The following is a 57,671-nucleotide window of genomic DNA, read 5'->3' as shown; positions in this document are numbered from 1 at the left end:
TTCCTATAACCTTATTATTGCTGGCACCTTATTCCTTGGTGCGGTTTTAATCATTTTTACTTACATCATCATAAAAGGATTTTATGCTTTGTAAATATGTAATTTGTCACTAAATACAAATCATCAGGACATAATTCACTGGTTTAATCGATGCATGATAGGGACAGGTTTTCGCTCAATTCCAAAGATATTGAAAGGATTACTTTAATTCAGCTATTTTCTCTGATTAAATCTCGCTTTATATCAGACTCCCAGGATTTCCCCATGTTTGTCAAAACCATTAGACGTCACTATGACAGAATCAACGCAGATGACTCGATTGCCGATGAGGACAAGATTGATGCGTTATTGATGAAACTTGGGGCAGAGTTTTTGATTAGCCAGGAAGACCGGGTATATATCTTTCAAAAAGGCGAACTCACGGCAAAGTTTGATGCCAAGCATGCGCGAGCCTATCATTTCAAAGACTATGTCGTGAAAGACATGAACAAACTGTTCCACGGTTTCTAAAATTCCAAAATAAAAAAGCCAAGAATTTCATCTTGGCTTTTTTTTTCATGGGCGGAACCTGAATTATTGCGGACGCGCGACATCACCACTCAATGCTTCCGGAAGTTCCAGCACTTCTAGGCCCAATTCGGTTAATGCCTCAGGCTTTGCGACCACCAGCGCTTTGTAACCGGCATCCGTCGTGATGCTATTGACGACTTCTACATCATTATTCAGTTTTGTCGCCACAGCAGGGGTGACACCTGTACCTTGAACCAGATGTAACCAGTGTTTTGGCTTGGCTTTAAACCATAAGCGCGCAATCACTTCCTGCCCCAGATAGCAGCCTTTATCATAGTGAATGCCGTCGCGTTGATGTAAACGCAATTCCTGAGGTTGAAACAGATTGGCGGTAGCTGCCTGAATCCAGGCCTGACCTGATTCAATGGCTTGCTGCTCCCACAGGGCGACATTGGTTTCAGTCGCAACAAAGTCAGTATAAATACCATTGATGACCGGATATACCGGACCGACCAGTTCCAGTTTCATTTTTGAAAAAGCACCAAATTTCTTAATATGATTCGCCAGTTCTGTTGCCTGATCTTCAGTGCTTACGATTTCAAAGCTTTCCGGACTGATCTTTTTAAGCCATAAGCCAAATTGAATCCGTCCTTTCAGGCTACAGATCGCCGTATAGCGGGTCTGGTTTTCTGCCAAAGTTTCAGTATTCAAAGTCACCTGACCTTGAAGGAATTTTTGTGCATCGACACCATTTAGGCTAAACAATGTGAAAGCAGGAGACGTTGCCATAATAAGCCCCAGTTTGAATACTATAAATCAATGCAGTTATTGTGCAGCATGCATCAGACAGAGGCAAACAAAAAAGCCACCAATCTGAATCAAGAGATTTTTGGGGTAATTGGGAGGCAGAGATGACATGTTTCTGATGCAGATCAATGACAAGGAGCTTACCTTCAAAAAAGCTTACTGTTTTTCTCAAGCGCCGATTTTTGGGGGCGGGGATAGAACAAAGATTCTGTCTGAATTTGATGATTTTTTATACTTTCATTAATTTCTCATACTAAAGAATGAGAAAAATTCAGGTCAATTTTTAAGAAAAATCACAATTTAGAGTCAAAATTCTAAAGTGTGGAGCGTAAATTACAGTAAAAAGGCTATATTTCATATTTAAATATTTGAAAATTATAAGATTTGGGAAATGGACTTTCGACAGCGTACAATGCCTTGATTAAAAAACAAGTCATCAAGAAAATTTGATGAATAAAAAGAGTAATGAATGAGGGCAGGTAAGCTATGAATAACAACTACCGTAAACCACTACAAGGCACCCAGTTAGAATACTATGACGTGCGTCAGGCCGTTGAAGATATCCAGCCAGGCGCATATGCCAAACTCCCATATACCTCCAAAGTGCTGGCCGAACAGCTGGTTCGTCGTTGTGATCCTGCCATTTTAGAACAGTCTTTACGCCAGCTCATCGAACGTAGACAGGACCATGATTTTCCCTGGTATCCGGCACGTGTGGTCTGTCATGACATCCTGGGTCAAACTGCACTGGTTGACCTTGCAGGCCTGCGTGATGCGATTGCCGACCAGGGTGGTGATCCATCCAAAGTCAATCCGGTGGTGCCGACCCAGCTCATTGTCGATCACTCTTTGGCTGTAGAATATGGCGGCTTTGATCCTGATGCTTTTGAGAAAAACCGTGCCATTGAAGACCGCCGTAATAAAGACCGTTTCCATTTTATTGAATGGACCAAAACGGCATTTGAAAATGTCGATGTGATTCCGGCAGGTAACGGCATCATGCACCAGATCAATCTGGAAAAAATGTCACCGGTGATTCAGAATCGTGATGGTGTGGCATTTCCTGATACCTGTATTGGTACAGACTCGCATACACCACATACCGATGCCTTGGGCGTAATCTCGATTGGTGTAGGCGGTCTTGAAGCTGAAAACGTGATGCTGGGCCGTGCCTCGTGGATGCGTCTGCCAGATATCATTGGGGTAGAGCTGGTCGGGCAACGTCAGCCGGGCATTACTGCAACGGATATCGTCTTGGCATTAACCGAATTCCTGCGTAAGGAACGTGTGGTTGGCGCATATTTAGAATTCTTCGGTGAAGGCGCAGACAGCATGTCAGTCGGTGATCGTGCCACGATTTCTAATATGACCCCGGAATATGGTGCAACGGCAGCCATGTTCTATATCGATCAGAACACCATTGATTATCTGACTTTGACCGGCCGTGAGCCTGAGCAGGTGAAACTGGTTGAAACTTATGCCAAAGAGATCGGGCTTTGGGCATCGGAGATGACTCAGGCTGAATATCCGCGTGTGCTGCGTTTCGATTTATCCACCGTAACACGCAACATTGCCGGCCCATCGAATCCGCATGCACGAGTATCGACAGCAGATCTGAAAGAAAAAGGCATTGCCGGTAATCTGGAAGCTGCACGTGCACAAGAAGCAGAAGGTTTAATGCCGGATGGTGCGGTGATTATCGCGGCGATTACCTCATGTACCAATACCTCCAACCCGCGTAATACCGTAGCAGCCGGTTTGCTGGCACGTAAAGCCAATGAACTTGGTCTGACCCGTAAGCCTTGGGTGAAATCATCTTTCGCGCCGGGTTCTAAAGCGGCAGCCCTGTATCTGAAAGAAGCAGGGGTTTTAAAAGATTTAGAAAAGCTGGGCTTTGGTATTGTGGCCTATGCATGTACCACCTGTAACGGTATGTCGGGCGCATTAGATCCAAACATCCAGCAAGAAATTATTGACCGTGATCTATACACGACTGCAGTATTGTCAGGTAACCGGAACTTCGATGGCCGTATCCATCCCTATGCGAAACAGGCTTTTCTGGCATCTCCACCGCTAGTAGTTGCTTATGCGATTGCCGGAACCATCCGTTTTGACATCGAAAAAGATGCTCTGGGCACAGACAAAGACGGTAATCCGATTTACTTAAAAGATATCTGGCCTTCGGATGAAGAAATTGATGCCTTGGTCAAAGAGTCTGTCAAGCCGGAACAGTTCAAGAAAGTGTATATTCCGATGTTTGATCTGGGTGAACGTAAAAAGGCAATAAGTCCGCTGTATGACTGGCGTCTGCAAAGTACCTATATCCGCCGTCCGCCGTATTGGGAAGGTGCACTGGCTGCACCGCGTACCCTCACCAACATGCGTCCATTGGCTATTCTTGGCGATAACATCACTACTGATCATTTGTCCCCATCGAATGCGATTGTGCGTGACTCGGCAGCAGGTGAATATCTGGCGAAAATGGGGGTACCTGAGGAAGACTTTAACTCTTATGCGACGCATCGTGGTGATCACCTGACTGCACAGCGTGCAACCCTGGCGAATCCGAAGCTGTATAACGAAATGGTGGTGCGTTCTGACGGTACCATCAAGCAGGGTTCAAAAGCGCGTGTAGAGCCTGAAGGCGAAGTGATGCGCATGTGGGAGGCGATTGAAACCTACATGAACCGCAAGCAGCCGTTGATCATTATTGCCGGTAAGGATTATGGTCAGGGTTCAAGCCGTGACTGGGCGGCGAAAGGTGTGCGTCTGGCAGGTGTAGAAGCCATTGTGGCAGAAGGTTTTGAGCGTATTCATCGTACCAATCTGGTGGGTATGGGCGTGTTGCCACTTGAGTTTAAGCCGGGTACAGATCGTAAAACATTAAAGCTGGATGGTACTGAACTGTATAGCGTGATTGGTAATATTGCACCACGTTCTACTTTGACTCTGGTGATTGAGCGCGCCACTGAAGATGGTAAGGAACAGACCATCGAAGTGCCTGTGACCTGTCGTCTGGATACCGAAGAAGAAGTTTCTGTATATGAAGCGGGTGGTGTATTGCAACGCTTTGCACAGGATTTCTTGGAAGGGAATGTGTAATTTTCCTCTTTAACCCAAAGTCCATTATGTGGCTTTGGGTTAGTAAGTATAAATGAATACTCTTGGTTAATAATCCATAAATTAGTTTGTAAGTATTGCTAATTCATTTGGATAAAAGGTTTTTAAAATTTCCTTCAATAGAATTGGATATGGTATTCCATAAGCTTTAGCAATTATTGAAACTGAGTCTAAAGGTAAATTAAAAATACCTGATTCTAATTGTTCTATCACATTCGGAATTTCAGGGTATTTCTCCAATAAGTCCGATGGATTAAAAGGTGTAGTTAGTTCTTTTTTAGCATCTTTTAATGTATTTGAGAATGATAAAGGAGAGTTGAAAAAAAACTGCTGTTCTTCTTTTTTATAGAAAGTAGGTTTAAAGCCTTTTCTTCTGAGTAACCAATGTTTTAAAGATGTTGCGCATAGGACATATTTAGAGACTGTTTCGATTTCGCCAGCACTGATAGCATTTTTTAATGTCCTAAGATCAATTCCTGCTAATTGGGCAATTGCTTTGGGATAGTTACAGTTATCGGCGTCAAAATAATTTACGGTAGGATCATGCTCAAGTGCATGACGGACTAAAGCCATTGTCACTATTTCATTTGATTGTGCAGTAATTTGAAAATGATCTGAATGTATAATGTGTATAAAGTCCACACAGTCAGTTAATTCGTCAATACAACACTTATAACCATTGCCATTGACAGCATACTCATATACCCACTCAAATGGATACCAAATTGAACTATTTCTAAAGTAAGTTCTAGCTTTTTCTTCATCTTGTTTAATTTTAAAAGTAGGTAACTCGTAAGCAGATCCTAAATCTTCATATTCACGTACACCAAAAACTTGTTCCATGATGCCATAAATGCCCATATAAGCTTGCATTGTTGAAAAATTACCCAGAGCACACTCATAAATATTTTGGAAAAATTCTTCTTTAGAAATAACTTTTTCTTTAGCCATTAGGATTAATCAATTTAGGGAATTATTATTACTTTAACATTTTTATGAATAATTCAAAGAAAAAATCATAAAAGTATTGTTTTTTTGCTTTTTATTTAATATGATTATTTCATTGAAAATATCATATAGAATTAAGTTATGAATGAAGTAATTGTTAATGAAGCGAATCTTAAAAATAATCACATTTACTTGAACGAAATTTACTCAATTTTTCCAGCAGAGGCTATAGGAGGGAATAATGCGTCATCGAAAGGAAAAGAGCTGGAGATTAGATATATATGCGATGGAAAGACAAAAAAATTTATGACTGATATTGCAGGTGATAAAAAAATATTTAGAAAACGTGGAAAGCTCTCAGGGACTGGCATGCTTTTATCGGATTTAGATGTTAAAGCGGGTGATATTCTTAAGTTTAAAAAGATTGATAAATATGTTTTTGAAATTTGTGTAGTAGTTTAAAGTTGTGGCTACCTTGTATATGTAGAACCAATGAAGTGGACTTACCTTTGTCCTGTTTCGAGTAGTAATTGGTCAGTGTGTAATATACAAAAAACGCGAGTAGTTGTGGGTAGTGTTTGGAACCGTCTTTTAGCTTTTAAAAGGCGGTTTTTTTATTAGTAGTCTTCGCCCAAATGCCACCATCATTTACAAAAATGGACAATAGACATTCATCACTGGAGGGTTATACTAGACAGACCATTTCTAAAACCATGGAGAACAAAGATGGTTACTGCTGGCGAAAAACCCGGAACAGGCTTCTATTTTTGTATTCAATGCGGTCACCGCACCTACTTAGAAATTGGTACTGATCGTTTACCACCGTGTACCAAATGCCAAGGCAATCAATTTAACAATAAGAATGCCTAAGCAAAAAAACTCAAACAGTTACCCTCTGTTTTGAATGAAAGCCCTATTACTCGATAGGGCTTTTTGCTATCTAAACATCCCTGTTTATAGTTTGAGATTGATTGAAATTTGATCAATAAAACCCCATATAAAAGTCTGGATTCACAGTTTTTAGGATAGCTCAATTGCAACATTATCTTGATCTGAATCACGACTCAGGTGTTGCCAACTATGAGATTGGTAATGAGTTTATTCGTGTGCAATTCAAGAAAACCTCGAAAGTTTATACCTACAGCTATAGCAGTGCCGGTTATCAGCATGTCGAAAATATGAAACAGCTTGCCCAATATGGCGATGGGCTAAATGCCTATATTAATCACCATACTCGTCACCTGTTTGTACGCTAAAACTGGTCTGCTTCTTGCTTGGTTAATAGTGTGATCAAGGTAAATATTTTTAAAGAATAAATAGCTGCCTTGAAATAATACCCGTGCATATAAAAGAGAGGACAGCCACCTATGGACATTAACGGGCATGCACCAGAATCAGGAAAATTAGATCAAAAAGCCCATTTTTATTCCGCATGGCCGCTCATCTTGATTCTTTTCGGAGGGGTGATTGGCTCACTATATGGTGTGATCGCCTATCTGCTTAATCTAAAAATCTATGGTTCTGAACTGACCAGACTCAACAAGGTTTTGGCTAATCTCCTCTGTGGGATGTCAGCCATCAGTGCCTGGTGGTTTAGTGCACAATGGATTCAGAGCAATTTCTTTCAATAAAATAGAAATTCTCTACTGAATATAAATTGCAATAAAGATCATTTTTATCGAATAAAAAAGCGTAAAAAAATTGAAATAGAATTTATTTCTCTTTATTTGGGTCAATATTGAAATAAATTTTCAGATTTAATCGAAATTAAAAAAACATAGGAAATTAATTTCGTCCATCTTTGCCTAATATAACTCTCAAGGGTGTGATGGGATCGGAAAGAGTAGCATGCTGTGAGCGGCGCAAAACGCGAGTGCAGTACGAACCCAAAAGGTCTCGATTCGGCTTAGGACGCTATAGACCAAAAGTTTATAGGCTATAAGATCAGGTCTTACAAAGAATGATAGTTGAAGTAAACCATTGCAAGTTTTCCCAACACCCTAAAAAATTCTCTGCTCAATTTAAATCATAAAAATTAAAATATATAAATCATTGTCTTATAGTTCATCTTCATTCCAATAAGATACAAATCAATTCTTCATTTTTCAAGATGATCTGCTATTTTAAAATCATGAGTTGTCCCGCAGGGGAATCAGCATGAATCTCGATATCTGGTTTCAGTTTTTACTGTTTTGCACACTGATCAATTATGTCATTCTGATGATCTGGTGCATGCTGTTTGTATTTGCCCGAAACTGGATAAGACAAGTGCACGGCAAATGGTTTCGGCTGTCAGATGCCAGTTTCGATGTGATTCATTATTCAGGTATGGCACTCTATAAAATTGGAATTCTGCTATTTAATTTGACGCCCTTAGTCGCAATTTATCTGATGAATCAAGGCTAGGTACTCAACTGCGACTGACTCTTCGAGCGATAAGAATAAGACTGGCTCAGCATAAGTTTATCGCCAATGTATCGCGTGGCAGGATCAATAAAAACTAAAAAATATTTCAAAGGAGTTGAAGCATGAATCAATTCAAATCAGCACTGATTTTAGGTGCCTTGATCGGCTTGGGGATGATTATAGCAGGATGGATTCTGGGTCATAGTGCACTGAAAATTAAAGAGTATGAGCGCATAGTTTCAGTCAAAGGCTTGGCAGAACGCGAAGTCAAAGCCAATGTGGCGGTATGGCCAATCCGTTTTAATGCCGGTAGTCAGGATCTGGCCGAACTGTACGATATCATGCAAACCAATACCCAGGAAATTCAGACCTTTTTAAAAAATGAAGGGTTTAGCACGGAAGAAATTACCAGTGCGTCACCGAGTATCACCGACAAATACGCGCAGCAATATGGTGGTGATGCCAATGTGGCGCTACGTTATACTGCCAGCCAGACCATCACCGTCTATACCCACAAAATAGATAAAGTGCGTGTAGCACAAACTCGACTGGTGGCTTTGGGCAGAAAAGGTATTGCCTTTGCGGGAGATGATTCTGGACAAAGAACAGAATATTTATTTACCAAGCTGAATGACATTAAACCGGCGATGATTGAACAAGCCACACAAAATGCCCGCAGTGTGGCAGAAAAATTCGCTGCAGATTCAAAAAGTCGTCTGGGTAAAATCAAGTCCGCCAACCAGGGGCTGTTTAGTATTGAAGATCGCGACAGCAATACCCCATATTTGAAGAAAGTACGCGTAGTCTCAACGGTCGATTATTATCTGGCAGATTAAGCTGAGCTGGTCAGTGACTGTAATTGACAGCCTGAAAGCAGCTTGTTATTTTGCGCGCATTATTCCCGACGCTATACCTAAAATGCCCATTAACCATGACTTTGTCTATTGTCCACCGCAAGAACCGCTGCGTATTATTTATGAAGATGATGATCTGGTGGTGATTGAAAAGCCGGCCGGATTATTGTCGGTTCCCGGGCGTTTACCTGAACATCATGACAGTGCCTATTTACGTGTGCTGGATAAATATCCGCAAGCCAAAATCACCCATCGTCTGGATATGGCCACTTCCGGTATTTTGATGTTCGCCAAACACCGTGATGCAGAAGTGGCGGTGAGTAAAATGTTTCAGGCACGTAGCGTACTGAAAAACTATGTTGCACTGGTACAAGGCAAACTTGAAGGTGAGGGCAGCGTCGACGTGCCTTTAATTACCGACTGGGAAAACCGGCCGCGTCAGATGGTGCATTATGAACTGGGCAAGGCCGCCAAAACCTTGTATCAAGTCTTGGAATATCTACCCCAGCAAGACATTAGCCGGGTACTACTGACCCCAATTACTGGCCGTTCCCATCAGTTGCGAGTGCATATGCTGCATATCGGACATCCCATTACTGGTGATAAAATTTATCATCCCGAACCTCAGCGCAGTCCTTTAAATCGTATGGCCCTGCATGCCAGTTATTTGGCCTTTACTCAGCCTTTGAGTGGTATTCCGGTTGAAATCAAGGCAGACATTCCATTCTGATTTATTTTATTGATTTATTAAATAGTTATCTCGTCATATATCCGGGTTTTAAACTCATAAAAATGATGATGATCATGCCATTAACATGAGTTGGCCGAACAGAAAAATGTGAGAATTTGTTTCCGCAACAGCTACAAAAAAGTATCTAGGCAAGCCTGTTTCAGTGAAATTCGTGTATTGATCAGTTGCCTTTCTGGCTGATGATGAATCATATAAATTTTTAATGTTCGGTTTATCTCTTGATGATGAGCCTAGAGAATTTTTATTCTTTTATCTCCTGCTATAGGCCTGATGCCTTTATTTCACTGGTTGTTAATTTTTCCATCATTATTTTTAAACTTTAAGAATATATCCTTTGATATAAAAAAAATTTCAGTTGTTTTAGAAAGGAGGTAGTTTGGACTAATTATTAGTCCATGACATATCCCTAATAATAATTAAAGAAAAATAAAATGAGTGAATGACTTAGTGATGACCAACGGCTTTGATTGCCTGCCAAAAATGATGCAAAATTAATCAATACTTTATAATAATTTTTTTAAATTAATAATTTAGGGCAATGCCCGGGGTTAAAGGAAAGAACGATGCTCAATATAGCTCTCTTCGTTCTCGCGAGTGTTCTGTTATTTGCTTTGCTATGGAGTTTGAAGGGACAGACTTCACTACGTAACAATATCCTGTTTTTACAGGAGAATCTGGATCATTCACGTAGCAAACTGACAGATTATGAAACTCAAGTCGATGAATTGAATTATGAAATCACCCAATTGCGAGTACAGAATGGCAGTTTAAACATTGCGCTGAATAAATACAGAAAATATCAGGATATCTGGAATATCGAGCAATATATTGTTAACCGGACCTTGCAGGCCGAAAACTTTGTTGAGCTGACCAAGCTGGATGCCTCGATCATGATCGATGATCTGAAGGCCTATATTGCAAGAGTCAAAGATTATCTTGTCCAGTTTCAAGCGCAGGCCATAGCCGAGATTGAGCAGCAAGCCCGAGAAAGTTTACAAGGCTATTATGAACAGGCCAGGCAGCAGCATCGCCTGCAAGAAGTATTGAGTGCTTTAGAGCATAAAATACAGGAGAAGCGCTTTGGTTTACAGTTTCCAGCTTCCCACCTTTTAAAGCAGCTGCTTGAGGGTTATGGCGAAACAGATGCGGCTCGGCATCTGCGTCATGTCCGTGAAAGTATTCAGCAAGCCATAGAAACACAGCAGGTGGCGAACTGTAATTATGTAGACGATAACCGCCGTCGAAGTACCATAGAGATCCTCAGTCTGGCTTTCAACAGTAAAGCAGATTTATACCTCTCCCAATTAAGCCCAGACAATCTCGCCGAAATGCTGCAGGCCTTAAAGAATGATTATGTATTACTGAATTATACTGGGCAGGCACTGAGTCAGGCCATGATTCAGGAGTCCTATCTTGACCTGCGTTTAGAGGAGCTCAAGTTTGCTGCAATGCTGTTGCAACTGCGACAAAATCACCCGCATCCACAGATTGCCTAGATGATGAAGGCTACAGGTCTAAACGATTTTTCTGGAACATTCTGATGGCCACATATTGCTTTAAACCCTGATATTTTGAGGATTTTTAGTTTGAAGGAGTGGATCAGTTATTCATTCTATATGTATAAAAATCATGTGTTTATTTATGGTTAAAAGATAATATTTTTTGTCTTGTTCTCGATAATTGTACAAAAATCAGCTAATCTTAAATGCAGAATAAAACAGCATCATAATAAGGATACTTCTATGTCACGTGATTACAATCAATTCCCTGATGATGAAAATGGCAATGTTCTGTGGCAAATGCATCAGGATGGCGACGACCTGCAGGAAGCACACGAGATTGAATTTTCGATTGCCTTTGCGGATGAAGCACAGGCGGATCGTTGTGCTCTGCATCTATTAAAAGAAGAACAGAAAATCAGCCTGTTTCAGGATGAAGAAAGCGATACCCTGGAATGGATCATCACGATTTATGTGTATATGGAGCCAGCTTACGAAGATATTGTGGATCTGGAGCAATGGTTCAGTAAAATCGCTGCACAATTTCAGGGCGAATATGATGGCTGGGGTTGTATGGCCTACGTCTATGACGATGAGCTGGATGAAGAAGAAAGTAGCCTGCGCAGCAGCTGATCCAACCTATACTTAAATGATTTAAATAAAAAAAACCGGGATTACCGGTTTTTTTTGTCTGTTCAATACAATTTTTATGCAAAAAACTTGAATTCGCACATAGATACATACTCATTATATATGGCCAGATAAAAACTGGATAAAATGACCGAGATGAGTTTTCAACTCAAGCTGATCATTTACTATAAATGCAGGGACTATCCCTCAATATAAAAATAATAAGAATAAATAAAGGACAGGACCAAATGAGTTACACCTTAAAAATGCATCGTGTGTTCAGTGCACCACCGGAGCGGGTGTATCGTGCCTTTGTGCATCCGGATGCATTGGCGAAATGGTTGGCACCGCATGGCTTCATTGCCAAGGTTGAACATGCGGAAATCAAACCCGGTGGCCGCTATAAAACCACTTTTACCAATTTCTCTACCGGTACCCAGCATCATTTTCACGGCATTTATCATGAAGTTGTTCCTAACCAGTTATTGCGTTACACCGATCAGTTTTCTACCCCGGACCTAGAGGGTGGAATAGAAGTCACCGTCATCTTTGAAAAAGTATCAATCGGCACCAGTTTACATATTATTCAGGTGGGTTATCCGGATGTGGTACCACCGGCAGTGTGTCATTTGAGCTGGCAGGAATCACTGCAACTCTTATCTTTACTGGTTAATCCACAGATATCAGATCATTGATTTCTTTAAGCTCAGGTGCTGATTGCATTCCAGCTTTTCTGGTAATTAGCGCTGCCTGCAAAGATGCTATACTGTGCGCTTATTTGTTTGTTTATTTAATTTTTCTCTTTTTCGAGGTTTTTATGGGTCTGCCAAACTGTCCAAAATGTCAATCTGAATATACCTATGCAGATGGCGATCTACTCATCTGTCCTGAGTGTGCACACGAGTGGAAAGAAGGCGAAATCACTGAAGAGCAAGTGATCATTAAAGATGCCAATGGCAATGTGTTGGCAGACGGCGATAGCGTAACGGTCATTAAAGACCTGAAAATCAAAGGTTCATCTTCAGTGGTAAAAGTGGGTACCAAAGTGAAAAGTATCCGCTTGTTGCCGGATGCGGCCGATGGGCACGATATCGATTGTAAAATTGAAGGCATTGGGCCGATGAAACTGAAATCTGAATATGTAAAAAAAGCTTAACTTGATCTTGGCTAAAGAAATCTGTTGAGAAATAACATGGCTGATTTAGCCTATTATTTCTCAATATTGCCATAAATGCTGGGCTGACCATTTTTGTAGCGCCCTGATCCTTACCTTTCTGATTCGAGATCCCTTCAATGCCACACCTGCATCTGGAATATTCTGACAATCTGCAACACATTGAGATTAAGCCTTTATTGGTCGCGATCCATCAGGCACTTGTGGGCGCCGGCTATGTCAGCGATCCCAATGATTTAAAAAGTCGTGCAATTATGCAGCAGGATTATGTGATTGGACTGGATGTTGTAACAGACCAGGCTTATGTGCATGCCAAAATTTCCCTGTTAAGTGGACGCAGTGTCGAAGTACGTCAGGCAATTTCTGAATTGGTACTCGATCTGATGCAGCAATATATTGCGCCCCAGCCGGGCTTAAACATACAGCTCTGTGTGGAAATCATTGAAATGCCAAAGCAGACTTATAGTAAAGCTGTTATTTGAATGCTGGCGTTGACAGGAGGATGGGATAAGAATCAAATGTATTAAAATTTTATCAATTGCAGTTTGAAAATTATAAATAATAAAGCTAACTGGTCTGCAAGGAATTCCTGTTTTCCTTCGCTGCTGCTTCCTGAATCATCCAATCAAGAAACAGCATGCTCATTCTGAGAGAAATAAAAATAATTGTATAAATGATGTCAGGTGAGTTTGGGTGGATCAGGTAGTAAAAAGAGTGAAGCGAGAACAGCGCTTTAACATAAGCAGAATAATAAAAAACAAAAGATCAAAAATCCGGTGAGATGAGTGAGCCGCGATTTCAGGTCTGAATTGTCCGGTTAAGGGGAATTTTATGCAAGTTTTTGGCAATCAACAATTGGCTCGGGAAGTCATGGCATTTCTTCGAGAATGGGACAATGCCATAGCCAGACTCGAAATTCAGGATATTATTGAATTGTGCCGGCCCGATATCCGTCTGGTTGATGTCAGTATGGAGGTGAAAGGCGTCGAAGCCTATCAGGCCCTCTGGCAACAATATCGGCGCTTTATGCCCGAAGGAATACGTGTAGAGCGGCAGAATATAAACATTCATGTCACGCATGATCTGGCCATGGTAGATGGCTATGTGCGAGTCAACTATGCGGTGATTGAACCGATTTTTCAATTAGGCTGGTGTCGGGTGAGCATGTGCCTGAGCAAGCAGCAGGGCAAATGGCAATTATTACATCAACATACCTCAGTTCCGGTACAGCTCGAAACCCGGAAAATGCGTCGGATCAAAAGCGTGAGTCAAGCCACCAGGCTGAAAAGATTTAAATGAAATATCTTTGCAAATGATTACAGGAATACCTTTGTAACAAAAATAGAGAAAGTCCTAAATTGTGTTGAAGGAATAATAGTTTAGGACTTTTCAGGTGGCTAACAACAAGAACAGTCAAATACAACCCCGATCAAGCAACCTGCAACAGCAGAATGAAGTATTCATGCCGGATCAGTCCGAACAGCAGCGCACCCAACATGCACTCAGAATGATGGCTGGCTTTGTGATTGCTGCCGTCGTGATAATGGCACTATATTTTGGCCGTGATATTTTTCTCTCTCTGGCCTTGGCTATTCTGCTGGCATTTTTGCTCTCGCCACTGGTTTCCCGTCTAAAACGCTGGAGCTGTCCTCAATGGGCCGCAATTGGCCTGGTTATGTGCCTGACCTTGTCATTTTTGGGGGGTACTGCAACCTATCTGGGGGTACAGCTTGGCAAGCTGAGTCAGGAGCTGCCGCAATATCAGGACACCATCCAGAAAAAACTGAATATGCTCAAGGACTATCGTCAGGGGCCGAGTATGTGGGATGGCGCAATCCAGACCTTTGACACGGTAGAGAACTCGATAGAAGTTCCAGATCAGGAAAAAGACGACCCGAATGTCCAGAATGTCAAAGTAGTAGGCCTGGAACCCTCGAGTGAAGAAGCTGCACTGGACTGGTTAAATAAAATCCTGAATCCGCTGGCAATTATCGGGATTGTGTTCCTGTTCATGGTATTAATTTTACTCAATCGCAAAGACCTGCATGACCGCTTTCTGAAGCTCTTGGGCGGTAATTTGAATATCGGAACCGATGCGCTTGATGATGCCGCCAAAAGTATCGGAACCTATTTGCGCATGCAGCTGCTGGTCAATGTGACCTATGGTATTCCCATGGCGATTGGACTGCTGGTGATTGGTGTGCCGGCAGCGATCATGTGGGGACTGATCGCGGTAGTTATGCGTTTTGTGCCCTATGTTGGCCCGATCGTTTCAGCTATTTTTCCGATTACGCTGGCCTTCGCCGTTGATCCGGGCTGGGACATGGTGCTGTGGACTATAGCCTTGATACTGGTGCTGGAACTTATCAGCAATAACGTGATTGAACCGTGGCTCTATGGGGAAAGTACCGGTCTGTCTACTTTGGCAATTATTCTGGCTGCCACGTTCTGGACCACTCTCTGGGGACCGGTGGGGCTAATCTTGTCGACGCCTTTAACTGCCTGTCTGCTGGTTTTGTCCAATTATGTGCCGGCACTGGGTTTTGTCAAAACCCTGCTCGGCAGTACGCCAGTATTGTCCCCCTCCGAGCGTTTTTACCAGAGACTGGTGGCTGATGAAGTCAATGATGCAATGCAGGTAGCCAATGATTACATCTGTGCGCAATTGCCAAAAAAGCCCAGTGCAGAAGAGGTGGCTCGTCGTGTACAAATGTTCTATGGCGAAGTGGCTATTCCAGCCATTCGGATTTATTCGCAAGGACATGATAGCGATGTTACTGCCGAACACCGGTTGCGCCTTTATCAGGGCTTGCAGTTCTTTAATCATGCGTTTCAAAAAGCTTATCCGAGCAAATTAAATGCCGAGCAGCCCGAAGTCTATTGCGTTGGTGCGCGTTGGGAAATTGATACCCAAATTTCTGCCATGTTGGCGCACACCCTGAATCTTAAACAGATTGCTGCCCGGAATGATCCGAATGTGCTGATTCAATCGGGCGAATCTGAAAAGGGCATTGTATTGCCAGCTTCAACCAAAATTTTATGCGTGTCGATTTTTCATCATGCGCCTGCGGCACAGATTCGTTTGCTAAAATATAATTTGGAACAGCAATATCCTGATTTGAAAATCATTTTTGCGACTTGGGGTGTGACACAGCTAGAGCTTCTGGATGAACTGCAACAACGTTTTGAGCTGGAGGCACTGGTCAATAATGTCGATGATCTGATTCTGACTGTCGAGACTTATACCTTGGATGAAGGGGAAAGCTGGTTTGAGAATCTGGAGATCAAGAATGAAAAAGAACGACAACAGGCTTTAAATGAATTGGGTTTATTGGATCATCGTCATCAGATCCTTTATAAACAATATATTGAAGAAGCCCGTCAGGCCTTTGACGTTGATTACGCACAAATTTCCTGGCTGAATCAGCATGAAATGTATATTCCGGTCAGTCCTTTTAGCCAAGAACCTGTAGCAATCCGACAAATGTGCAAGGATTCAGTCTGCACTCATCTGCTCTATCAAAATGAGCCTTTAGTGATAGAAGACTTGCAGCGTGACCCACGCTTTCCACATCTGTCAGAATTAAGACAGCAGCATATCCGTTTCTATGCCGGGGTGCCCTTAAAAGATAAAAATGGAATTGCGCTGGGGGGGCTGTGTCTGCTGGACAAGCGACCGAGACAGATGCAGGCGGAAGATATGATTTTGCTTAAGGCTTTGGCACAGGATTTAATGGCAACCCTGAGCAATGAGCGCAAGAAAAAAGATAAACAGAAGCAGATTGAAAAGATGCAGCCAGCCAGCTCGGCAAGCGTTTTAAAAAAGGACTAAATACTAAATGATGAAACAAAAATGGATCTACAGCATCAAAACCATGAGTATCACATTCGCCTTGGCCAGTATCAGTTCATTGAGTATGGCAGCTATTCAGGGCCTGCATTTTTCACATAAGGATTGGGAAATTGCCTGTGATAATACCGGGACCTGCCGTGCTGCCGGATATCAATCTGACTCAGACATGGACCGGCCAGTTTCGGTGCTATTAGAGCGTGCTGCGGGTGTGAACAGTAACATCAAAGCTCGGGTCCAGATTTTACCCTTAACGATGGCCACGCCCACTCGACAGCTTCAGTTGCAAATTGCCAATACAGCTTATGGCATGATTGGTCTGAATCGGGAGGGAATAGGGCAACTCAGTAATGATCAAACGCGAGCCTTGCTAAAAGTTGTACAGGGAACAGCTCCAGTTGTATTTAAGAATACGCAATCACGCTGGAACTTATCGACCGCTGGAGCCAGTGCCGTTTTACTCAAGATGGATGAATTTCAGCGTCGACTTTCTACATCCTCAGCCTTGATCAGGCCGGGAAAAAAGTCCGATCAGACGGTCCTCAAAGCCGCAGCGATACCGAAAATTCAGATACCAAAATATCAGTCAGGCAAAGTCACTCAAGCGAAACTGAAGACGACAGCCAGTCAGCAAATGATTCGAAAACTGCAAGCGACTACCAACGAGGATCAGTGTGACTTGCTGTTTAGCCAGAATTTTATGTCGGATGATGTCATGACAATTTATCCCATCAATGCTCAAAATCAGCTGGTTCAGATTCCATGCTGGCGCGGGGCTTATAATGTGGGCAGTGGTTTCTGGCTGATGGACCAGAACAGGCAGTTGAAGCAGCTGGTGACCACTTCGGGAGAAACCTTTAATAAAGGCCAGATATTTTCCGGGCAAAAAGTACGCGGTTTGGGCGATTGTGTTCGTCAGGAACAATGGGCCTGGAATGGCAAGAAATTTGCCAAAAGCTTTAGTAGTCTGACCGTACAATGCAAAGGCTTTGCTGGTGGTGCCTGGAATTTACCAACCTATGTAAGCAAAGTTATTTATCCGGCCAAATAGTATTATTCAAAAAATAGCAGCGATAAAAAAAGCCTGACGCATTCAGGCTTTTTAATTTTAAAACATGTGATCTTAAAAACGCTTTGGAATTCTCTGGCCATTTGGAACAGGAATTTCAGCATTTTTTAATACCCCAAATAGCCAGGTTTCAGCATGCTGTACCGCGGTTTTCAACTGATCTCCCATGGCCAGACGCCCGGCTATGAAACTGGCCAGTGAACAGCCTGAACCATGATATTCACCTGGCAAACGGGGACAACGGGTTTCGTTGATCAGCTCACCTGCAATATACAGGCTGTTCTGAATATAATCTGGCGTATCTTCATGGCCACCTTTGACCAAAACGGCCTGTGCACCCATTTCAAATAATTTTTGAGTGGCCAGTTTGAGGTCTTGCTCACCCGTCAGGGCACGCAGTTCAACCGTATTTGGCGTTAGGATGGTGGCCAATGGAATAAGCTGGGTAAATGCTTTGACTAACGTTGCCTGATTGCCCAGTGAACCACCACTATTGGCGACCAAAACCGGATCCAGCACATACAGATAATCTGGATGTGCAGTCAGAAACTCGGCCAGAGCCGCGATATTATCTGTGGTGCCTAACATGCCGGATTTTACGCAACGAATGGGCAGGTCATTTACCACCGCATTGGCCTGTGCCAATAGCAATTCTCTGGAAGTGGCTTCGAAACCAAAAACCTGCTGTGAATTTTGAATAGTGAGGGCTGTGCAGGCAATTGCCGCATGTGCACCACTTTGACCAATGGCTTCAATATCTGCTTGAAGGCCGGCTCCACCTGAAGGGTCTAAACCGGAAAAGCAAAGTACGGTAGGGCGCAAAAATGATGTCCTTCATTCACTAAAATTGTATTAGTATAGGCAAATTTGAATGAACTCTCGATATTAATTTATATCGGTGCCGATGAGAGGGGATAGGCGGTGATTAAGAATATTTTAATTGATCTGGATGGAACATTAACTGACCCGAAAGTGGGGATTACGACGTCTGCGCGCTATGGTCTGGAAAAGATTGGTCATCCGATTAGCGATGAGATCAATATTGACTGGATTATTGGCCCTCCCTTAAAAGCCTCGCTAGCCAAAATCTTAAATGTTGAAGCCGATCATGTTCTGGCCGAGCAGGCTCTGATGGCTTATCGGGAGCGCTTTGCAGTCAAGGGTCTTTATGAAAATCATGTTTTTGAGGGTGTAGCAGAAACCCTGGCAGAACTGAAACGCCGGGGCTATCGCTTGTTTGTCGCTACGGCAAAACCGACAGTGTATGCCAAACAGATTCTGGAGCATTTTGATCTGGCCCAGTATTTTACAGAAATTTATGGCAGTGAGCTGAATGGCGAGCGAACCAATAAAGCTGAGCTGATTCAGTATATTTTAGCGCAGCAACAGTTACAGGCCGATCAATGCATGATGGTCGGTGACCGTGAGCATGACATTTTTGGTGCCCGTCAAAATGGTATGGAGACTATTGCGGTAAATTATGGCTATGGCAGTCAGCAAGAATTAGCACTGGCACAACCTAAATATCAAATAGACTGCTTTAATCAGTTGCTAGATTATTTTAAATAAAACCTAATCTTTGCTTATTTTATGTGAGCTGATTTTTAGAGAGGTGATGTCTATAAGCTGCTTTATTTATAGCAAATATACTATTTGGCAACCAGTTCTCTTATGATGAAATTATAAGCCGTATTAGCATCCTGCAGGCCATAGAGTTTTTTTATGGGTCGAATATTTAAAGCGTCAAGAACCAGCTCGATGCCAGCACAACCATAATGACGATCATCAGAAAAATTTTGATGATCGTCAGGCGATGTTGGGAGGGAAGACTGGCTTGGGTCAGCGCATTTCCTGCGTGATCAAACAGGATGACATTTTGCACCTTACTTTCATAACCGAGTTCGAGCAAAGCGCGCTTTTCAACTTCAGTTAAACCATCTTCCGGCAAATCCATGATTTGCAGCAATGCTATAGGGCTGAATAGCCTTTTCATGACCGGTGAGGGTAACAGCTGTTTTAGGGTCACTGCGGCTGCATCAAAGTCGGCAATAATACTCCGGGGATGGTCATAAGGTACATCCGGTAGGCGTGTATGTGTGATCGTGCCATCTATATCCATTAGCTGCATTTTGTCTTTATAAATTTGCACCCATACAGCATCTGGAAATTTTACTAATTGTTCTTGCAGCATTGGTAAGGTCTGATTTTGTTGATATTTACCCACTAAATAAGCGATAAACAAATCCTGCATCAAGACGGGATTTGTAAGGTTCGGTTATTTGGCAGGAGGACCATATTTATTGTTTTGTGGTTTGGTTTCAGTTGCCCACCACCAGATCAATACAAGAACACCAATCACGGTAAGCATCAGTAATTGCCACCAACCAGAGCGTCCAATATCATGTAAACGACGCGCGCCAACTGCCAGACTCGGGACCAGAAGTGCCAGATTAAGCAGGCTATTTACTATGGGTTCAGTGCCTAAAACTGTATCTATGACCTCAGCAATAATGCCTAAAATTACACAAAACAGCATAAAAAACCAAAATTCTTTACGGCGTGCCCGGCCAGAAAAATTTGCATAGTTGGTCAGACATTTTACAAACCAGTCAATGCTGCTGTAGTTTTCCTCGGCCTGATCCAGATTGGAATATTTACCGAGCTCACTGGAAATTTTTTCCCCGAGATAAATGGAATTGCCCAGAGCCAGATAAACATCAGCGGCTTCACCCGCGCTGTTTACGATAAAATCGACCCGATCCCCGCGTGATGGCGGACGTTCTGCACGCCAGTCTGCACCATTAAAAGTATAGTGCTGGTTATCATCCCCCGAGATCACCCCGGTATTGTTTTGAATAGAAAAATTAAGGATTGAGCCTTTCATACTGGTTCTCGTCTATTAAGCTGGATTATTGTTTTAACGCGAGGTAATTTTTTATCAGAATAACTTTAGCATAACCTGATTTTTAAAAATTCATAGTGAAATGGCAGCAGGTTTCTCATATATTCAGAAGCGTTATAGCCTCAGTACTTCGATCTTCAATTCAGGAAAAATGGAGATACCGGATTATTAAGAATAAAGAAGGTAAAACAGTAATCCAGTTGATTTATTTGTGAAGCTTTTATCTGAAATTCAAGCTCAATTTACTCTGTAAATATCAACTTTTATATTTAGGGTATGGTTTTAAGTCTAAATATGTAACGTCATAATAAACAGGTAGTTAGGGTTTTTGTATTTACAAAAAATATATAATAATATTAATAATAACAACATTTTGTTCATGTTTTTAATTTATTAGTAACAATTTTTAAAAACCAACACGCATACAATAAGAAACTTCATATTTTGTGATGAGGGTATCACATTTAATGTATTTCTCCCCATTATCCAAAGCCATTTATCTTTGCTGTGCTTCTCTACTCTTGACTACGACAGTTACGCATGCCGAGACTGCTTTCAGTACAGAAAGCCCATGGATGTTAGGTGACTGGAACGGGCAACGTACCCAGTTGCAACAACAAGGTTATGATTTCAATTTTGGTTATACCGGTGAAATGGCAAGCTTGATTGATGCCCAGAAATCTTCAAGCCATGCAACTGAATATGCAGACCAGTTTGTTTTTGGGGCTCATCTGGATCTGGCAAAAATTGCAGGCTGGCAAGATACCGAAGCGCAAATTACTGTCACCGAGCGTAATGGTCATTCCCTTTCTCAAAGCTCTGCTGCTTTAAATAGTCATTTGAGTTCAGTGCAAGAAGTCTGGGGCCGTGGTCAAACCTGGCGTCTGACTGATTTATGGATCAAGAAGAAATTCCTGGAACAAAAACTGGATGTGAAAGTCGGACGCTTCGGTGAGGGTGAAGACTTCAATAGTTTTGACTGTGATTTCCAGAACCTGGCACTGTGTGGCTCCCAAGTCGGGAACTGGGTTGGTGATCAGTGGTACAACTGGCCGGTAAGCCAATGGGCAGCACGGGTCAAATATAACATTAGCCCTGAACTTTATGCCCAGGTCGGTGTCTATGAATATAACCCTGAGAATCTGGAACGTGGTAAAGGATTTAACCTGAGCACAGATGGTTCCAAAGGAGCAATGCTTCCTGCAGAAGTAGTCTGGACACCGAAAGTGGGCGTACAAAAATTGCCGGGTGAATACCGTGCTGGTTATTACTACAGCACAGCGGAGGCTGGAGTCATTTCCAATCCGGAGCAAACCGATCATCACCATGGGGGCTGGGTAGTGGTCAAGCAGCAATTCACTGCACATGACGGAGATACTTCGCGTGGTTTGACCGGCTTTTTAAATGCAACAGTGCATGATTCCAAAACCAATAGTGTCACCGATATGCAAAATATCGGGCTGGTTTATAAGGGTGCCATGGATTCACGTCCTCAAGATGAAATCGCACTGGGTATTGCACGGATCAATATGAATGACGATGTCATTGGTAACCATCATCAAGAAGTCGATGCAGAAATTTATTATGGTTTGCATGCCACCCCCTGGCTCACCATTCGCCCGAATCTGCAATATGTTCGTCACGTCGGCGCATATAAAGATGGTGAAAATGTCTGGGTAGGTGGAATCAAGTTCAACACATCATTCTAAAAACAGTTTTTAGTTGCAAATACACTATTGAATCTCTAGGTCTTTTATTGCTTTGATGAGTAATGCCTGCTTAAGACAGTGATGTATTTCTAACTAAGAATTTAACAATAAGGGTGCTTATGCCGGTCTGGTACATGAGCTTTCAAAAAAACTTTTATAGGCGTTCGATATGAATACTTCATCTTCAGGTTCGGTATTGAGAACGATTTTAGCAGTCATTGCCGCTGTTTTCGGTGTAGGACTGTTGATTGGAGGGATTTATCTTGCAGTACTGGGTGGGTCTTGGTACTACATCATTGCAGGTATACTCTTTATTGCGACCGCAGTGCTGTTATATCGACGGAAGAGCGCTGCACTCCTGGTTTATGCTGTATTCGTTTTGGCAACGGTGGTGTGGGGGCTGTGGGAAGTCGGTTCAGATTTCTTTGCACTTGCACCGCGTTTGGATATTTTAGGTCTGTTTGGTCTGGCCCTGCTGATTCCGGCGGTAACACACGGTTTTGATCAAAGCAAAGGTGCGAAAATTGCCCTGGGCAGTTCACTGGCCATTACCATCGCTGTCATGATTTATTCTGTATTTAATGACCCGCAAGAAATTCGCGGTGAATTAAAATCCCAGCAGCCTGCAGCCCACCAGCCAATCCCCGGTGTGGCAGATGAAGACTGGCCTGCTTATGGCCGTACCCAGTCCGGTTTACGGTATTCACCCTTAAAGCAGATTAATACTGAAAATGTCAAAGATTTGCAGGTGGCTTGGGAATATCACACGGGCGAATTCAAGACTGAAAATGACTCGGGCGAAACCACCAATCAGGTTACTCCAATCAAGGTGGGTGACAACATGTACATCTGTACCACTCACCAGAAATTGACTGCGCTTGATCCGGCAACTGGTAAGGCGAAATGGACTTATGATCCAAAACTAAAAGCTGATCATACCTATCAGCATTTAACCTGCCGTGGTGTGTCTTATTATGATGTCAACAATACGGCTGGTTTTGAAACCAGTCTCGCTTCGAAAAAAAGCAGCTCTGCTGAATGTCCACAAAAAGTCATTTTACCAGTCAATGACGGGCGTCTGGTTGCAGTAAATGCAGTTACAGGTCAGCCATGTTCTGACTTTGGTAAAAATGGCGAAGTTGACCTGCAAAAAGATATGCCATTTCCGTATCCGGGCGGTTATATTCCAACCTCACCGCCTGTAGTAACCGGCACCACCATTATTATTGCGGGTTCAACCACAGATAACTATTCAACTGAAGAACCGTCAGGTGTGATCCGTGGTTATGATGTCAATACCGGTGAACTGCTTTGGGTATTTGATACAGGTGCTGAGGATCCGAATTTAATTCCTGCACCGGGTCAGAAATTTGTACATAACTCTCCAAATGCTTGGGCACCTTTGGCCTATGATGCAGAGCTGGATATCGTCTACGTGCCAACGGGTGTCGGTACCCCGGATATTTACGGTGGTCACCGTACCGAGTTAGACGAGCGTTATGCCAACTCGATGCTGGCCTTGAATGCGACGACCGGTAAGCTGGTATGGAACTTCCAGACTACCCATCACGATTTGTGGGATATGGACGTACCTTCACAGCCGACATTGACCGAGATCAAAGACAAAAACGGGAATATGATTCCGGCTATTTATGTCTTGACCAAAACCGGGAATGCTTTTGTGCTGGATCGTCGTAATGGTAAAGCCATTGTACCGATTACCGAAAAACCGGTACCACAATCTGTGAAGCGTGGCCCTCAGACCAAAGGCGAGTTCTATTCTAAAACTCAACCGTTCTCTGATTTTAATCTGGCGCCACAAGAGAAATTGACCGATAAACAGATGTGGGGGGCGACCATGTTCGACCAGTTGGTCTGCCGTGTTGCGTTCCACAAACTGAATTACGATGGCATTTATACCCCACCTTCTGAAAATGGGACGCTGGTCTTCCCGGGTAACCTGGGTGTGTTTGAATGGGGTGGTATGTCGGTGAATCCGGACCGTCAAATTGCACTGACCAATCCGATTGGCTTGCCATTTGTATCAAAACTGATTCCTCAAGATCCGAACCGTCCTAAGACGGCTAAAGGTGCAGGCACAGAAGCCGGCGTTCAACCGATGTATGGCGTGCCTTATGGCGTTGAAATCAGTGCGTTCCTGTCTCCGTTTGGGCTGCCGTGTAAACAGCCATCATGGGGCTTTGTTGCAGGTGTGGATTTAAATACTCATGAAGTGGCCTGGAAACGCCGCATCGGTACCATTCGTGACAGTATGCCGGGCATCCCATTGCCACCATTCAAAATGGGTGTGCCGATGCTGGGTGGACCTATTTCAACTGCGGGTAACGTAATGTTTGTGGGTGGAACTCAAGATAACTATATCCGTGCCATTAATGTGAACAACGGTGATGAGTTGTGGAAAGGCCGTCTACCTGCAGGTGGTCAGGCTACACCAATGACTTATGAAGCCAATGGCAAGCAGTATGTGGTCATTATGGCGGGTGGTCATGGTTCCTTTGGTACCAAAATGGGCGACTCTCTGGTGGCTTATGCCTTGCCAGACAATAAGTAACTGACTCTCTGTTGTTGTATGGAAAAGCCTGATTCGTCAGGCTTTCCCATCAGTTTTTTTATAAACCTTTAGAATATTAAAGAAAATCATGTGGGCTGCACGATATTGAATGAAGTAAACAAAGATTTTGATAAATTGCTTTGATAGGTGACTTCTATTGACCACGCAGCTTAAAACTAAAATTTCTACTTGTAATCTGATCAAGCAAACTCGATCTACTGATCATTGAAGATCAAACCGGCTTATAGAATTAATCATGTGATGTGCTTCGGCAGCTTATGAGTTTTCTAAGTCATAGAGATAACTGGAACCTACAAAATATGCAGCATCAATTTCGACATCTCCCTGTAAAAACCACATTATCCTGTTTAATCGCCTGTATGAGCCAGACGCTGTATGCTGAAAATACTGCTACAGAAGTGCAAAAACTTGCGCCTATTATTGTGCAGGCGACCCGAACTGACCGGGAGAAGTTGAGCACGCCTGCATCGGTTTATTATCTGGAGCAGGCACAACCAGAGAACAGCCTGAATGTGAACCTTTCGGAAACATTAAAAGGTGTTCCAGGACTGCAGTTAAATAACCGTGAAAACTATGCTCAGGACCTGCAAATTTCGATGCGTGGCTTTGGTGCGCGCTCCAGTTTTGGTGTACGGGGTGTACGTTTATATGTGGATGGAATCCCTGCAACAATGCCGGATGGACAGGGACAAACCTCGAATATTGATTTGAACAGTCTGGACCATATTGAAGTATTGGGTGGTGGATTTTCATCACTGTATGGCAACTCTTCCGGGGGAACGATTTTAACCACCACGCGAGAGGGGCAAGGTACCGACTCGATTGAACTGGGTCATTCTGCCGGCAGTCAAAATAAAGGGCAGACCAAGCTAGTTTTGCAAGGCGGTTCAGAAAATGCCAATGAGCCGAGCTATATGATCAGTTCGTCCTATTTTGATACCGACGGTTTCCGGGATCATAGCGGCGCGCATAAAGTCCTGAGCAATGCCAAGCTGACTTGGGACCTGGAGGACGGCTCTAAAATTAACTGGATTAATAATTACGTTAAAATTGCTGCGGATGATCCCGGTGGGTTGACTCGCGAACAGTGGCAAGCCAATCCTAAACAGGTCGCTACGAATGTCCTTTTATATAATGCGCGTAAAGAAATCGAACAGCTACAAACCGGGATGACTTGGAATAAACCGATTAATGATCAGCATGAACTCTACGGGATGGCCTATTGGGGACAGCGTGCAGTTACCCAATATCAGTCAATTCCGCGTACAGCACAAAGTGGAGTCAATCATGCCGGTGGCGTAATTGATTTTGACCGTCATTTCTACGGTGCTGACCTGCGCTGGACAGCTAAAGATATTTTGCCAAATGCTAATCTGATTGCCGGTATCGCCGTGGATACCATGACCGAAGACCGTAAAGGCTATCAAAACTTTTCAGGCAATACCTTGGGTGTAAAAGGTGAACTTCGCCGGGATGAAGACAATCGCTTGTGGAATCTTGATCCATATCTGCAAGCATCCTATGCATTCTTGCCAGACTGGACGCTGGATGCCGGCTTGCGTTATAGCAATGTGCATTTTAAGTCTGAAGATAAATTCCTTTCCAATGGCGATAATTCAGGCAAAACCGATTATCAAAAATTATTGCCATCTTTAGCATTAAGCTGGAAAATCTTACCTGAGCTGATGGCCTATGCCAGTTATGCCCAAGGCTTTGAAACCCCAACATTTACCGAAATGTCTTATCCTGCAAATACTGCTGAAAACCGCAGCTTAAGTTTAAAAGCAGCGGAAAGCGAAACCTATGAAGTCGGTTTGAAATCTGCCAGTGAGTGGGGAGATGTCACCGTAGCAGCCTTCCAGACCAGGACGAAGAATGACATTGTTTCTGCAGGGAGTGACAATGGTCGCTCTACTTTCCGTAATGCCGATAAAACTTTAAGAGAAGGTGTGGAACTCTCCTGGAACAAAAACCTGTGGCGCGATCTGACTGCACAAGCCAGCTATAGCTATATTGATGCCACTTTTGATGCAGATATTCCTGCTATAGGTACTGTTCCTGCCATTACAGACGGGAACTATATTCCAGGGATTGCCAAAAATCAGGCATTTTTAAGTCTGGGCTGGAAACCAGATAATGGTCTACACATTGGACTCGATATTCGTTATAGCGACAAGATTTATGTGAATGATTTAAATTCTGATACTGCACCAAGCTACACGGTCGCTGGCGCCAATGTGGGTTATCAATGGAAAATGCCGGATTGGTCAGTGAATACTTTTGCACGGGTCGATAACCTGTTTGATAAAGATTATTCTGGTTCGGTGATTGTCAATGAAAGCAATAGCCGTTTCTTTGAGCCGGCAGAAGGGCGGAACTGGAGCGCTGGTCTGAGTGTGACAAAAGAATTTTAATTCAGATGGTTCACTGTTCCTAAATTAAAAATAAAAAGGTCCCGTTATATCAGCGGGATTTTTTTAAATCTTGCTCACCACTAGTGCTTGTCATACTTATATGCAAGCGTCCAATAACGTAGTTTTTTGCAAATATCAAATAAATGAACTAATCACCAACAGTCTTTGCCTAACTTAATAAACACTTTATATTTTGCTTAAAAAAACAACTCAAACCTTATACTGTTTTTCAGGTAATTCACCTACTTTATAAAGGCAAATTTAATCGATAAAACGTTAAAGGGTGCCATTATGAAAGCTATTCAAATGAAGAAGATGATGAACTGTGTTGCGGTCAGTGGTGCATTAATCTTTGCTGCAGGCCAGACGATGGCAATGAACCAGCAAGCTACGCACGCTGGGAAGCAGCATTCTGCAGTATCGAGTGACAGTCGTGTAAATTTGACTGAAGGTCAGGTGATCAAGGTATTAAGCACAGCCAATAATGGTGAGATTAAGCAGGCTAAAACCGCATTGCCAAAACTGAAAACGCAAGAAGCCCGTAATTATGCACAAATGATGATTACTGATCATACAGCCAATGAGAAAAAAGCTCAGGCCCTGGCAAATCGTTTAAATCTGAAGCCACAAACAAGCAGTATCAGTACATCATTGCAAAATGACAGCGACAAGATGGTGACTATGCTGAGTCGATCAGCTACTCCGGATAAAGACTATATGACCAGTCAGGTAGAAGTTCATCGTAAAGTAGTGACCATGCTAGACAAGCAGTTGATTCCGAATGCTAAAAATGCAGAATTAAAAAATATGCTGACCCAAACCCGTACTGCGGTCGCTGCGCATCTGAAAAAGGCTGAACAGATCGTTGCCAAGATGAAATAACTTGAAACTCATCCTTTGATTGGGAAATCTGGCATTGATCATGCCAGACTTTTCCCTTAATTGTGCTTTATAAAAAATCCCGCTTTTTAAGCGGGATTTTTTAATATAGAGGTTTTTAAAAGATGAATCGAAAGAATCTGGAAAATACTAGATTGTCTGCTGATTTACCCGCTTTGATAATTCTTCGGCACTTTCCATCCGTTCAGAATATCGATCGGTGAGATAAGCAGACTGACCGCGGGTGAGTAGAGTGAACTTGTAGAGTTCCTCCATCACATCCACAATGCGGTTGTAATAAGGTGATGGTTTCATGCGACCATCTTCTTCAAATTCAAGGAAAGCTTTCGGTACAGAAGACTGATTTGGAATCGTGATCATCCGCATCCAGCGTCCTAAAACACGCAACTGATTCACTGCATTAAAGGATTGCGAACCACCACAAACCTGCATCACGGCCAGCGTCTTGCCTTGAGTCGCACGAATTGCACCGGCTGCCAGAGGAATCCAGTCAATTTGGGCTTTTAGAATCGAACTCATCGAACCATGACGTTCCGGTGAACACCAGACCATGCCTTCTGACCAGGCCAAAAGTTCATGCAGTTCTTTTACCTTAAGGTGGCTCGTATCTGCATCCTCAGGTAAGGGTAATCCTTTGGGATGGAAGATTCTGACTTCGGCGCCAAAATATTCCAGTATCCGGCCCGCTTCCTGAACAGCGAGCCGGCTGTAGGACCGTTCACGGTTTGAACCATACAGCAGCAAAATCCGGGGTGGATGATCCAGTGCTTTGGCCTGAACTTTGTCCAGCGTCGGTGTTTCTAGCAGATTCAAATTGATATTCGGGAGATCCATCGGGTTATGCCTCTTTAAACACTTTTTTTCTTAGCCATAATGAAACGCTGACCAGCGCAATCAGAACCGGAACTTCAACCAGAGGGCCAATCACGGTGGTGAATGCCACAGGGGACGCGAGACCAAAAGTGGCAATCGCAACCGCCAGCGCCAGTTCAAAATTATTACCGGCAGCGGTAAAAGAAATGGCCGCAGTTTTAGGATAATCATTGCCCATCCACTTGCTCATAAAGAAGCTGATAAAGAACATCACAATGAAATAAATGGTCAGGGGAATAGCAATTCTGAGTACATCCAGTGGCAGGCTGACCACATCACCGCCTTTAAGGCTAAACATGGCGACAATGGTAAACAGCAAAGCCAGCAGGCTGAGCGGACTGATTTTTGGAATAAACTTCGTTTGATACCATTCCAGACCTTTTTGCTTGACCAGAATCAAACGTGTCAAAAAGCCCAGCAAAAATGGAATCCCCAGATAAACCAGAACCGCGTGGGTAATCGTCCAGAAGCTGACATCAATCACCTGTGCTTCCACACCAAAATAAGGCGGCAAGAAGGTCAAAAACAGCCAAGCATAGCTACTGAAAAACAGGATCTGGAAAATACTGTTAAATGCCACCAGTCCGGCCACATACTGGTTATCGCCACAAGCCAGACCATTCCAGACCAGCACCATGGCAATACAACGCGCCAAGCCGATCAGGATGACACCCGTCATATATTCAGGATAGGATTGCAGAAAAATCAGCGCCAATGCAAACATCAGGCAGGGTGCAATCAGCCAGTTCTGAACCAGAGATAGGGTAAGTGTGCGTTTATCCTTAAATACCTGCGGCAAGGTGGCATAGTCCACTTTGGCAAGTGGTGGATACATCATGATAATCAGACCAATGGCAATCGGAATATTGACCGAATCAATACTCATCCGGTCTAAAGTAATTGAAGCTTGAGGAAAGAAAACCCCAATCCCGATCCCCAGCAGCATGGCGATAAAAATCCAGATGGTCAGATTCTTATCTAAGAATGACATTTTTGAAGCAGACATGATATTGGGCTCAGGATAATTCGCAAGGTGATGAAATGGTAGATTTTAACTTTTGAATTTCTGGATCTTGTGCGATGACTTTTAATACTTCATTTGCCCAGACCGGCAAATCAGGATTTAAACGGTAATAAACCCATTGCCCTTGGCGTTGATCTAGCAAAACGCCCAGATTTCTCAATAAGGCCAGATGACGGGAGATTTTGGGCTGGCTCAGATTTAATTGCTCTGTGAATTCACAGACGCAGACATTCTGTTTGGCCATGACCAGCTTTAAAATATCTAAACGTGTTGAATCGGCAAGACATTTGAAAAAATCGGTCTGGTGCATCACGATATCCTGATATATTTACTATTGCGAATATACGGATATCCGTATATAAAAGCAATATTGTGTATACACTGAGAAAACTCATGTCTCAAAAGATCAAGATTTATCATAATCCTGAATGTGGAACCTCTCGAAACACCTTGGCCTTGATCCGTAACACCGGTGAGGAGCCAATGGTGATTGAATATCTGAAAACACCGCCGACCAAAGAGGAGCTGATTCAGTTAATTCAGGATGCGGGTCTGTCGGTACGTGAAGCGATTCGTAAAAATGTAAAGCCCTATGAAGAACTTGACCTGGAAAGCAGCCATTGGACAGATCAACAACTGATTGATTTTATGCTGCAACATCCGGTTTTGATCAATCGTCCATTTGTGGTGACTGAACTTGGTGTGAGATTGTGTCGACCATCAGAAGTTGTTTTAGATATTCTTTCTGCTCCGCAGCGCGCAGCGTTTAGCAAAGAAGACGGGCAACTGATTATTGATGAAGCAGGGAAACGGTTGAAATAAATTCCAGAATTTAAGAAGATCAATCAGATCATAAAAAAGCCACCGCGAGGGTGGCTTTTTTTTAAAAGTTAAAATGACAGATATCGTGTGATTTTAAGCGTCAAACGATACATAAGTTGTCATTCGCTTGATAATTAAATCAATGTCTTAGTTCTTCTAACGAACCATAATGACATTATACTGCGACTCAACCGATGTCGTTATGAGTTTAAGAAGACTCAACCAATATTATTTTTGATAAATAATTTTTTAGACTCAAGATCCAAAACAAGGTAGAAAATTATTGATCTGTTATAAAAAAACGTTCAACAGATAACCAGGCTGATTGAGCAAATTCATTTCTATATTTGGACGGTTTCTCAGAAATTTTTTCTAGTAGCCATAGTTTTGCATAATTTTCAGCGGAACCTAATATTAATGAAACGATTAGGTTTAACTGTAATTTCTCGAGTTTTTCCATTGAATATACAGACTTTAAATGCTGAAAAATTGCTTTATTCCTTGTCTTATTCTTTTCAGTCAATTCATCCTCATATGTACTCGTAGAAACATAATATCGGGCAGTAATTTGAAATCTCGCAAGTTCTACATTTTGTTCTATCCAATCAAGATAGCTATGGACAATTGCAAAAATGAATTCTTTTATATTATTGATATTTTTAAAATATTTTTCTCTTTCAATCGCCTGATCATCTAATGCTAAAAAATATAAATTGGCGATAATTCCTTCTTTTGTACCGAAATGATAGTAAATCGCTCCAACACTGGTATCAGAATTTTCCCTGATTTGCTCAATGGTCGTGGCTTCAATACCATTTTGATTAAAAAGCTGTAATGCTGTTATTAAGATTTCTTTTTTTAATTGTTTTCGTCTTCCAGCGTAGTGCTTTTCAAAAATAGCAATGGTATTCATTTCACACACAGAATTTGAAGAAAACAGAATCTTAAATGAATTATCAGTCACTTGACAATTAGTTAAAACAGAATAAAACTCAAAAACAGAACATAATTCTAATTTAAAAAATTGATGATAAAAAAGAGGATGTGTCATGAGCACACTGAATATATGGGAAAAACTGTCATCTAAACCTGGCGGGAAATGGGCATTTTCGAAAGCGTTATGTCTTAAAGCACCTTACTTTGCAAGTATCAGTCCAAAATTTGAGGAATTGCGACCTGAGTTTTGTAAAGTCAGTATTTCAAAATCTAGAAAAGTCACAAACCATTTAGGCACCGTACATGCCATTGCAATGTGCAATATGGCCGAGCTCTCAGGCGGTACGATGACCGAAGTGACAGTACCGTCTACGCATCGCTGGATTCCGAAGGATATGACGGTTGAATATCTGAAAAAGGCGACAACAGGATTGGTCGCAACGGCCACACCTGCAACAACAATGGATTTAACCAAACCGAGTGAATATAAGGTCAATATTGAAGTCAAAGATCAGCTTGATGAAATTGTCTTTAAAGCAACCATTACCATGTGGATATCGGCGAAAAAGGCGTGATTTAGCTTTTTAATTCATGATCCATCAAAATAATAACTTGGAGTTTTAAGAAGATGACATCTCAAACTAGAATGCTGATTACAGGTTTTTTATCTGCAATACTTTATGGTATTTTGACGTATTATATTAACTATAGTGCTGATAATGTTTGGCTTTCTGCATTTACACAAGCTGTAAATAGTTTTATCGGCGGCTATTTGGTTGCGGGTTTAGTTGAATTTACTTACAGAAACGTTCCTGCGCCCTATAAATTTATTGTTTCGGCATTTGTTCCCTATGGTTCACTGATGATCCTCTATGCTTTCATTCATCATTATATTGGGACTAAACATGTTTTTTATACGATTCTACCGAACATATTAATTGGTTTTCCATATTTTTTCTTATATATTAATAAGTTGAATAAAAATAGCGGCACTGTTGCCAATATTCCACAAGGATAATAGATCTCATTTTTAAAGAGGTAATGATATACAGATAAAAATAAAAGTGGAAATCCCAAACGATTCTCTTTTAGTTGTTAGAAGGTCATATAGCCGCTGATAAATGAGAATTCTTAATGAATTAAGAATTCTCATTTTTGATACGTATAACGTCATCTCTTTTAAACAGCCTAATTTTTGAATTAGTCTTACCAAGATAATAAGGGTGAATTAAACCTTATTTTTGTAGGTTCGTTATATGTGAATGTCTCATTCCCAGTAACTTACTAGCTTCACTACCTGTCATATAGACTTCCTTCAATTTAAGTACTTTACTGAGTTCCTCTCATGGAATGAGCTTCTAATAAATAAGGTCATCTACTGTCTGGGGAGTAGAGATAATTTCTTTTTTATATAGGCTATCTTGATTTCATTCCTAATTCTTTGGCGTTTATCTTTTGACATCTAAATATTCTCTTGCCTAATTTCTACTGGGTTGTGTATGTATTTCAGTCTTTTGAGCGCTTTATATCTATATATAATTTAAAGCTTTTATTGGTAGTTATTGTTTCTGTTGAAATGAAAAAACCGCCAGTATTGGCGGTTTTTTCAATGACAAACTATGAGTCGTAAATGACAACTTATGTGTTGCGTGATGTTTTTATGAATTACCAGCTTAACGCACCGCCAGTTTGGTAATCTGTTACGCGCGTCTCGAAGAAATTCTTCTCTTTACGCAAGTCCATCATTTCTGACATCCACTGGAACGGGTTATTCACACCAGCGAACTGTTCAGGCAAGCCTAACTGCGCCAGACGACGGTTAGCAATGAACTTCAGGTATTCTTCCATCATGCCAGCATTCATGCCAAGTACACCGCGTGGCATGGTATCACGTGCATATTCGATTTCCAGCATCGTACCTTCAAGAATCATCTGAATGATTTCTTCCTGGAGTTCAGTCGTCCATAGACCTGGGTTTTCGATCTTGATCTGGTTGATCATATCGATACCGAAGTTCAGGTGCATTGACTCATCACGCAGGATGTACTGGAACTGCTCGGCAACACCATTCATCTTGTTACGACGGCCCATCGACAGGATCTGGCTGAAACCGCAGTAGAAGAAGATCCCTTCAAGTACACAGTAGAACGCGATCAGGTTGCGAAGCAGGATCTGGTCGTTTTCAGGGGTACCAGTTTTGAAAGTAGGATCACTTAAAGACTGAGTATATTTCAGGCCCCATGCCGCTTTACGTGCCACTGACGGTACTTCGCGGTACATGTTGAAGACTTCGCCTTCATCCATGCCTAAAGACTCGATACAGTATTGGTAAGCATGCGTGTGAATCGCTTCTTCAAATGCCTGACGCAAGATGTACTGACGGCATTCAGGGTTGGTAATGTGACGATAAATCGCCAGTACCAGATTGTTTGCAACCAGTGAATCGGCAGTCGAGAAGAAACCAAGTGAACGCATCACGATGGTACGTTCATCTTCAGTCAAGCCATTTTCAGACTTCCACAGCGCAATGTCGTGGTTCATGTTGACTTCTTGTGGCATCCAGTGGTTTGCACATCCGTCCAGATACTTCTGCCAAGCCCATTCGTATTTGAACGGTACAAGCTGGTTCAAGTCTGCACGACAGTTGATCATCGCCTTGTCGTCAACCTGTACACGTTGCGCACCCATTTCAAGCTCTTCAAGGCCTGGAGCAACATCAAGCTGATCTAGGGAAGCAGATGCTCTTGCCAGCGAATCGGTTGGATTTGATCCTCGGTTTTGAGTGGCTCTAAGGGGTTGTGCAGCTGCCACATCCGGCGATGCGTTGCCTGCATCAGATACCATCTGTGAATTAGTCGCTTTTTGCGGCTCGACGGGCGCAGGCTGCTGTTCAGGTGCAGCCGGTTTTTGCGAATCATCTTCGAAATCGTCCCAACTTAGGATAGACATATCAATTCTCTCTACGTTGCTTTATATCTTTTATGAGACATTCAGCAGTGCTGAGATGTCTTACTATACGCTCAATTTGTTTAAGCAAAATTAAGTTTTGTCGATGAATGCTGTGAATTTATACATAAGCACAATCCCCACTACTTATTTTGCTTACGCTGCTGGCGAACTTTGAACCAGAAATAAGCAAGTGGCGCGTAAAAGGTAATACCAAAGGAAATCAGCAATGCCGCAAGTCCTAACATGTAGTTGTGGGTCATATGGGGCATTGAGGTTTCCTTTGTTTGTTATTTTAATCTCCCTAAATCCCTCTTTTAAAAAGAGGGACTTTCACATGTCAGATGACTGAGCTGTGATCCCCCTCCTTTTAGGAGGGGTTAGGGGAGGTCAAGCGAAGCTTACTGACAAGCTTCACAATCAGGATTGTCAATTGAACATGCCATTGGCACTGGAGCCGCTTGAGCAAAACCTTCTTCCTCTGCAGGAGCTTCAGGTTTTTGCGCTTCAACGACAGGAGCTGCTGCTACAACAGGAGCCGCAACAGTTGCAGGTTTAACTGCGTTCAATGCGCCAGTGTTGATTGTTGATTTCTCAGCAGACGTTGCACCCAATGCACGAAGGTAATAAGTCGTCTTAAGACCACGTAACCAAGCCATCTTGTAAGTGATGTCCAGTTTCTTACCGTTTGCACCAGCGATGTAAAGGTTAAGAGACTGCGCTTGGTCGATCCATTTTTGACGACGTGATGCAGCATCCACGATCCAGCGAGTTTCAACTTCAAACGCAGTCGCGAAGATGGCTTTAAGCTCTTCAGGAATACGGGAAATCTTTTGCACAGAACCTTCGAAGTGTTTCAGGTCGTTGACCATTACCGCATCCCAAAGACCACGTTCTTTCAACGCACGTACCAGGTACGGGTTAATCACGGTGAATTCACCAGACAGGTTTGATTTCACATACAGGTTCTGGAAGGTTGGCTCAATAGATTGAGACACGCCACAAATGTTTGAAATCGTAGCAGTCGGAGCAATTGCCATCACATTCGAGTTACGCATACCGTCTTTTTGAACTTTGGCACGTAAAGTGTCCCAGTCCAGACGTTGAGTGCGGTCGACTTCGAACATGCGTTCAGGACGAGTTTTCGCAACCAGATCAAGCGAGTCGATTGGCAGGATACCTTGATCCCACAATGAACCCTTGAATGTTTCGTATGTACCACGTTCAACAGCCAAATCGCTTGAGGTTGAAATCGCGTAGTACGAAATCACTTCCATCGATTCATCAGCAAACTCAACCGCAGCATCAGAACCATAAGCCAGGTTCATTTCGTATAACGCATCCTGGAAGCCCATGATACCCATACCGACTGGACGGTGTTTCAGGTTCGAGTTGCGCGCTTGTGGAACAGCGTAGTAGTTGATGTCGATCACGTTGTCGAGCATACGAACCGCAGTTTTTACTGTACGCGCCAGTTTTTCGCGATCTAACACACCACCTTGAACGTGTTGTACCAGGTTGATTGAACCCAGGTTACATACCGCGATTTCTTCTTTGCTGGTGTTCAGCGTGATTTCTGTACACAGGTTAGAAGAGTGCACCACACCTACGTGTTGTTGTGGTGAACGCAGGTTACATACGTCTTTGAATGTGATCCAAGGATGACCAGTTTCAAACAACATAGACAGCATTTTGCGCCACAAATCTTTTGCACGGATTTTCTTGTGCAACATGTTTGTTTCTTTGGCAATCGCTTCGTAGTGTGCATAACGCTCAGCGAATTCAGCACCAGTCAAATCATGCAGATCAGGCGTTTCAGAAGGCGTGAATAAAGTCCATTCCGCATCTTCGAATACACGTTGCATGAACAGGTCAGGAACCCAGTTCGCAGTGTTCATGTCATGGGTACGACGACGGTCATCACCGGTGTTCTTACGCAGTTCAAGGAATTCTTCGATGTCCAGGTGCCAGGTTTCCAGGTATGCACATACTGCACCTTTACGCTTGCCACCCTGGTTAACCGCAACAGCTGTATCGTTCGCTACTTTCAGGAACGGAACAACACCTTGAGACTTGCCGTTAGTACCTTTGATGTATGAGTTCAAGGCACGAACTGGTGTCCAGTCATTACCTAAACCGCCTGCCCATTTAGACAGCATTGCGTTATCACGCATTGCACCATAAATGTCGTACAGGTCATCATCAATCGTGGTCAAGTAGCAGCTAGACAACTGTGGACGAAGCGTACCTGAGTTAAACAGGGTAGGCGTAGAGGCCATGTAGTCGAAGCTAGACAACAGGTTATAGAACTCGATTGCACGGTCTTCACGGTTTTCTTCATTGAGCGACAAGCCCATAGAAACACGCATAAAGAACAATTGCGGAAGTTCGAAACGTACGCCATCTGAATGGATGAAGTAACGGTCAAATAAGGTTTGCAGACCTAAGTAGGTGAACTGGTTTGAACGTTCCGGTTGAATCGCTGCAGCCAGTTTGGCCAGGTCAAAGTTCAGCAATTCTGGAGAAAGCAGCTCAAGCTCGATCCCTTTTTTCAGGAAAGTTTCAAGCGCATCGCCTTCATTGGTGTCTGTCGGAAGACCCAAAAACTCTAAACCGGTGGCTACTAGGTCATCACGCAACAGACGTGCAGTCACATAAGTATAGTTTGGTTCCTGTTCGATCCGGGTACGGGTCGCCATCATCATGGTGGTAGAGATATCAGACTCTTTTACACCGTTGTAGAGGTTTTTCACGGTCTCATCGATGATCGCCTGAACATCAATTCCTTCCAGACCTTGAGCAGCTTTTTCTATAGTCGCAGTCAACTCGCTGAGATCTAATGGTTTTAATTTTCCTTCAGCATCAGTGATTTGTAGCGTCGGGTGATGATTCGCACCTAACTGTTTACGCGCTTCAGAACGTTGTTCACGGTAAATAACATATGAGCGTGCAACTTTCTGTTCGCCCGTACGCATTAGCGCAAGTTCAACTTGGTCTTGAATTTCTTCAATATGAATCGTTCCGCCAGAAGGTAAACGACGTTTAAAGGTATTTAATACCATTTCCGTCAGTTGCTCGATACGATCATGAATTCGGCTCGAGTCAGCGCTTTGTTGGCCTTCAACCGCCAAAAATGCTTTACCAATTGCGACAGAAATTTTTTCTGCATCAAAAGCGGCAACATCACCGGTGCGTTTAATCACCTGAAGTTGACCAGGAGTTGAAGTGATTACGCTCATGTTAGCATAGCTCCATTGTCATCTATTTTTATGTTTATGGACCGTTTGAACCGGGCAAAATTCGTGCCACAGTATTTGAGGAATAAACACAAGACCTAGTGGTTTTAAAATTAATTGAACACAAGATACGGGAAAATTTAGGGTAGATCAATATTGACATTCAGCTAAATATTTTTCTTTAGTTGTGCTTTAATCATTGCAAAAATATCGCTATTTTTATTGATTTTTGTATAAGCCTTATCAGGCAAGGCATAGCATAACAAAGTCCAAAGAAAGTGCTTATAGATAACATTGTGGATAACTAAAAAGCGCTCAATCAAGCAGTCATATTTTGTTCATGTAATAGTTGTGTAAGCCCCAATTCAGATCTAAGCCACTGTTTCAAGCACAACTGCCCAAAAAATGCACGATAAAATATTACAAAATGCTATCTTGATGTATCAGTTTGGTGAACGCCATCTTGTTTACAATGTAAACGTGTGTATATTGCAAGCATATTAAAAACGTATCTATTGGATTTCAAAAGGATACGCCTATAGCGTAGATCCACCATATAAGGGGCAATACATGAGCCAAGAAGAAAAGTTACCCAAGATTTTAATTGTTGAAGATGACGAGCGTCTTGCCCGTTTAACGCAAGAATACCTCATCCGTAACGGACTTGAGGTGGGGGTAGAGCCGGATGGCAACCGTGCCATTCGTCGGATTATTGCTGAACAGCCAGATATGGTGGTGCTGGATGTGATGTTGCCAGGTGCGGATGGCTTGACTATTTGCCGTGAAGTACGTCCACATTATCATCAACCGATTTTGATGTTGACGGCACGTACTGAAGACATGGATCAGGTTCTGGGCCTGGAGATGGGTGCAGATGACTACGTTGCTAAACCGGTTCAGCCGCGTGTATTGCTGGCGCGTATCCGCGCATTGCTGCGTCGTACGGACAAGGTGCCTGAAGATGAAGTGGCACAGCGTATCGAATTTGATGATCTGGTGATCGACAATGGCGGGCGTTCGGTAACCCTAAATGGCGATCTGGTTGATTTTACCAGCGCAGAATATGACCTGTTGTGGTTGCTCGCATCGAATGCGGGTCGTATCCTTTCCCGCGAAGATATTTTCGAACGTTTGCGCGGTATTGAATATGACGGTCAAGACCGTTCAATCGATGTACGTATTTCGCGTATCCGTCCAAAAATTGGTGACGATCCAGAAAATCCGAAGCGTATTAAAACAGTACGTAGTAAAGGTTATCTTTTCGTTAAAGAGACTAATGGACTTTAAGCAAATGTGGTTTTTTGCTTGAACAAGCAGGATAAATTATAGGTGTTTAAACACAGTATATTTTTGCGTATCTATGCAGGACTCGTCATCCTTGTCGTCTTGGTGGCGGTGTTCGGCTATTTGTTGGTACAGATTATCAACTATCAGCGTGCGCAAGAATATCGCGAATCCCTGACTGATGGCATGGCATATATCATCAGTGAGGGAGTTGCGCGCCAGCCAAATCTCCAGCAGAAGATGGATTGGATTTCTGATGCCTCTGATCTGCTGGAGTTGCCCATTCATTATGTAGATGCCAGCAAGGTAGATATTACCCGTGCTGAAGCGAGACGTATTGCTGATCGAAAGGCTGTAGTGCGCTGGGATGCCGAGTCCGGTATCGCTTATATTGTGGTGGGACTGCGTGATGATCCGGATCATTACCTTTATATAAAGGCTGACAACATCACTGAACGCCAGATGAAGGCCTTGGCGGTCTTTATTCTGGATTATCTGGTTTATTATCCGGGTCAGGAAAAAGAATACCTTGCGCGTATTCAGGATTATTTCTCCTATCCGGTTTCCATTGAAAATGTTCAATCTCTGCCTTTGGACTCCGAGCAGATCGGACGTTTGCGTCTGGATCACAGTATTATTTTATACCGCGATAATGCTTCTATTCGTGGTACGACCATTTCAATTATTTCGCCAATTCCAGGCTCGACCTCCCAGGTCTTGGTCATGGGGCCAGTACCGTTATTTAACTGGATGCCATTCCAGTTGGCGACCGGTATTACCTTATTAAGCCTGTTTGTACTGAGTTTGGGTGTTTATGGCCTTCTGGTTCCGATGCAGCGTAAGCTGCGTGAAGTGAGCTATGCCTTAAACAAGATGAAGACGGGGAATATGTCATTGCGTCTTCCGGTGGATGGTAGTGATGAGATGTCTACACTGGCTTCCAGTTATAACAATATGTCAGACCATATCCAGCGCTTGATCGAAGCGCAGCGGGAGTTGATGCGTGCGGTTTCGCATGAATTGCGCACACCAGTGGCACGGATCCGTTTTGGTGTGGAAATGATGGCAGATGAAGATGACTACGAGTATCGTCTGCAACAGGTTGAGCAGATTGATAAGGATATTGAAGCGCTGAATACCTTGATTGATGAGATCATGACCTATGCCAAACTGGAACAGGGTATGCCATCGATTGAGTTTGAGCAGATTGATCTGTATGACGTGCTGAATCAGGTGATGGTGGAAACCCAAGCACTGAAAACCCATAAAATTATTGAATTACACCCAATGCCTGTGGCTGTAGTAGTCGAGGCGGAGCGTCGTTATCTGCATCGCGTGATTCAGAATCTGGTGGGGAATGCCATCCGTTATTGTGATAATAAGGTATTAATCAGCGGTGGTCTGGATCAGGACGGCCAGGCCTATGTGTGTGTGGAAGATGACGGTCCCGGAATTCCGGAAGTAGATCGTGCCCGTATTTTTGAAGCCTTCGCCCGTTTGGATGATAGTCGCACCCGTGCTTCAGGTGGTTATGGCTTGGGTCTATCCATTGTCAGCCGGATTGCCTACTGGTTTGGTGGTTCCATTCAGGTGGATCAAAGTCCAACCTTGGGCGGTGCACGTTTTATCATGACCTGGCCGGCACAGCGTTATGTGAAAAAGAATAAACGCAAGTTGCTGGAAAAAAAGACTGAGGAAAGCAGTGATCATTCAGTTTAATACGATGTAAATAATATCTTGCCCATAAAAAACGATGCTGATGCATCGTTTTTTATGGGTAGTAATTTACTCTTGAATGGTGGCATCTGGCTCAATGAGTGGCTTTCCATCTCTTAAGCTTTGTAATGCTTCAGGGTTGCAATCGATCAGCAGTTGGGCATTTTTCACATCGACGTTATAGTGCTGAATCAATTTCTGGTCGCCTGATAGGGTTTCGACTTTATATTCATCAGCGATATTCATAATTCCATCCAGATTGACGCTGACAGACGCAAAATCATCCTGAAATAGTGCATTAATCTCATTTAATTCAAAAACAAGCTGGCTGGTGTTCTGGTTTTTCTGGACGTAATTTTGGATATGTCGAACGATTAATTGAGCATATAAAAAATAATTTGGTTTATGGGCATAATGCAGAGACATGCAGGGACTCCTTTATTGTTACTTTATAAAGTCATAATGGGAACTAAGAAATACAAATAACATATTCTGAATCAGTCTGTTGAGTGTGTTGCAAAAAGACACAAATGCTTGTTTAACATTACGCTAGAGCAGATGAACGTTAAATAGATGTTAAACCTGCATATTCAGCTGAAGAGCCTGTAAGAGAATTAAAGCTTGGTCGGGATTTTGGAATCCTGTAATAAGTTTTAATCAGATTGGACTTGGATTTGATTGATAAAAGGACTATATCTAAACAAATGGCTAGGAGTGCTGCAAATCGGAATGCGAGTGGCTTTGCATCTCCTTTTATAGAAAAATAAATAAAAATTTAGAATTTTATTCAATAAAACGATAAAAGCGGGTTCTGGGTGATGAAAGTGAAATTAAATGCTGAAATGCTTAAAAAATCATCCCAAAGACTAAGGCTTATAAACTAGCAAGTGAAATCATAAATCAGGTACAATTGGCGGGATTAATTTTGTGTATGGTGTATTTGAAGGCCAATACATACATTCTTTGTTAATAAATAGGCCTGCCAGGAGTTATCCCCGCATGAGTGCTATTACTCCATACGAATGGGCAATTATTGCCTTCGTGATCGGCGTTACATTTTTATGCGTCTTTATGCTGACTGTCCCGTTACTCCTTGGGGGTAAATCATGGGGCCGTGCCAAGCAGGAGCAGTTTGAGTCAGGTGTAGTTAGTGCAGGTGGAGCTCGTATCCGCTTGTCTGCAAAATTCTATTTAGTTGCAATATTCTTCGTAGTGTTTGATTTGGAAGCACTTTATCTATATGCATGGGCAGTTTCTGTTCGTGAAGTGGGTTGGATTGGTTTTGCAACTGCAGCTATCTTTATTTTAGTTTTACTTGTTGGTTTGATTTACGAATTATCGACAGGCGCTCTCAATTGGGCACCTTCAGACAGACGTAAGGCAGCAGGAATTAAAGCTAAGATTGGTTCGCCAAATATGGATCTTGCAGAAATTACGCGTTTCAACTCGGTTGAAGAATTGGTGATGGATCCTACGGGTCAAATCCCGGCTCAATCATCTGGTTTTGTGAAAAAGTCACAAGCTCAATTATCTGATAAGGAGTAATACGGGATGAAATATACATTAACCCGTGCGAATCCGAATGCTGATCAATATCCACTTCAGGAACGCATTGTTGTAGAAGATCCGTTGCTAGAAGAAGAAGTGAATAAAAATGTATTCATGACTCGCTTAGAGGATGTAGTACATACAGCAGTCAACTGGGGGCGTAAAAACTCAGTTTGGCCATTTAACTTTGGTACATCTTGCTGCTACGTAGAGTATGCGACGACTTTGACAGGCGTACATGACCTGTCACGTTTCGGTGCAGAGGTTATTCGTGCTTCACCGCGTCAGGCCGACTTGATGATCGTTGCCGGTACCTGCTTCGTAAAAATGGCACCAGTAATTCAACGTTTGTATGAACAAATGCTTGAACCGAAATGGGTTATTTCTATGGGTGCATGTGCCAACTCGGGTGGTATGTACGACATCTATTCGGTTGTACAAGGTGTGGATAAAATCATCCCTGTGGATGTGTATGTTCCAGGCTGCCCACCACGTCCTGAAGCTTTAATTCAGGCATTGATGCTGTTGCAAGACCAGATTCAACTAGAGCGACGTCCGCTTTCTGCGGTAATCGGTGATGATCTTAAGCCAGTGTATAAGCCAAAGATGATGCCGGAACGTGACCGTAAGAAAGACCAGCGTGTTGCTGTGAAAAACTTACGCTCTATGGATGAAATTAAATAATTTAAACGACAGGTTTTTTTGTTGTGCACCCGCTATGGGTGTAGTTGTCGTTTAGGTTGACTGAATTTGTATTAAATAGGAAGCCAAGCCAATGGCTGAAACTGACATTGCTATGCCAGAATCAACGCCTGTTGATTCACGCCCAGCATTTGCGATCATTGAAGAGCTCAAAACCAAATTTGGTGAGAACTTCTTTGTGCAAACGACTTTCGAGGATTTTCCGACAGTCTGGGTTGAGCGCGCACGTGTACAAGAAGTTTTAATGTTCTTGCGTACAGTGTCACGTCCTTACGTGATGTTGTTCGACCTGTCAGCGGTAGATGAGCGTCTGCGTACGCACCGCGACGGTTTACCTGCGTCTGACTTCACCGTGTTCTATCACCTGTTGTCGCTCGAGCGTAATACTGACATTCGTATTAAAGTTGCCTTAGCAGAAAGCGATTTGAATCTTCCAACGGCAACCAATATCTGGCCAAATGCCAACTGGTACGAACGTGAAGCTTACGATATGTTCGGGATCAATTTCGAAGGGCATCCAATGCTCCGTCGTATCTTGTTGCCAACCTATTGGGAAGGTCATCCGCTACGTAAAGAATATTCTGCGCGTGCGACCGAATATACGCCGTATCTGCAAGATAAAGCCAAACAGGACTACGAACAGGAACATCTTCGTTTCGTTCCTGAAGATTGGGGTATGAAGCGCGGCAATGCTGACGAAGACTTCATGTTCCTGAACCTGGGTCCGAACCATCCATCTGCGCATGGTGCTTTCCGTGTGATCTTGCAGCTGGACGGTGAAGAAGTTAAAGACTGTGTGCCTGACATCGGTTATCACCACCGTGGTGTGGAAAAGATGGCTGAACGTCAAACCTGGCATTCATTCATTCCGTATACAGACCGTGTCGACTACCTCGGTGGCTGTGCACAGAACATGCCTTATGTGATGGGCGTGGAACAAATGGCGGGTATTACTGTACCTGACCGTGCCCAGTGTATCCGTGTCATGTTGTCGGAACTGTTCCGTATCAATAACCACTTGCTGTTTATTGGTACCGCGATTCAGGATGCCGGCGGTATGACGCCAGTGTTCTACATGTTCGCCGACCGTCAGAAAGTCTACGATATCGTAGAAGCGATTACGGGTTACCGTATGCACCCGGCATGGTTCCGTATTGGCGGTACTGCCCACGACCTGCCAAATGGTTGGGACAAGCTGGTTCGAGATTTACTCGACTGGATGCCAAAACGTATGAATGAATACTACAAGGCTGCTTTACGCAACTCGGTATTTATGGGGCGTACCCAGGGTGTGGCGCAATACGATGCGAAATCTGCATTGGCTTGGGGTGTAACGGGTACAGGTCTGCGTGCTACAGGTATTGATTTCGACGTTCGTAAATACCGTCCATATAGCGGTTATGAAAACTACGACTTCGACGTGCCTTTAGAGTACGAAGGCGATGCATATGCACGTGTTATGGTGCATTTCCGTGAAATCGAAGAATCACTAAAAATTGTCAAGCAATGCTTAGACAACATGCCGTCTGGTGCGTATAAAGCAGACCATCCACTGGCTGTTCCACCACCAAAAGACAAGACATTACAAGATATTGAAACCTTGATTACGCACTTCCTGAGCGTGTCTTGGGGTCCTGTAATGCCGGCAGGTGAAGCATCTGTGATGGCAGAAGTGGTAAAAGGCGCGTCGAACTACTACTTGACTTCAGACAAGTCAACCATGAGTTACCGTACCCGTATCCGTACACCAACCTTCACGCATTTACAGCAAATGCCTTCTGTGATTAACGGCAGCCTAATGTCTGACTTAATCATTTATTTAGCGACCATTGACGTCGTAATGGCTGACGTGGATCGCTAAGGGGTAAACGCATTATGATGATTTTGACTGATAAAAAGCCACGTGTGAATGTTGAAGGAATTTTGACTGCGGACGAAATTCACGATATTGAACATCACATGGGGCACTATCCATACCCACGTGCAGCGTGTCTGGATGCGCTGAAGTGTGTACAACGCCGTAATGGCTGGGTAGATGATGCGCAAATGAATGCCATCGCACAAATGCTGAGCATGAGCGTTGCAGATCTGGAAGGTGTAGCGACGTTCTATAACCGTATTTACCGTCAGCCGGTCGGTCGTCACGTAATTTTGTTATGTGACTCGATTGCGTGTTTCCTGATGGGTGCGGAAACTTTGGCAGAAGCATTCCAGCGCGAATTAGGCATTCAGTTTGGTCAAACGACTGCAGATGGTCGTTTCACTTTGTTGCCAATTTGTTGTCTGGGCAACTGTGACAAAGGTCCAACCTTAATGATTGATGAAGACACGCACGGTCTGGTTGAAGTGACTTCGGTGAAACAGCTGTTGGAGAAGTATGTATGAATACTGAACCAAAACCAATTTATGGTGACGGTAACCCGGAAACTCATCCGCTTACCTGGCGTTTAAGCAAGCAGGCCAACGTTCGTAATGCTGATGATTACGAAGCGCTGGAAGGTTATGCAGGCTTTAAAAAAGCCCTGTCTATGTCGCCTAAAGATGTATTGGAAGTGGTTAAGGCAGCGACTGTAAAAGGTCGTGGTGGTGCAGGCTTCCCGGCAGGCATCAAATGGTCATTGATGGCGCCAAATGACAACTCGGGTCCACGTTACCTGATTTGTAATGCCGATGAGATGGAACCAGGTACCTTCAAAGACCGTTTGCTGATGGAAGATCTTCCTCATCAATTGATCGAAGGTATGCTGATTGCAGGCTATACGCTGGAAGCGACCCATGGTTATATCTTTATCCGTGGCGAGTACATCGAAGCTGCAAAATACTTAAATGAAGCACTTGAGCAAGTTCGTGCCAAAGGCTACTTAGGGGACAACATCCTCGGTACTGGCTGGAACTTCGAGTTGCATGTGCATACCGGTGCGGGCCGTTATATCTGTGGTGAAGAAACTGCATTGATTAACTCGCTTGAGGGCCGCCGTGCCAACCCGCGTACTAAACCGCCATTTCCACAGGTTGCAGGTGCTTGGGGTCGTCCTACGATTGTCAACAACGTAGAGACCTACAATAACTTGCCAGCTATTATGCTGCGCGGTCCTGAATGGTATATCAACCTGTCTGCGGGTAAGTCGAAAGATCCGGGCACCAAGATTTATGGTGCATCAGGTAAGGTGAAATTCCCGGGTTTATGGGAACTGCCATTTGGTACAACAGCGCGTGAAGTGATTGAAGAACACGCTGGTGGTATGCGCGACGGTTTGAAACTGAAAGCATGGTTACCAGGCGGTGCATCAACTGACTTCTTGGCTGCCGAGCATATTGATCTTCCTATGGATGCGGAAAGCATCATGAAAGCAGGTTCACGTTTAGGTACCTGTCTGCTCATGGTGGTTGATGAAACCCAGTGTATGGTTTCAGCGACACGTAACCTCGAAGAATTCTTTGCACGTGAATCATGTGGTTTCTGTACACCTTGTCGTGATGGCTTGCCTTGGGCTGTGAAAGCACTAAAAGCACTCGAAGATGGCACAGGTAAGAAAGAAGATATCGATCACTTACAAGAACTGACTCGTAAGCTTTGGATTGGTAAAACTTTCTGTGCGCATGCTCCTGGTGCAATGGAGCCGCTTATGGGTGCACTCAAACATTTCCGTGGTGAATTTGAAGCGAAGGTCATCAATGCCGCCGCTCAAGTTAGCTCCGTAGAACAAGCTTAAGGAATTCGACTATGGCTACAATTCATGTCGATGGCAAATCGTATGAAGTCAACGGCTCGGAAAACTTGCTACAAGCATGTTTGAGTCTTGGCATTGATATCCCATACTTTTGTTGGCATCCATCCTTAGGTTCTGTCGGCTCTTGCCGTCAATGTGCCGTGACCCAGTACGCGAATCCAGAAGATACGCGTGGTCGTTTGGTCATGTCATGTATGACACCTGCAGCAGACAATACCTACATCTCGATTGAAGACAAAGAAGCCAAGGATTTCCGCGCTTCGATTGTTGAATTCTTGATGACCAACCACCCGCACGACTGTCCCGTCTGTGAAGAGGGTGGTCACTGTCATTTACAAGATATGACTGTAATGACACAGCATGACCGTCGTCGCTACCGTTTCACCAAACGTACGCATTACAACCAGGAACTTGGTTCGTTTATTGCGCACGAGATGAACCGTTGTATTGCATGCTACCGTTGTGTGCGTTACTACAAAGACTACGCAGGTGGTACCGACTTTGGCGTGTATGCCAACGCATCACGCGTGTACTTCGGTCGTCCAGAATCAGGCACCTTAGAGTCTGAATTCTCGGGTAACCTGACTGAAGTGTGTCCGACTGGGGTATTCACAGATAAGACTCACTCTGAACGCTACAACCGTAAGTGGGACATGCAGTATGCGCCAAGCGTATGCCAGGGCTGTTCTTCAGGCTGTAACATCTCTCCGGGTGAGCGTTATGGCGAGCTTCGTCGTGTAGAAAACCGTTTTAATGGTGAAGTGAACCAATACTTCCTATGCGACAAAGGCCGTTTCGGTACTGGTTATGTGAACCGTGCAGACCGTCCACGTCAGCCACAATTCCGTAATGGTGCTACTGTTGAAACTGTTTCAGTTGATGCAGCACTCGATACGGTTATTGCAAATATCCAGGGCAAAAAAGTACTGGGTATTGGTTCACCGCGAGCATCTCTTGAATCGAACTACGCACTTCTTGAGCTGGTTGGTCAAGATCGCTTCTCAACCGGTCTGTCTCAAAAAGAGCAAAACCTGGTTGAACTGGCTGCTTCTATCATGCAAACCGAGGGTGTATACAACCCTAACATGCGTGAAATTGAGAGCTATGATGCTGTACTGATTCTGGGTGAAGACCTGACTCAAACTGCACCTCGTATGGCCTTATCTGTTCGCCAGGCTGCGAAAAATAAAGGCAAAGAGATGGCAGCAGAGCGCCGTACCCAAGAATGGCTGGCTGAACCGGTACAACGTATTGCGCAAGATGCCAAATCTCCGATTTACATTCTGGCTGCGACTCAAACCCGTTTGTCTGATGTTGCTGAAGGGGAAGTGGTTGCGTCGCCAAACGACATCGCGCGTTTAGGTTTTGCGATTGCGGCAGGCGTGAAAGGTGAGAGCATCCTTGGTTTAGACGATGACGCGAAAGCATTTGCACAAACGATTGCGGACACTTTAAAAGCTGCCAAGAAACCACTGATCATTTCGGGTACAAGCCTGCAAGATCCTGCCATTATGGAAGCTGCGGCACAAGTTGCACAGAATCTGGGTAATGCCGGTTTGACCTTGACGGTTCCTGAAGTGAACTCGATGGGTATGGCAATCTTTGGTGGTCAAAGCCTGGAGCAAGCATTTGCACAAGATTACGATACTGTCATCGTAGTTGAAAATGACCTTTACCGTCGTCTTCCTGCTGCACAGGTCGATGCTGCACTTGCAGGTAAAGAAGTGATCGTACTGGATCACTCTGAAACTGAAACAGTGAAAAAAGCCGACATTGTGCTTTCTGCTGCAAGCTTCGCGGAAGGTGATGGTACGGTTGTATCGCAAGAAGGCCGTGCACAACGTTTCTACCAAGTGTATGACCCAAGCTACTACAATCCTGAGCTGGCGATTAAAGAATCTTGGCGCTGGTTACACGCTCTGGAAACAGGCGTGAAAGGCAAAGCGATTTCTTGGACTTTGCTGGATGACGTGATCGAGTCAGTGGCAAAAAACATTCCAGCGCTGGAAGGCATTCTGGATGTTGCACCTGATGCGGGCTTCCGTGTACATGGTCTGAAAGTGGCACGTGAACCACGTCGTTACTCAGGCCGTACTTCGATGCGTGCGCCATTGTCTGTCCACGAGCCGAAACAGCCAACCGATATCGATTCTGCATTAACATTCTCTATGGAAGGTTATGTGGGTAATGAAACACCATCTCCACTGATTCCATTTGCCTGGTCTGCAGGCTGGAACTCTCCACAAGCTTGGAATAAGTACCAGAATGAAGTGGGTGGTCACTTGAAAGGTGGTGATTCAGGTGTTCGTCTATTCGACCGTTTACCAAAACGTCCAGCGCGCAGTTTTGTTGCACCGGCACCTGTTTTGGTGAATGCTGAGAGCTTCCGTTTGGTACCAATGCACCATATCTTTGGTTCAGGTGAATTCACAGTAAAAACACCAGCGATGGAAACCCGTATTCCTGAGCCGGTATTTGCCGTAGGTGAACAGGATGCTGCTCGCTTGAATGTTCAAGATGGTCAGCGGATTACAGTTAAAGCAGGTAAAACGTCGATTGTTCTTCCTGTACAAGTAATCGAATACTTACCAACAGGTTATATTGGTTACCCAATCGGTCTGGCACCGACGGTATCTCTTGCAGAGCCTGTTTCAGTCGCGGTAGGAGCGTAATTCATGGAACAAGAATTAATCCGTCAAACGCCGCTGTGGGCTGAAAACTGGCCAATCGCCTATTCAGTCATTCAAGCGATCGTGATCTTGCTGGTTGTGGTACTGATCGCTGCGTTGATGTCTTTTATTGAACGTCGTTTACTCGGCTTGTGGCAAGACCGTTACGGTCCGAACCGTGTTGGTCCGGGCGGTATGTTCCAGATTGTTGCCGACATGCTGAAAATCATGTTCAAGGAAGACTGGACCCCCAAATTTGCTGACAAATTGACTTTCCGGATGGCGCCAGCAGTTGCGATGGCAACTGCGGTGCTGTCGTTCATGGTTATTCCTGTTTCACCGTATCTGGGTGTTGCAGACATGAACATCGGCCTGTTGTTCTTTATGGCAATGGCAGGGATTGCAGTCTATGCAGTCCTGTTCGGTGGCTGGTCATCCAACAACAAATATGCCTTATTGGGCGGTTTGCGTTCTGCAGCTCAAACTATTTCGTATGAAGTGTTCCTAGGTATCTCACTCATGGGTGTGGTGGCAATTGCCGGCTCATTCAACATGCGTGAAATCGTTGAAGCACAAAAAGACGTCTGGTTTGTGATTCCTCAGTTCCTTGGCTTCCTGATTTTTGTGGTTGCGGGTGTGGCGGTAACGCATCGTCATCCATTTGACCAACCAGAAGCGGAACAGGAACTGGCGGAAGGTTACCATGTCGAATATGGCGGTATGAAATGGGGGATGTTCTTCGTTGCGGAATACGTTAACGTGGTACTGATCTCTGCATTGATCGTGACTCTATTCTTTGGTGGCTGGCTTGCGCCATTCAACCTTGATATTCCGTTCCTTCCAGCAGCATTCTGGTTCATTATCAAAACAGCTTTCTTTGTAATGATGTTTGTACTGGCGCGTGGTTCATTAATGCGTCCACGTTATGACCAGGTAATGAACTTTGGTTGGAAAATTTGCTTGCCATTAGCTCTAGTTAACCTGTTGGTAACTGGCGCGGTTATCTTGTGGTAAGGGCAGGGAGAACAAAATGTTTAAATTTCTAGCCGGGTTTGGATCGATTGTTCGTTCACTTTGGATGGTGTTCAGCCATGCAACGCGTAAACGTGACACTATTCTTTACCCAGAAGTACCAGCCGAAGAAATCGTGCCGCCACGTTTTCGTGGTCGTATCGTATTGACACGCGACCCTGATGGCGAAGAACGCTGCGTGGCATGTAACCTTTGTGCGGTTGCCTGTCCGGTAGGTTGTATTTCATTACAAAAAGCAGAACGTGAAGACGGTCGCTGGTATCCGGAATTTTTCCGTATCAACTTCTCGCGCTGTATTTTCTGCGGTATGTGTGAAGAAGCGTGTCCAACCACTGCGATTCAAATGACGCCTGACTTCGAGCTTGGCGAATATGTTCGTCAGGACTTGGTTTATGAAAAAGAACACCTGCTGATTTCTGGTCCTGGTAAATATCCTGACTATAACTTCTACCGTGTAGCCGGTATGGCAATTGCAGGCAAGGACAAAGGTCAGGCACAGCGTGAAAGTGCACCTGTTGATGTACGGAGTCTATTACCATGATGTGGCCATTTTATTTAATGGCCCTTGTGGCCATTGTCTCTACGGTTCGCGTGGTCACTAACGCGAATCCGGTACATGCTTTATTAAGCCTGATCGTATCCCTGCTTGCAGTCGCAGGCATGTTCCTGATTGTCGGTGCGCCTTTTGCGGGTGCACTGGAAGTCATCGTTTATGCGGGCGCGATCATGGTATTGTTCGTATTCGTCGTAATGATGCTGAACCTGGGTGAGCAGACTGTTGAACAAGAACGTAAATGGTTGACTTCATCAGCCTGGGCTTATCCGGCACTGATGAGCTTCCTGATCGGTCTGGTGCTGGTGTGGGTATTAAGTTCTGACTACACGGAAGCTTCACTGGTGATGGGTACAGAAATGGTGGGCCCGAAAGCAGTGGGTCAATCACTCTTTACGCAGTACTTGTTGTTGGTTGAAGTTGCCGCGATGTTATTGCTTGCTGCATTAGTAGCTGCATTCCATTTAGGTAAACGTGAACCAGATGCAGAAGAGGAAAAAGAATAATGGGCAACATCCCTTTAGAGCATGGTTTGATCGTTGCATCTATTCTCTTTGCACTGGGTTTTTACGGTGTAATGGTGCGACGCAACCTACTATTTATTTTAATGAGCCTTGAAATCATGATGAATGCTGCTGCTCTGGCGTTCGTTTTGGCGGGTAGTGCATGGGCGCAGCCAGACGGTCAGATCATGTTTATCCTGATTTTGACACTTGCTGCGGCAGAGGCTTGTATTGGTCTTGCGATCGTCCTTCAGTTCTATCATCGCTTCCATCACCTGGATGTGGATGCTGCTAGTGAGATGCGCGGATGAGTTATTTATATCTAACAATTTTATTTCCGCTCATTGGTTTTGTCCTGTTAGCGGCGGGGCGCAACAAGCTTCCGGAATCTGTTGCAGCCATTATTGGTGTCGGTGCAGTCGGTTTATCTGCACTGTTCGCACTGATTGCAGGTATGGACTTTGTGAATAATGGTTCAACTGCAGTGGTACAACATCTCTGGACCTGGTTCAGTGTTGGCGGTTTTGCACCGGGCATCAGCTTGCAGCTGGATGGTCTATCTTTATTGATGCTAGGTATGGTGACAGGGGTGGGTTTCTTGATTCACATCTTTGCATCATGGTACATGCGCGGTGAGGAAGACTTCGCACGTTTCTTCTCTTACTTCAACCTGTTCGTTGCTAGCATGTTATTGCTGGTATTAGGTGACAACCTGGCGTTGTTATTCCTGGGTTGGGAAGGCGTAGGTCTGTGTTCATACCTGCTGATCGGTTATTATTACCAGAACCCGGCAAACGGTCTGGCGGCAATCAAGGCATTTACCGTGACCCGTATCGGTGACGTATTCCTGCTGATTGCCATGTTCCTGATCTTCCAACAATTTGGTACCTTGAACATTCAGTACATCGTTGAAAATGCAGCGACTGTAATGACCCAAAGTTCATCTTTGACCATCTGGACAGCATTGTTATTGTTCTTGGGTGCGGCGGGTAAATCTGCACAGATCCCGTTACAAACATGGTTAGCCGATGCGATGGCAGGTCCGACACCTGTTTCTGCATTGATCCATGCTGCGACCATGGTAACCGCAGGTGTTTACCTGTGCTGCCGTATGTTCGCAGTATTTGAACTTGCACCAGAAGTGATGGTATTTATTTCGATCACAGGTGCGGTGACATTGCTTGTAGCTGGTTTTGCTGCACTGGTTCAAACCGACATCAAACGTATTCTGGCTTACTCAACTATGAGTCAGCTGGGTTATATGTTTATGGCTGTAGGTGCTGAAGCGTATCAGGCAGGCCTATTCCACATGCTGACACACGCATTCTTCAAGGCACTCTTGTTCTTGTCGTCTGGTGCGGTGATTCTGGCTTACCATCACGAACAAAACATCTTCAAGATGGGCGGTCTGTTCTACAAGAACAAATTCCTGTTTGCATGTTTCGCGATTGGTGGCGGTGCATTGGCAGCGATCCCATTCCTGACCATTGGTTTCTTCTCAAAAGACGCGATCCTTGCTGCAGTCTGGACGCAAAGTCATGTTGCCGGTTTGCCGGTATATAACACGCTGTACTGGGTCGGTGTTGCAGGTGCATTCTTAACGTCTATTTATACATTTCGCTTAATCTGGGTTGTATTCTTTGGCAAAGAAAACACGCCTTATCACGAAATCAAAGGTGCAACATACTGGGCGCCATTGGCGATTCTTGCTGTACTTTCTACAGGTCTTGCGATCGTTCTGAAAGCACCGGTAATGAGCATTCTGGATGCTGCACGAATTCCAGCCTTTATTATTCCTGAAGCGCTTGAAGCAGGTGCACATGGTGCTGAATACATCGCAATCGCTGTTGCTTTGACAGGACTGGTAGTCGGTGTAGTACTGTTCGCTTTTGCTTACAGTGCAGTAAAACGTTTTGCAGCTACTTCTGTGGGTGCTGGTCTGGTCAATATCTGCCGTAATGCATTAGGTTTCGATACGCTTTATGACATCATTTTCGTGAAGCCATATTTATTGTTCGCGAAGATCTTTGGTCGTGATCCGATTGATGGCCTGTGGCTGGTACTTCCTGCACTTGTTAAAGGTGGTAACAGCTTTACAAGTTCACGTCAAACCGGTTTAGTGCGTGAATATGCATCTAGTATGGGGCTCGGTGTCGTTGTCCTACTGATGATCTTGATCGTGATTCAGGTTGTGGGGAAATAAAATGGAAGCTCCAAACAATATTATTTTGCCGGCTCTGATCCTCATTCCGTTCATTGCAGGTTTCATATGCTGGTTGGTCGATAAACTCGACCAGCACTTGCCGCGTTATATCGCGTTGATCGGTATGCTGGTGACGTTGGTCTTGACTATCGTCCTTTGGCAGACTGGTACTTATAACTATGAATTGGGCGGTGCTACACCTTCGTGGGCTGCCGAATTCAAACTGCCTTGGATTCAAACTCTGGGCATTAACATTCACCTTGCAGTGGATGGTTTATCACTTCTTATGGTTGGTTTGACTGCACTTCTAGGTGTTTTGGCAGTCGGCTGTTCATGGGGTGAGATTCAAAAGAATGTGGGTTTCTTCCACCTGAACCTATTATGGTCTTTGGGTGGTGTAATTGGTGTATTCCTCGCGATTGACCTGTTCCTGTTCTTCTTCTTCTGGGAGATGATGCTGGTGCCAATCTACTTCCTGATTGCCCTTTGGGGTCATAAAGGGGCAGCAGGCAAGTCACGCGTATATGCAGCAACCAAGTTCTTCATCTACACGCAGGTCGCAGGTCTGGTGATGCTGATTGGTATCCTGGGTCTGGTCACAGTAGGCTACACCCTGACTGGCGAAATCCGTTTCGACTACAACTATTTATTAGGTGTGGCGAATACGCTTGATGCTCAGGCTCCAGCAGTTGCTTATGCATTCATGATCTGTTTATTCATCGGTTTTGCGGTAAAACTTCCAGTTTTCCCATTACACGGCTGGTTGCCAGATGCACATGCACAAGCACCAACAGCGGGTTCTGTCGATCTTGCAGGTATCTTGATTAAGACAGCTGCATACGGCCTGCTTCGTTTTGTGATTCCATTCTTCCCGGCAGCATCTGCACAGTTTGCAGACTTCGCGATCATCCTGGGTTTAATTGGTATCTTCTACGGTGCTTGGTGTGCTTTCCAGCAAACCGATATGAAACGCCTGTTGGCTTATACCTCTATTTCACACATGGGCTTTGTGTTACTTGCGATTTACGCAGGTAACATCCTGACCTTCCAGGGTCTGATGATCATGATGTTGGCACATGGTATTTCATCTGCTGCACTGTTCATTATGTGTGGTCAGGTATACGAGCGTGTGCATACGCGTGATATGCGTTTGATGGGGGGTATGCGTGGTCAGTTCCCATATCTTGCATTCTTCCTGATGTTCTTCGTTGCGGCATTGGTGGGTATTCCAGGTCTAGGTAACTTCATTGGCGAGTTCCTGATCCTGATGGGTGCTTATGCACAATTCCCGGCGTTTACCATTCTTGCTGCGATCAGTCTGGTGTTTGCGGGTCTGTACGGTCTGATCCTGATTCACAAAGCCCTGTTTGGTGTACCAAGTGAAGCACAAAAGCAGCACTATACAAATCCGTTAAAAGATCTAAATGCACGTGAAACTGTATTATTGCTGATCTGTGCGTTTGGTCTACTTTGGCTTGGTCTATATCCACAAAGCTTCCTTGATATTTCAAACTCAAGCATGGCGTGGTTAGCGAATAGCTACATTCCAGTTCAAGAAGTGGTTGAAGTTACTAATCAAGTAACGACTCAACTTGAAAATGTGGAGATCCAATAAGCCATGAACTTCACAATGTCTTTTTCTGAGCTTATGCCTCTAGCACCTGTGATGATCGTGTCGTTAACTGCGATCGTCGTGATGTTGCTGACCGCAATCAAGCGTAACCATAATCTGGTGGCTACAACCACAGTGATTGGTTTAAACCTTGCTGCGATTTATATCATTTTCGTTTTGCTGGCGGGCGTATTTGCACCTGCCAATGTGATGAATCTGTTCCTCGTAGATCCGTTTACGATGCTGTACCAGTTTGTGATCCTGATTGCTGCACTTGCATGTAGCACTCTGTCACATGCCTACATCGAAACTTATAAAGATAACCGTGAAGAGCTGTATATCTTGATGCTGATATCCGTTGCGGGTGCCATGCTGATGGTAGCAAGCTCGCACTATGCATCATTCTTTATCAGCCTTGAATTGATGTCGATCCCTGTATACGGCTTGTTGGCATATACACATCAACGTTCTCAATCGCTTGAAGCAGGTGTGAAATATCTGGTGCTTTCAGCAACGGCATCTGCAATGCTGTTGATGGGTATGGCCTATGTTTATGCTTATACCGGCAGCTTAAGTTTCGTTGCAGAACCGGGCAAGCTGTTTACTGCATTCAGCCAACCGGCTGTCGTCATTGGTCTGGCATTAATTGTATTTGCTGTGGCATTTAAATTATCGCTGGCACCATTCCACAAATGGACACCAGACGTATACGCGGGTGCGCCAGCACCAATCGCGACTTTCCTTGCGACAGTAGCGAAAGTGGCAATGATTGGTCTGTTTGTTCGTTATGCTTTGTCTTCAGGCCTAATCCTGGCGGACAGCTTCGTCACTATCATTTCGATTATTGCAGTTCTGTCTATCCTTGCAGGTAACTTGCTGGCGGTTCGTCAGGTGAACTTGAAACGTATCCTGGCATACTCTTCAATTGCACACTTTGGTTATTTGCTGGTTGCCATCGTTACTTCGCGTAATACCGATTTCTTGCAGGTTCAAGGTTTTGCGACTTTTGAAAGTGTAAACGTCTACGTGATTACCTATGTGTTAACGACGATTGGTGCGTTCGGTGTCGTGACACTGATGTCTAGTCCGTATAACAATACTGACGAAGCGGGTAGTCTGGCTGAATACCGTGGTCTGTTCTGGCGCCGTCCGGTATTGACTGCTGTATTAACCGTCATGATGTTGTCTCTTGCAGGTATTCCTTTAACTGCCGGTTTTATCGGTAAATTCCTGGTGATTAAAACTGCAGTTGCAGGCGAAGCATGGTTCCTGAGTGCAATGGTTATCTTGGGCTCTGGTATCGGTTTGTATTATTATCTGCGTGTAATGGTTGTACTTTATATGACACCGCCTGAAACACCACGTCTAGATGCGGTGAATCATTGGGGTCAAAAAGTCGGCGGTATCATGGTGCTTCTTGCTGCGCTTGCGGTACTTGTGATTGGTGTCTACCCAGATCCAGTGATTGCAGTATCTAAGTATGCATTCTTTGCAATGTCACCTGAATTACAGCAGTTCATTTTTACTCTGGTACAAAGTGGTTTTAACTAATATCTGCAAAGATTAATGTTATTACAAAAAAAGCCTCCATGATTGGGGGCTTTTTTATTTATACAAACGAATAAATGCCTTTATAATAGCGGAAATTTATCTTTAACCTTTTAGGTGTTCTCCCGTGGCAATCCATGAAATCCGTCATCCGCTCATCCGACATAAACTTGGTTTACTCCGTCGTGCAGATATCAGTACCAAGAACTTCCGTGAGTTAGCTCAAGAAGTGACGATGCTTCTGACTTATGAAGCGACCAAAGACCTGCCAATGGTTGAACACGACATTAACGGCTGGAATGGGGCTGTAACGGTTGACCGTATTGCCGGTAAAAAAATCACGGTTGTGCCGATTCTACGTGCCGGTATTGGCATGCTCGATGGTTTCCTTAACCTGATCCCAAGCGCAAAAGTATCTGTACTTGGTTTAGAGCGTGATGAAGAAACCCTGGAAGCACGTACTTACTATAAAAAACTGGTTCCAGACGTACAAAACCGTATCGCAATGATCATTGATCCAATGTTGGCGACAGGTTCTTCTCTTGTAGCGGCAATTGACGTGCTGAAAGCCAGCGGCTGTAAAGACATTCGTGTGAT

The 57,671-nt window shown here is 43.9% G+C and carries 54 protein-coding genes and 1 pseudogene (1 of these 55 only partly in view); 41 read left to right on the top strand and 14 right to left on the bottom strand.

All coding sequences use genetic code 11. The features are described from left to right. Positions 1-264: 264 nt before the first annotated feature. Positions 265-510 (top strand): hypothetical protein, encoded by a 246-nt coding sequence (locus VXQ11_RS11360; RefSeq protein WP_064097127.1) that lies wholly within the window; start codon positions 265-267, stop codon positions 508-510. A gap of 63 nt (positions 511-573) precedes the next feature. Here VXQ11_RS11360 and VXQ11_RS11355 read toward each other — a convergent pair whose 3' ends face one another. Continuing rightward, on the bottom strand, positions 574-1,299 hold the full coding sequence (locus VXQ11_RS11355) for a YgfZ/GcvT domain-containing protein (protein WP_416706065.1): 726 nt from the start codon (positions 1,297-1,299) through the stop codon (positions 574-576). A gap of 504 nt (positions 1,300-1,803) precedes the next feature. Between VXQ11_RS11355 and acnD the strand changes: the two genes are divergently transcribed. Continuing rightward, positions 1,804-4,419 carry a Fe/S-dependent 2-methylisocitrate dehydratase AcnD gene (gene acnD, locus VXQ11_RS11350; protein WP_416706064.1) on the top strand — a complete coding sequence of 872 codons (2,616 nt, stop codon included), beginning with the start codon at positions 1,804-1,806 and terminating at the stop codon, positions 4,417-4,419. A gap of 81 nt (positions 4,420-4,500) precedes the next feature. On the opposite strand, the gene VXQ11_RS11345 is transcribed toward acnD, so the two are convergent. Beyond that, on the bottom strand, positions 4,501-5,388 hold the full coding sequence (locus VXQ11_RS11345; RefSeq protein WP_064102520.1) for a hypothetical protein: 888 nt from the start codon (positions 5,386-5,388) through the stop codon (positions 4,501-4,503). 138 nt (positions 5,389-5,526) lie between these two features. Here VXQ11_RS11345 and VXQ11_RS11340 point away from each other — a divergent pair, with 138 nt between their 5' ends. The 15 genes from VXQ11_RS11340 (at position 5,527) to VXQ11_RS11270 (ending at position 17,600) form a co-directional block, all read left to right on the top strand. Further along, positions 5,527-5,847, top strand: a complete 321-nt coding sequence (locus VXQ11_RS11340; protein WP_064102519.1) for a hypothetical protein — start codon at positions 5,527-5,529, stop codon at positions 5,845-5,847. 264 nt (positions 5,848-6,111) lie between these two features. Next, positions 6,112-6,255, top strand: a complete 144-nt coding sequence (locus VXQ11_RS11335; protein WP_180001537.1) for a zinc ribbon-containing protein — start codon at positions 6,112-6,114, stop codon at positions 6,253-6,255. A gap of 164 nt (positions 6,256-6,419) precedes the next feature. After that, on the top strand, positions 6,420-6,641 hold the full coding sequence (locus VXQ11_RS11330) for a hypothetical protein (RefSeq protein WP_004785142.1): 222 nt from the start codon (positions 6,420-6,422) through the stop codon (positions 6,639-6,641). 111 nt (positions 6,642-6,752) lie between these two features. Beyond that, positions 6,753-7,016 carry a hypothetical protein gene (locus tag VXQ11_RS11325; RefSeq protein ID WP_416706063.1) on the top strand — a complete coding sequence of 88 codons (264 nt, stop codon included), beginning with the start codon at positions 6,753-6,755 and terminating at the stop codon, positions 7,014-7,016. Between the two features lie 526 nt (positions 7,017-7,542). Further along, entirely contained in the window at positions 7,543-7,791 is a 249-nt protein-coding gene (locus VXQ11_RS11320) for a DUF6868 family protein (protein ID WP_416706062.1), read from the top strand. 122 nt (positions 7,792-7,913) lie between these two features. Then, the gene (locus tag VXQ11_RS11315) at positions 7,914-8,627 is read left to right on the top strand and encodes an SIMPL domain-containing protein (RefSeq protein ID WP_416706061.1); all 714 of its coding nucleotides are present in this window, start codon (positions 7,914-7,916) and stop codon (positions 8,625-8,627) included. Positions 8,628-8,709: 82 nt separating this feature from the next. Next, on the top strand, positions 8,710-9,375 hold the full coding sequence (locus tag VXQ11_RS11310) for a pseudouridine synthase (protein WP_416706085.1): 666 nt from the start codon (positions 8,710-8,712) through the stop codon (positions 9,373-9,375). A gap of 584 nt (positions 9,376-9,959) precedes the next feature. Continuing rightward, entirely contained in the window at positions 9,960-10,892 is a 933-nt protein-coding gene (locus tag VXQ11_RS11305; RefSeq protein ID WP_064102517.1) for a DUF4041 domain-containing protein, read from the top strand. 246 nt (positions 10,893-11,138) lie between these two features. Beyond that, entirely contained in the window at positions 11,139-11,528 is a 390-nt protein-coding gene (locus tag VXQ11_RS11300; RefSeq protein WP_064097103.1) for a ribonuclease E inhibitor RraB, read from the top strand. Positions 11,529-11,773: 245 nt separating this feature from the next. Continuing rightward, positions 11,774-12,220 carry an SRPBCC domain-containing protein gene (locus tag VXQ11_RS11295; RefSeq protein WP_064097104.1) on the top strand — a complete coding sequence of 149 codons (447 nt, stop codon included), beginning with the start codon at positions 11,774-11,776 and terminating at the stop codon, positions 12,218-12,220. A 122-nt stretch (positions 12,221-12,342) separates the two neighbouring features. Further along, complete coding sequence (locus tag VXQ11_RS11290; protein ID WP_064097130.1) at positions 12,343-12,681, top strand: zinc ribbon domain-containing protein YjdM; 339 nt, start codon at positions 12,343-12,345, stop codon at positions 12,679-12,681. Between the two features lie 137 nt (positions 12,682-12,818). Continuing rightward, positions 12,819-13,181 carry a 5-carboxymethyl-2-hydroxymuconate Delta-isomerase gene (locus VXQ11_RS11285; RefSeq protein WP_144724041.1) on the top strand — a complete coding sequence of 121 codons (363 nt, stop codon included), beginning with the start codon at positions 12,819-12,821 and terminating at the stop codon, positions 13,179-13,181. Positions 13,182-13,530: 349 nt separating this feature from the next. Further along, positions 13,531-13,998, top strand: a complete 468-nt coding sequence (locus VXQ11_RS11280; protein WP_416706060.1) for a YybH family protein — start codon at positions 13,531-13,533, stop codon at positions 13,996-13,998. Positions 13,999-14,092: 94 nt separating this feature from the next. Further along, positions 14,093-16,531, top strand: a complete 2,439-nt coding sequence (locus VXQ11_RS11275; protein ID WP_416706059.1) for an AI-2E family transporter — start codon at positions 14,093-14,095, stop codon at positions 16,529-16,531. 10 nt (positions 16,532-16,541) lie between these two features. Further along, positions 16,542-17,600: a DUF1176 domain-containing protein gene (locus VXQ11_RS11270; RefSeq protein ID WP_416706084.1), complete on the top strand. Its 1,059-nt coding sequence runs from the start codon at positions 16,542-16,544 to the stop codon at positions 17,598-17,600. 72 nt (positions 17,601-17,672) lie between these two features. Here the strand turns inward: VXQ11_RS11270 and VXQ11_RS11265 are convergent, their stop codons facing one another. After that, complete coding sequence (locus VXQ11_RS11265) at positions 17,673-18,440, bottom strand: hydroxymethylpyrimidine/phosphomethylpyrimidine kinase (RefSeq protein ID WP_144724039.1); 768 nt, start codon at positions 18,438-18,440, stop codon at positions 17,673-17,675. A 99-nt stretch (positions 18,441-18,539) separates the two neighbouring features. Here VXQ11_RS11265 and VXQ11_RS11260 point away from each other — a divergent pair, with 99 nt between their 5' ends. Next, entirely contained in the window at positions 18,540-19,187 is a 648-nt protein-coding gene (locus VXQ11_RS11260) for an HAD-IA family hydrolase (RefSeq protein WP_064102515.1), read from the top strand. A gap of 166 nt (positions 19,188-19,353) precedes the next feature. Here the strand turns inward: VXQ11_RS11260 and VXQ11_RS11255 are convergent, their stop codons facing one another. Both VXQ11_RS11255 and VXQ11_RS11250 read right to left on the bottom strand, forming a co-directional pair. Beyond that, the gene (locus tag VXQ11_RS11255) at positions 19,354-19,869 is read right to left on the bottom strand and encodes a hypothetical protein (protein WP_416706083.1); all 516 of its coding nucleotides are present in this window, start codon (positions 19,867-19,869) and stop codon (positions 19,354-19,356) included. Between the two features lie 24 nt (positions 19,870-19,893). Continuing rightward, positions 19,894-20,502 carry a DUF805 domain-containing protein gene (locus VXQ11_RS11250; protein ID WP_416681269.1) on the bottom strand — a complete coding sequence of 203 codons (609 nt, stop codon included), beginning with the start codon at positions 20,500-20,502 and terminating at the stop codon, positions 19,894-19,896. Between the two features lie 485 nt (positions 20,503-20,987). Between VXQ11_RS11250 and VXQ11_RS11245 the strand changes: the two genes are divergently transcribed. The 4 genes from VXQ11_RS11245 (at position 20,988) to VXQ11_RS11230 (ending at position 28,118) form a co-directional block, all read left to right on the top strand. Next, positions 20,988-22,229, top strand: a complete 1,242-nt coding sequence (locus VXQ11_RS11245) for a carbohydrate porin (protein ID WP_416706058.1) — start codon at positions 20,988-20,990, stop codon at positions 22,227-22,229. Between the two features lie 169 nt (positions 22,230-22,398). After that, a complete protein-coding gene (locus VXQ11_RS11240) occupies positions 22,399-24,801 on the top strand; it encodes a glucose/quinate/shikimate family membrane-bound PQQ-dependent dehydrogenase (protein ID WP_416706057.1) in 2,403 nt (800 codons plus the stop codon). Between the two features lie 320 nt (positions 24,802-25,121). Further along, positions 25,122-27,236: a TonB-dependent receptor gene (locus VXQ11_RS11235; RefSeq protein WP_064097114.1), complete on the top strand. Its 2,115-nt coding sequence runs from the start codon at positions 25,122-25,124 to the stop codon at positions 27,234-27,236. Positions 27,237-27,527: 291 nt separating this feature from the next. Then, positions 27,528-28,118, top strand: coding sequence for a DUF4142 domain-containing protein (locus tag VXQ11_RS11230; RefSeq protein WP_064097115.1), 591 nt, complete (start codon positions 27,528-27,530; stop codon positions 28,116-28,118). Between the two features lie 147 nt (positions 28,119-28,265). Here VXQ11_RS11230 and arsH read toward each other — a convergent pair whose 3' ends face one another. Genes arsH through VXQ11_RS11215 form a run of 3 tightly spaced genes read right to left on the bottom strand, consistent with a single transcriptional unit; the run spans position 28,266 to position 30,343 of the window. Continuing rightward, positions 28,266-28,970 (bottom strand): arsenical resistance protein ArsH, encoded by a 705-nt coding sequence (arsH, locus tag VXQ11_RS11225; RefSeq protein WP_064097116.1) that lies wholly within the window; start codon positions 28,968-28,970, stop codon positions 28,266-28,268. Positions 28,971-28,974: 4 nt separating this feature from the next. Then, complete coding sequence (gene arsB, locus VXQ11_RS11220) at positions 28,975-30,015, bottom strand: ACR3 family arsenite efflux transporter (protein WP_064097117.1); 1,041 nt, start codon at positions 30,013-30,015, stop codon at positions 28,975-28,977. Between the two features lie 10 nt (positions 30,016-30,025). Next, positions 30,026-30,343, bottom strand: coding sequence for a metalloregulator ArsR/SmtB family transcription factor (locus VXQ11_RS11215; RefSeq protein ID WP_064097118.1), 318 nt, complete (start codon positions 30,341-30,343; stop codon positions 30,026-30,028). Positions 30,344-30,426: 83 nt separating this feature from the next. On the opposite strand from VXQ11_RS11215, the gene arsC reads away from it, so the two are divergent. After that, the gene (gene arsC / locus VXQ11_RS11210) at positions 30,427-30,855 is read left to right on the top strand and encodes an arsenate reductase (glutaredoxin) (RefSeq protein WP_416706056.1); all 429 of its coding nucleotides are present in this window, start codon (positions 30,427-30,429) and stop codon (positions 30,853-30,855) included. Between the two features lie 280 nt (positions 30,856-31,135). On the opposite strand, the gene VXQ11_RS11205 is transcribed toward arsC, so the two are convergent. Further along, positions 31,136-31,906, bottom strand: a complete 771-nt coding sequence (locus VXQ11_RS11205) for a TetR/AcrR family transcriptional regulator (protein ID WP_416706055.1) — start codon at positions 31,904-31,906, stop codon at positions 31,136-31,138. Between VXQ11_RS11205 and VXQ11_RS11200 the strand changes: the two genes are divergently transcribed. Then, positions 31,905-32,366, top strand: coding sequence for a hotdog fold domain-containing protein (locus VXQ11_RS11200; protein WP_416706054.1), 462 nt, complete (start codon positions 31,905-31,907; stop codon positions 32,364-32,366). The genes VXQ11_RS11205 and VXQ11_RS11200 overlap by 2 nt on opposite strands. A gap of 53 nt (positions 32,367-32,419) precedes the next feature. After that, a complete protein-coding gene (locus VXQ11_RS11195; protein ID WP_064097122.1) occupies positions 32,420-32,809 on the top strand; it encodes a hypothetical protein in 390 nt (129 codons plus the stop codon). A gap of 121 nt (positions 32,810-32,930) precedes the next feature. On the opposite strand, the pseudogene VXQ11_RS11190 reads toward VXQ11_RS11195, so the two are convergent. The 4 genes and pseudogenes from VXQ11_RS11190 to VXQ11_RS11175 form a co-directional block, all read right to left on the bottom strand. Next, positions 32,931-33,131, bottom strand: a pseudogene (locus VXQ11_RS11190) (hypothetical protein); the annotation flags it as partial. Between the two features lie 325 nt (positions 33,132-33,456). Beyond that, positions 33,457-34,740: a ribonucleotide-diphosphate reductase subunit beta gene (locus tag VXQ11_RS11185; RefSeq protein WP_416706053.1), complete on the bottom strand. Its 1,284-nt coding sequence runs from the start codon at positions 34,738-34,740 to the stop codon at positions 33,457-33,459. A 140-nt stretch (positions 34,741-34,880) separates the two neighbouring features. Continuing rightward, positions 34,881-35,009 carry a hypothetical protein gene (locus VXQ11_RS11180; RefSeq protein WP_416706052.1) on the bottom strand — a complete coding sequence of 43 codons (129 nt, stop codon included), beginning with the start codon at positions 35,007-35,009 and terminating at the stop codon, positions 34,881-34,883. Positions 35,010-35,138: 129 nt separating this feature from the next. Beyond that, positions 35,139-37,976, bottom strand: a complete 2,838-nt coding sequence (locus tag VXQ11_RS11175) for a ribonucleoside-diphosphate reductase subunit alpha (RefSeq protein ID WP_416706051.1) — start codon at positions 37,974-37,976, stop codon at positions 35,139-35,141. A gap of 567 nt (positions 37,977-38,543) precedes the next feature. Here VXQ11_RS11175 and bfmR point away from each other — a divergent pair. Together bfmR and bfmS are read left to right on the top strand one after the other, a co-directional pair. After that, positions 38,544-39,260: a response regulator transcription factor BfmR gene (bfmR, locus tag VXQ11_RS11170; RefSeq protein WP_004280782.1), complete on the top strand. Its 717-nt coding sequence runs from the start codon at positions 38,544-38,546 to the stop codon at positions 39,258-39,260. Positions 39,261-39,302: 42 nt separating this feature from the next. After that, entirely contained in the window at positions 39,303-40,976 is a 1,674-nt protein-coding gene (gene bfmS, locus VXQ11_RS11165) for a sensor histidine kinase BfmS (RefSeq protein ID WP_064096466.1), read from the top strand. A gap of 66 nt (positions 40,977-41,042) precedes the next feature. Here bfmS and VXQ11_RS11160 read toward each other — a convergent pair whose 3' ends face one another. Next, the gene (locus VXQ11_RS11160) at positions 41,043-41,399 is read right to left on the bottom strand and encodes a hypothetical protein (RefSeq protein ID WP_064096465.1); all 357 of its coding nucleotides are present in this window, start codon (positions 41,397-41,399) and stop codon (positions 41,043-41,045) included. 573 nt (positions 41,400-41,972) lie between these two features. Between VXQ11_RS11160 and VXQ11_RS11155 the strand changes: the two genes are divergently transcribed. The 14 genes from VXQ11_RS11155 to upp all read left to right on the top strand — a co-directional run. After that, positions 41,973-42,518, top strand: coding sequence for an NADH-quinone oxidoreductase subunit A (locus tag VXQ11_RS11155; protein ID WP_064096464.1), 546 nt, complete (start codon positions 41,973-41,975; stop codon positions 42,516-42,518). A gap of 6 nt (positions 42,519-42,524) precedes the next feature. After that, positions 42,525-43,205, top strand: coding sequence for a NuoB/complex I 20 kDa subunit family protein (locus VXQ11_RS11150; protein ID WP_064096463.1), 681 nt, complete (start codon positions 42,525-42,527; stop codon positions 43,203-43,205). Positions 43,206-43,296: 91 nt separating this feature from the next. Beyond that, positions 43,297-45,084 (top strand): NADH-quinone oxidoreductase subunit C/D, encoded by a 1,788-nt coding sequence (gene nuoC, locus VXQ11_RS11145; protein WP_416706050.1) that lies wholly within the window; start codon positions 43,297-43,299, stop codon positions 45,082-45,084. 14 nt (positions 45,085-45,098) lie between these two features. After that, a complete protein-coding gene (nuoE, locus tag VXQ11_RS11140; RefSeq protein WP_004280775.1) occupies positions 45,099-45,608 on the top strand; it encodes an NADH-quinone oxidoreductase subunit NuoE in 510 nt (169 codons plus the stop codon). Then, positions 45,605-46,936, top strand: coding sequence for an NADH-quinone oxidoreductase subunit NuoF (nuoF, locus tag VXQ11_RS11135; protein WP_064096461.1), 1,332 nt, complete (start codon positions 45,605-45,607; stop codon positions 46,934-46,936). The genes nuoE and nuoF overlap by 4 nt, the downstream gene beginning before the upstream one ends. An 11-nt stretch (positions 46,937-46,947) precedes the next feature. Next, positions 46,948-49,626 carry an NADH-quinone oxidoreductase subunit NuoG gene (gene nuoG / locus VXQ11_RS11130; RefSeq protein ID WP_416706049.1) on the top strand — a complete coding sequence of 893 codons (2,679 nt, stop codon included), beginning with the start codon at positions 46,948-46,950 and terminating at the stop codon, positions 49,624-49,626. 3 nt (positions 49,627-49,629) lie between these two features. Beyond that, positions 49,630-50,637, top strand: a complete 1,008-nt coding sequence (nuoH, locus tag VXQ11_RS11125; RefSeq protein WP_064096459.1) for an NADH-quinone oxidoreductase subunit NuoH — start codon at positions 49,630-49,632, stop codon at positions 50,635-50,637. 16 nt (positions 50,638-50,653) lie between these two features. Beyond that, positions 50,654-51,196 carry an NADH-quinone oxidoreductase subunit NuoI gene (gene nuoI, locus VXQ11_RS11120; RefSeq protein ID WP_064096458.1) on the top strand — a complete coding sequence of 181 codons (543 nt, stop codon included), beginning with the start codon at positions 50,654-50,656 and terminating at the stop codon, positions 51,194-51,196. Next, positions 51,196-51,714: an NADH-quinone oxidoreductase subunit J gene (gene nuoJ, locus VXQ11_RS11115; RefSeq protein ID WP_171486366.1), complete on the top strand. Its 519-nt coding sequence runs from the start codon at positions 51,196-51,198 to the stop codon at positions 51,712-51,714. The genes nuoI and nuoJ overlap by 1 nt, the downstream gene beginning before the upstream one ends. Beyond that, entirely contained in the window at positions 51,714-52,022 is a 309-nt protein-coding gene (gene nuoK / locus VXQ11_RS11110) for an NADH-quinone oxidoreductase subunit NuoK (RefSeq protein WP_004280769.1), read from the top strand. The genes nuoJ and nuoK overlap by 1 nt, the downstream gene beginning before the upstream one ends. Beyond that, positions 52,019-53,914, top strand: coding sequence for an NADH-quinone oxidoreductase subunit L (gene nuoL, locus VXQ11_RS11105; protein ID WP_064096456.1), 1,896 nt, complete (start codon positions 52,019-52,021; stop codon positions 53,912-53,914). Before nuoK ends, nuoL begins: the two co-directional genes overlap by 4 nt. Position 53,915: 1 nt before the next feature. After that, positions 53,916-55,529: an NADH-quinone oxidoreductase subunit M gene (nuoM, locus tag VXQ11_RS11100; protein WP_064096455.1), complete on the top strand. Its 1,614-nt coding sequence runs from the start codon at positions 53,916-53,918 to the stop codon at positions 55,527-55,529. 3 nt (positions 55,530-55,532) lie between these two features. Continuing rightward, positions 55,533-57,077, top strand: coding sequence for an NADH-quinone oxidoreductase subunit NuoN (nuoN, locus tag VXQ11_RS11095; RefSeq protein WP_064096454.1), 1,545 nt, complete (start codon positions 55,533-55,535; stop codon positions 57,075-57,077). A 124-nt stretch (positions 57,078-57,201) separates the two neighbouring features. Beyond that, positions 57,202-57,671, top strand: the 5' portion of a protein-coding gene (gene upp, locus VXQ11_RS11090) for a uracil phosphoribosyltransferase (protein WP_064096453.1). It continues 166 nt past the right edge of the window; only the first 470 of its 636 coding nucleotides appear in the window; it begins with the start codon at positions 57,202-57,204; the stop codon falls past the right edge of the window.

The sequence above is a fragment of the Acinetobacter sp. 197 genome (genome assembly GCF_048148385.1).
Classification (GTDB): Bacteria; Pseudomonadota; Gammaproteobacteria; order Pseudomonadales; family Moraxellaceae; genus Acinetobacter; species Acinetobacter pecorum.
Note: the sequence above shows the minus strand (reverse complement) of the source record. Positions and strands in the feature narration are given on the sequence as shown.

Excerpts from the sequence above, each read along its gene's own strand:
- VXQ11_RS11360 (WP_064097127.1), top strand. The coding sequence starts at position 265 with ATGTTTGTCAAAACCATTAGACGTCACTATGACAGAATCAACGCAGAT.
- VXQ11_RS11355 (WP_416706065.1), bottom strand. The coding sequence starts at position 1,299 with ATGGCAACGTCTCCTGCTTTCACATTGTTTAGCCTAAATGGTGTCGAT.
- acnD (WP_416706064.1), top strand. The coding sequence starts at position 1,804 with ATGAATAACAACTACCGTAAACCACTACAAGGCACCCAGTTAGAATAC.
- VXQ11_RS11345 (WP_064102520.1), bottom strand. The coding sequence starts at position 5,388 with ATGGCTAAAGAAAAAGTTATTTCTAAAGAAGAATTTTTCCAAAATATT.
- VXQ11_RS11340 (WP_064102519.1), top strand. The coding sequence starts at position 5,527 with ATGAATGAAGTAATTGTTAATGAAGCGAATCTTAAAAATAATCACATT.
- VXQ11_RS11335 (WP_180001537.1), top strand. The coding sequence starts at position 6,112 with ATGGTTACTGCTGGCGAAAAACCCGGAACAGGCTTCTATTTTTGTATT.
- VXQ11_RS11325 (WP_416706063.1), top strand. The coding sequence starts at position 6,753 with ATGGACATTAACGGGCATGCACCAGAATCAGGAAAATTAGATCAAAAA.
- VXQ11_RS11320 (WP_416706062.1), top strand. The coding sequence starts at position 7,543 with ATGAATCTCGATATCTGGTTTCAGTTTTTACTGTTTTGCACACTGATC.
- VXQ11_RS11315 (WP_416706061.1), top strand. The coding sequence starts at position 7,914 with ATGAATCAATTCAAATCAGCACTGATTTTAGGTGCCTTGATCGGCTTG.
- VXQ11_RS11310 (WP_416706085.1), top strand. The coding sequence starts at position 8,710 with ATGCCCATTAACCATGACTTTGTCTATTGTCCACCGCAAGAACCGCTG.
- VXQ11_RS11305 (WP_064102517.1), top strand. The coding sequence starts at position 9,960 with ATGCTCAATATAGCTCTCTTCGTTCTCGCGAGTGTTCTGTTATTTGCT.
- VXQ11_RS11300 (WP_064097103.1), top strand. The coding sequence starts at position 11,139 with ATGTCACGTGATTACAATCAATTCCCTGATGATGAAAATGGCAATGTT.
- VXQ11_RS11295 (WP_064097104.1), top strand. The coding sequence starts at position 11,774 with ATGAGTTACACCTTAAAAATGCATCGTGTGTTCAGTGCACCACCGGAG.
- VXQ11_RS11290 (WP_064097130.1), top strand. The coding sequence starts at position 12,343 with ATGGGTCTGCCAAACTGTCCAAAATGTCAATCTGAATATACCTATGCA.
- VXQ11_RS11285 (WP_144724041.1), top strand. The coding sequence starts at position 12,819 with ATGCCACACCTGCATCTGGAATATTCTGACAATCTGCAACACATTGAG.
- VXQ11_RS11280 (WP_416706060.1), top strand. The coding sequence starts at position 13,531 with ATGCAAGTTTTTGGCAATCAACAATTGGCTCGGGAAGTCATGGCATTT.
- VXQ11_RS11270 (WP_416706084.1), top strand. The coding sequence starts at position 16,542 with ATGAAACAAAAATGGATCTACAGCATCAAAACCATGAGTATCACATTC.
- VXQ11_RS11255 (WP_416706083.1), bottom strand. The coding sequence starts at position 19,869 with ATGCAGGATTTGTTTATCGCTTATTTAGTGGGTAAATATCAACAAAAT.
- VXQ11_RS11250 (WP_416681269.1), bottom strand. The coding sequence starts at position 20,502 with ATGAAAGGCTCAATCCTTAATTTTTCTATTCAAAACAATACCGGGGTG.
- VXQ11_RS11245 (WP_416706058.1), top strand. The coding sequence starts at position 20,988 with ATGTATTTCTCCCCATTATCCAAAGCCATTTATCTTTGCTGTGCTTCT.
- VXQ11_RS11240 (WP_416706057.1), top strand. The coding sequence starts at position 22,399 with ATGAATACTTCATCTTCAGGTTCGGTATTGAGAACGATTTTAGCAGTC.
- VXQ11_RS11235 (WP_064097114.1), top strand. The coding sequence starts at position 25,122 with ATGCAGCATCAATTTCGACATCTCCCTGTAAAAACCACATTATCCTGT.
- VXQ11_RS11230 (WP_064097115.1), top strand. The coding sequence starts at position 27,528 with ATGAAAGCTATTCAAATGAAGAAGATGATGAACTGTGTTGCGGTCAGT.
- arsH (WP_064097116.1), bottom strand. The coding sequence starts at position 28,970 with ATGGATCTCCCGAATATCAATTTGAATCTGCTAGAAACACCGACGCTG.
- arsB (WP_064097117.1), bottom strand. The coding sequence starts at position 30,015 with ATGTCTGCTTCAAAAATGTCATTCTTAGATAAGAATCTGACCATCTGG.
- VXQ11_RS11215 (WP_064097118.1), bottom strand. The coding sequence starts at position 30,343 with ATGCACCAGACCGATTTTTTCAAATGTCTTGCCGATTCAACACGTTTA.
- arsC (WP_416706056.1), top strand. The coding sequence starts at position 30,427 with ATGTCTCAAAAGATCAAGATTTATCATAATCCTGAATGTGGAACCTCT.
- VXQ11_RS11200 (WP_416706054.1), top strand. The coding sequence starts at position 31,905 with ATGAGCACACTGAATATATGGGAAAAACTGTCATCTAAACCTGGCGGG.
- VXQ11_RS11205 (WP_416706055.1), bottom strand. The coding sequence starts at position 31,906 with ATGACACATCCTCTTTTTTATCATCAATTTTTTAAATTAGAATTATGT.
- VXQ11_RS11195 (WP_064097122.1), top strand. The coding sequence starts at position 32,420 with ATGACATCTCAAACTAGAATGCTGATTACAGGTTTTTTATCTGCAATA.
- VXQ11_RS11185 (WP_416706053.1), bottom strand. The coding sequence starts at position 34,740 with ATGTCTATCCTAAGTTGGGACGATTTCGAAGATGATTCGCAAAAACCG.
- VXQ11_RS11180 (WP_416706052.1), bottom strand. The coding sequence starts at position 35,009 with ATGCCCCATATGACCCACAACTACATGTTAGGACTTGCGGCATTGCTG.
- VXQ11_RS11175 (WP_416706051.1), bottom strand. The coding sequence starts at position 37,976 with ATGAGCGTAATCACTTCAACTCCTGGTCAACTTCAGGTGATTAAACGC.
- bfmR (WP_004280782.1), top strand. The coding sequence starts at position 38,544 with ATGAGCCAAGAAGAAAAGTTACCCAAGATTTTAATTGTTGAAGATGAC.
- VXQ11_RS11160 (WP_064096465.1), bottom strand. The coding sequence starts at position 41,399 with ATGTCTCTGCATTATGCCCATAAACCAAATTATTTTTTATATGCTCAA.
- VXQ11_RS11155 (WP_064096464.1), top strand. The coding sequence starts at position 41,973 with ATGAGTGCTATTACTCCATACGAATGGGCAATTATTGCCTTCGTGATC.
- VXQ11_RS11150 (WP_064096463.1), top strand. The coding sequence starts at position 42,525 with ATGAAATATACATTAACCCGTGCGAATCCGAATGCTGATCAATATCCA.
- nuoC (WP_416706050.1), top strand. The coding sequence starts at position 43,297 with ATGGCTGAAACTGACATTGCTATGCCAGAATCAACGCCTGTTGATTCA.
- nuoE (WP_004280775.1), top strand. The coding sequence starts at position 45,099 with ATGATGATTTTGACTGATAAAAAGCCACGTGTGAATGTTGAAGGAATT.
- nuoF (WP_064096461.1), top strand. The coding sequence starts at position 45,605 with ATGAATACTGAACCAAAACCAATTTATGGTGACGGTAACCCGGAAACT.
- nuoG (WP_416706049.1), top strand. The coding sequence starts at position 46,948 with ATGGCTACAATTCATGTCGATGGCAAATCGTATGAAGTCAACGGCTCG.
- nuoH (WP_064096459.1), top strand. The coding sequence starts at position 49,630 with ATGGAACAAGAATTAATCCGTCAAACGCCGCTGTGGGCTGAAAACTGG.
- nuoI (WP_064096458.1), top strand. The coding sequence starts at position 50,654 with ATGTTTAAATTTCTAGCCGGGTTTGGATCGATTGTTCGTTCACTTTGG.
- nuoJ (WP_171486366.1), top strand. The coding sequence starts at position 51,196 with ATGTGGCCATTTTATTTAATGGCCCTTGTGGCCATTGTCTCTACGGTT.
- nuoK (WP_004280769.1), top strand. The coding sequence starts at position 51,714 with ATGGGCAACATCCCTTTAGAGCATGGTTTGATCGTTGCATCTATTCTC.
- nuoL (WP_064096456.1), top strand. The coding sequence starts at position 52,019 with ATGAGTTATTTATATCTAACAATTTTATTTCCGCTCATTGGTTTTGTC.
- nuoM (WP_064096455.1), top strand. The coding sequence starts at position 53,916 with ATGGAAGCTCCAAACAATATTATTTTGCCGGCTCTGATCCTCATTCCG.
- nuoN (WP_064096454.1), top strand. The coding sequence starts at position 55,533 with ATGAACTTCACAATGTCTTTTTCTGAGCTTATGCCTCTAGCACCTGTG.